At 45.6% G+C, this 55,004-nt stretch carries 46 protein-coding genes and 3 pseudogenes; 21 read left to right on the forward strand and 28 right to left on the reverse strand.

Features of this window, described 5'->3' with window-relative positions; translation table 11 throughout:
- A pseudogene (locus tag RIC07_RS27730) lies at positions 1 to 311 on the reverse strand (hypothetical protein); the annotation flags it as partial.
- 83 nt (positions 312 to 394) lie between these two features.
- On the opposite strand from RIC07_RS27730, the gene RIC07_RS27735 reads away from it, so the two are divergent.
- From RIC07_RS27735 to RIC07_RS27750, 4 genes are all read left to right on the forward strand, one after another.
- Positions 395 to 1,351, forward strand: coding sequence for an alpha/beta fold hydrolase (locus RIC07_RS27735; protein WP_446397340.1), 957 nt, complete (start codon positions 395 to 397; stop codon positions 1,349 to 1,351).
- A gap of 172 nt (positions 1,352 to 1,523) precedes the next feature.
- A complete protein-coding gene (locus RIC07_RS27740) occupies positions 1,524 to 2,381 on the forward strand; it encodes an RnfABCDGE type electron transport complex subunit D (RefSeq protein WP_446397373.1) in 858 nt (285 codons plus the stop codon).
- Positions 2,382 to 2,525: 144 nt separating this feature from the next.
- Entirely contained in the window at positions 2,526 to 3,845 is a 1,320-nt protein-coding gene (locus RIC07_RS27745) for a DUF2330 domain-containing protein (RefSeq protein ID WP_446397374.1), read from the forward strand.
- Between the two features lie 227 nt (positions 3,846 to 4,072).
- Positions 4,073 to 5,872 carry an LA_3751/LA_3752 family putative glycosyltransferase gene (locus tag RIC07_RS27750; RefSeq protein ID WP_446397341.1) on the forward strand — a complete coding sequence of 600 codons (1,800 nt, stop codon included), beginning with the start codon at positions 4,073 to 4,075 and terminating at the stop codon, positions 5,870 to 5,872.
- A 362-nt stretch (positions 5,873 to 6,234) separates the two neighbouring features.
- Here RIC07_RS27750 and hrcA read toward each other — a convergent pair whose 3' ends face one another.
- Positions 6,235 to 7,323 (reverse strand): heat-inducible transcriptional repressor HrcA, encoded by a 1,089-nt coding sequence (hrcA, locus tag RIC07_RS27755; protein WP_446397342.1) that lies wholly within the window; start codon positions 7,321 to 7,323, stop codon positions 6,235 to 6,237.
- A gap of 225 nt (positions 7,324 to 7,548) precedes the next feature.
- Complete coding sequence (locus RIC07_RS27760; RefSeq protein ID WP_446397343.1) at positions 7,549 to 7,908, reverse strand: rhodanese-like domain-containing protein; 360 nt, start codon at positions 7,906 to 7,908, stop codon at positions 7,549 to 7,551.
- 652 nt (positions 7,909 to 8,560) lie between these two features.
- On the opposite strand from RIC07_RS27760, the gene RIC07_RS27765 reads away from it, so the two are divergent.
- Positions 8,561 to 10,300 carry a DUF3352 domain-containing protein gene (locus tag RIC07_RS27765; protein ID WP_446397344.1) on the forward strand — a complete coding sequence of 580 codons (1,740 nt, stop codon included), beginning with the start codon at positions 8,561 to 8,563 and terminating at the stop codon, positions 10,298 to 10,300.
- 225 nt (positions 10,301 to 10,525) lie between these two features.
- Positions 10,526 to 11,203 carry a phosphoribosylanthranilate isomerase gene (locus tag RIC07_RS27770; RefSeq protein ID WP_446397345.1) on the forward strand — a complete coding sequence of 226 codons (678 nt, stop codon included), beginning with the start codon at positions 10,526 to 10,528 and terminating at the stop codon, positions 11,201 to 11,203.
- A 456-nt stretch (positions 11,204 to 11,659) separates the two neighbouring features.
- Here RIC07_RS27770 and RIC07_RS27775 read toward each other — a convergent pair whose 3' ends face one another.
- Together RIC07_RS27775 and RIC07_RS27780 are read right to left on the reverse strand one after the other, a co-directional pair.
- The gene (locus tag RIC07_RS27775) at positions 11,660 to 12,190 is read right to left on the reverse strand and encodes a hypothetical protein (protein WP_446397346.1); all 531 of its coding nucleotides are present in this window, start codon (positions 12,188 to 12,190) and stop codon (positions 11,660 to 11,662) included.
- A gap of 53 nt (positions 12,191 to 12,243) precedes the next feature.
- Positions 12,244 to 12,348, reverse strand: a pseudogene (locus RIC07_RS27780) (IS607 family transposase); the annotation flags it as partial.
- Positions 12,349 to 12,718: 370 nt separating this feature from the next.
- Between RIC07_RS27780 and RIC07_RS27785 the strand changes: the two are divergent.
- The 3 genes from RIC07_RS27785 to RIC07_RS27795 all read left to right on the forward strand — a co-directional run bounded on the left by RIC07_RS27785 (position 12,719) and on the right by RIC07_RS27795 (position 15,941).
- The gene (locus RIC07_RS27785; RefSeq protein WP_446397347.1) at positions 12,719 to 13,495 is read left to right on the forward strand and encodes a hypothetical protein; all 777 of its coding nucleotides are present in this window, start codon (positions 12,719 to 12,721) and stop codon (positions 13,493 to 13,495) included.
- 163 nt (positions 13,496 to 13,658) lie between these two features.
- Entirely contained in the window at positions 13,659 to 14,453 is a 795-nt protein-coding gene (locus RIC07_RS27790; protein WP_446397348.1) for an alpha/beta fold hydrolase, read from the forward strand.
- Entirely contained in the window at positions 14,454 to 15,941 is a 1,488-nt protein-coding gene (locus RIC07_RS27795; protein WP_446397349.1) for a hypothetical protein, read from the forward strand.
- 218 nt (positions 15,942 to 16,159) lie between these two features.
- Here RIC07_RS27795 and RIC07_RS27800 read toward each other — a convergent pair whose 3' ends face one another.
- The 10 genes from RIC07_RS27800 to RIC07_RS27845 form a co-directional block, all read right to left on the reverse strand.
- On the reverse strand, positions 16,160 to 16,519 hold the full coding sequence (locus RIC07_RS27800; RefSeq protein ID WP_446397350.1) for a four helix bundle protein: 360 nt from the start codon (positions 16,517 to 16,519) through the stop codon (positions 16,160 to 16,162).
- A gap of 87 nt (positions 16,520 to 16,606) precedes the next feature.
- A complete protein-coding gene (locus tag RIC07_RS27805; RefSeq protein WP_446397351.1) occupies positions 16,607 to 18,853 on the reverse strand; it encodes a glycoside hydrolase in 2,247 nt (748 codons plus the stop codon).
- A gap of 102 nt (positions 18,854 to 18,955) precedes the next feature.
- Positions 18,956 to 19,210 carry a NifU family protein gene (locus tag RIC07_RS27810; RefSeq protein ID WP_446343276.1) on the reverse strand — a complete coding sequence of 85 codons (255 nt, stop codon included), beginning with the start codon at positions 19,208 to 19,210 and terminating at the stop codon, positions 18,956 to 18,958.
- A 374-nt stretch (positions 19,211 to 19,584) separates the two neighbouring features.
- Entirely contained in the window at positions 19,585 to 20,025 is a 441-nt protein-coding gene (locus RIC07_RS27815; protein WP_446397375.1) for a HEPN domain-containing protein, read from the reverse strand.
- A 9-nt stretch (positions 20,026 to 20,034) separates the two neighbouring features.
- A complete protein-coding gene (locus RIC07_RS27820; protein ID WP_446397352.1) occupies positions 20,035 to 20,187 on the reverse strand; it encodes a hypothetical protein in 153 nt (50 codons plus the stop codon).
- Between the two features lie 9 nt (positions 20,188 to 20,196).
- Complete coding sequence (locus tag RIC07_RS27825) at positions 20,197 to 21,231, reverse strand: ParA family protein (protein WP_446377108.1); 1,035 nt, start codon at positions 21,229 to 21,231, stop codon at positions 20,197 to 20,199.
- 106 nt (positions 21,232 to 21,337) lie between these two features.
- Entirely contained in the window at positions 21,338 to 21,511 is a 174-nt protein-coding gene (locus RIC07_RS27830; RefSeq protein ID WP_446397353.1) for a DUF6883 domain-containing protein, read from the reverse strand.
- The gene (dusA, locus tag RIC07_RS27835) at positions 21,508 to 22,542 is read right to left on the reverse strand and encodes a tRNA dihydrouridine(20/20a) synthase DusA (RefSeq protein ID WP_446397354.1); all 1,035 of its coding nucleotides are present in this window, start codon (positions 22,540 to 22,542) and stop codon (positions 21,508 to 21,510) included. Before dusA ends, RIC07_RS27830 begins: the two co-directional genes overlap by 4 nt.
- A gap of 115 nt (positions 22,543 to 22,657) precedes the next feature.
- Entirely contained in the window at positions 22,658 to 22,891 is a 234-nt protein-coding gene (locus RIC07_RS27840) for a hypothetical protein (RefSeq protein WP_446397355.1), read from the reverse strand.
- A 195-nt stretch (positions 22,892 to 23,086) separates the two neighbouring features.
- Positions 23,087 to 24,160: an aromatic ring-hydroxylating dioxygenase subunit alpha gene (locus RIC07_RS27845; RefSeq protein WP_446397376.1), complete on the reverse strand. Its 1,074-nt coding sequence runs from the start codon at positions 24,158 to 24,160 to the stop codon at positions 23,087 to 23,089.
- Positions 24,161 to 24,313: 153 nt separating this feature from the next.
- Here RIC07_RS27845 and RIC07_RS27850 point away from each other — a divergent pair, with 153 nt between their 5' ends.
- On the forward strand, positions 24,314 to 25,459 hold the full coding sequence (locus RIC07_RS27850; protein ID WP_446377100.1) for an MFS transporter: 1,146 nt from the start codon (positions 24,314 to 24,316) through the stop codon (positions 25,457 to 25,459).
- Between the two features lie 335 nt (positions 25,460 to 25,794).
- Positions 25,795 to 26,676, forward strand: coding sequence for a hypothetical protein (locus tag RIC07_RS27855; RefSeq protein WP_446397356.1), 882 nt, complete (start codon positions 25,795 to 25,797; stop codon positions 26,674 to 26,676).
- Between the two features lie 66 nt (positions 26,677 to 26,742).
- Here the strand turns inward: RIC07_RS27855 and RIC07_RS27860 are convergent, their stop codons facing one another.
- Positions 26,743 to 28,104 carry a UDP-N-acetylmuramoyl-tripeptide--D-alanyl-D-alanine ligase gene (locus RIC07_RS27860; protein ID WP_446397357.1) on the reverse strand — a complete coding sequence of 454 codons (1,362 nt, stop codon included), beginning with the start codon at positions 28,102 to 28,104 and terminating at the stop codon, positions 26,743 to 26,745.
- A 384-nt stretch (positions 28,105 to 28,488) separates the two neighbouring features.
- Here RIC07_RS27860 and RIC07_RS27865 point away from each other — a divergent pair, with 384 nt between their 5' ends.
- Positions 28,489 to 29,763: a hypothetical protein gene (locus tag RIC07_RS27865; protein ID WP_446377096.1), complete on the forward strand. Its 1,275-nt coding sequence runs from the start codon at positions 28,489 to 28,491 to the stop codon at positions 29,761 to 29,763.
- Positions 29,764 to 29,837: 74 nt separating this feature from the next.
- Here the strand turns inward: RIC07_RS27865 and RIC07_RS27870 are convergent, their stop codons facing one another.
- From RIC07_RS27870 to RIC07_RS27900, 7 genes are all read right to left on the reverse strand, one after another.
- The gene (locus RIC07_RS27870) at positions 29,838 to 30,671 is read right to left on the reverse strand and encodes a hypothetical protein (protein ID WP_446397358.1); all 834 of its coding nucleotides are present in this window, start codon (positions 30,669 to 30,671) and stop codon (positions 29,838 to 29,840) included.
- Positions 30,662 to 31,774 carry an AAA family ATPase gene (locus RIC07_RS27875; RefSeq protein ID WP_446397359.1) on the reverse strand — a complete coding sequence of 371 codons (1,113 nt, stop codon included), beginning with the start codon at positions 31,772 to 31,774 and terminating at the stop codon, positions 30,662 to 30,664. The genes RIC07_RS27870 and RIC07_RS27875 overlap by 10 nt, the downstream gene beginning before the upstream one ends.
- Positions 31,775 to 31,843: 69 nt before the next feature.
- Complete coding sequence (gene pth, locus RIC07_RS27880; RefSeq protein WP_446397360.1) at positions 31,844 to 32,446, reverse strand: aminoacyl-tRNA hydrolase; 603 nt, start codon at positions 32,444 to 32,446, stop codon at positions 31,844 to 31,846.
- Positions 32,447 to 32,560: 114 nt separating this feature from the next.
- Entirely contained in the window at positions 32,561 to 32,701 is a 141-nt protein-coding gene (locus RIC07_RS27885; RefSeq protein ID WP_446397361.1) for a hypothetical protein, read from the reverse strand.
- A 13-nt stretch (positions 32,702 to 32,714) separates the two neighbouring features.
- Positions 32,715 to 32,942, reverse strand: a complete 228-nt coding sequence (locus tag RIC07_RS27890) for a DUF2811 domain-containing protein (protein ID WP_446376142.1) — start codon at positions 32,940 to 32,942, stop codon at positions 32,715 to 32,717.
- A gap of 673 nt (positions 32,943 to 33,615) precedes the next feature.
- Positions 33,616 to 35,307 carry an HD domain-containing phosphohydrolase gene (locus RIC07_RS27895; RefSeq protein WP_446397362.1) on the reverse strand — a complete coding sequence of 564 codons (1,692 nt, stop codon included), beginning with the start codon at positions 35,305 to 35,307 and terminating at the stop codon, positions 33,616 to 33,618.
- 1,179 nt (positions 35,308 to 36,486) lie between these two features.
- Positions 36,487 to 38,016, reverse strand: coding sequence for a DNA phosphorothioation-associated putative methyltransferase (locus tag RIC07_RS27900; RefSeq protein WP_446397363.1), 1,530 nt, complete (start codon positions 38,014 to 38,016; stop codon positions 36,487 to 36,489).
- Between the two features lie 357 nt (positions 38,017 to 38,373).
- Between RIC07_RS27900 and RIC07_RS27905 the strand changes: the two genes are divergently transcribed.
- The 4 genes and pseudogenes from RIC07_RS27905 (at position 38,374) to RIC07_RS27920 (ending at position 47,215) form a co-directional block, all read left to right on the forward strand.
- The gene (locus tag RIC07_RS27905) at positions 38,374 to 41,736 is read left to right on the forward strand and encodes a helicase-related protein (RefSeq protein WP_446397364.1); all 3,363 of its coding nucleotides are present in this window, start codon (positions 38,374 to 38,376) and stop codon (positions 41,734 to 41,736) included.
- A gap of 14 nt (positions 41,737 to 41,750) precedes the next feature.
- Positions 41,751 to 42,320: pseudogene (locus RIC07_RS27910) on the forward strand (Uma2 family endonuclease).
- Positions 42,321 to 42,556: 236 nt separating this feature from the next.
- Complete coding sequence (locus tag RIC07_RS27915) at positions 42,557 to 43,075, forward strand: restriction endonuclease subunit R (protein ID WP_446397365.1); 519 nt, start codon at positions 42,557 to 42,559, stop codon at positions 43,073 to 43,075.
- A gap of 156 nt (positions 43,076 to 43,231) precedes the next feature.
- Positions 43,232 to 47,215, forward strand: coding sequence for an Eco57I restriction-modification methylase domain-containing protein (locus RIC07_RS27920; RefSeq protein ID WP_446397366.1), 3,984 nt, complete (start codon positions 43,232 to 43,234; stop codon positions 47,213 to 47,215).
- A gap of 97 nt (positions 47,216 to 47,312) precedes the next feature.
- Here the strand turns inward: RIC07_RS27920 and RIC07_RS27925 are convergent, their stop codons facing one another.
- From RIC07_RS27925 to RIC07_RS27935, 3 genes are all read right to left on the reverse strand, one after another.
- Entirely contained in the window at positions 47,313 to 47,603 is a 291-nt protein-coding gene (locus RIC07_RS27925) for an acylphosphatase (RefSeq protein ID WP_446397367.1), read from the reverse strand.
- Between the two features lie 356 nt (positions 47,604 to 47,959).
- A complete protein-coding gene (locus tag RIC07_RS27930) occupies positions 47,960 to 48,595 on the reverse strand; it encodes a glycoside hydrolase family 24 protein (protein WP_446397368.1) in 636 nt (211 codons plus the stop codon).
- 68 nt (positions 48,596 to 48,663) lie between these two features.
- On the reverse strand, positions 48,664 to 49,323 hold the full coding sequence (locus tag RIC07_RS27935) for an SDR family oxidoreductase (protein WP_446384586.1): 660 nt from the start codon (positions 49,321 to 49,323) through the stop codon (positions 48,664 to 48,666).
- 239 nt (positions 49,324 to 49,562) lie between these two features.
- Between RIC07_RS27935 and RIC07_RS27940 the strand changes: the two genes are divergently transcribed.
- Complete coding sequence (locus RIC07_RS27940; protein WP_446397369.1) at positions 49,563 to 50,273, forward strand: DUF1997 domain-containing protein; 711 nt, start codon at positions 49,563 to 49,565, stop codon at positions 50,271 to 50,273.
- A 93-nt stretch (positions 50,274 to 50,366) separates the two neighbouring features.
- Here RIC07_RS27940 and RIC07_RS27945 read toward each other — a convergent pair whose 3' ends face one another.
- The gene (locus RIC07_RS27945) at positions 50,367 to 50,567 is read right to left on the reverse strand and encodes a hypothetical protein (RefSeq protein ID WP_446397370.1); all 201 of its coding nucleotides are present in this window, start codon (positions 50,565 to 50,567) and stop codon (positions 50,367 to 50,369) included.
- On the reverse strand, positions 50,548 to 50,934 hold the full coding sequence (locus RIC07_RS27950; protein WP_446346685.1) for a hypothetical protein: 387 nt from the start codon (positions 50,932 to 50,934) through the stop codon (positions 50,548 to 50,550). The genes RIC07_RS27945 and RIC07_RS27950 overlap by 20 nt, the downstream gene beginning before the upstream one ends.
- Before the next feature lie 200 nt (positions 50,935 to 51,134).
- On the opposite strand from RIC07_RS27950, the gene hslO reads away from it, so the two are divergent.
- The 4 genes from hslO to RIC07_RS27970 form a co-directional block, all read left to right on the forward strand.
- Positions 51,135 to 52,034 carry an Hsp33 family molecular chaperone HslO gene (gene hslO / locus RIC07_RS27955; RefSeq protein ID WP_446384580.1) on the forward strand — a complete coding sequence of 300 codons (900 nt, stop codon included), beginning with the start codon at positions 51,135 to 51,137 and terminating at the stop codon, positions 52,032 to 52,034.
- Between the two features lie 289 nt (positions 52,035 to 52,323).
- On the forward strand, positions 52,324 to 54,378 hold the full coding sequence (locus tag RIC07_RS27960) for a chromosome segregation ATPase (RefSeq protein ID WP_446397371.1): 2,055 nt from the start codon (positions 52,324 to 52,326) through the stop codon (positions 54,376 to 54,378).
- Positions 54,353 to 54,643 carry a hypothetical protein gene (locus RIC07_RS27965; RefSeq protein ID WP_446397372.1) on the forward strand — a complete coding sequence of 97 codons (291 nt, stop codon included), beginning with the start codon at positions 54,353 to 54,355 and terminating at the stop codon, positions 54,641 to 54,643. The genes RIC07_RS27960 and RIC07_RS27965 overlap by 26 nt, the downstream gene beginning before the upstream one ends.
- A 77-nt stretch (positions 54,644 to 54,720) precedes the next feature.
- Positions 54,721 to 55,004: helix-turn-helix domain-containing protein (locus tag RIC07_RS27970; protein WP_446364108.1), on the forward strand; the 284-nt coding region annotated here is incomplete at its 3' end.

Below are 55,004 nucleotides of genomic sequence, written 5' to 3' on the forward strand. Positions count from 1 at the left end.
AGGGAACAGGGAACAGGGAACAGGGTACAGGGAACAGGGAACAGGGAACAGGGAACAGGGATCAGCGAACAGGGAACAGGGAACAGGGAACAGCGAACAGGGAACAGGGAACAGGGAACAGGGAACAGGGAACAGGGACCAGGGAACAGGGAACAGGGAACAGGGAACAGGGAACAGGGAACAGCTAGGTAGAGTTTTGAGTTAACTTCCCATCTCCCCCAGCTCCCCCAGCTCCCCCAGCTTCCCCAGCTTCCCCAGCTCCCCCAGCTTCCCCAGCTCCCCCAGCTTCCCCAGCTCCCCCAGCTCCCCATCACCCCATCACCCCATCACCCCCTCACCCCCTCACCCCTCACCCTCTTGACCACCTGTCCCTATTCTCGGATAGGATGGATATATGGCAACGATTGAGATTCTAGGGGCTACCCACGCCTACGAATTAACGCCTCCCAAGGCATCCTCTTCCCCAGTTTTGGTCTTTATCCATGGCTGGCTTTTAAGTCGTAACTATTGGCAACCACTGATTGATCGATTAGATGATGATTATCAATGTTTAGTTTATGATTTGCGGGGATTTGGTGATTCTCAATCCCCAACAGATAAACCACCAAAAACCGAATCGGCTTCGCGGGCTACCACCTCAGGCGGGGCGGGTGCGAAGGATAATGCGGCATTAACATCGGCAGACGTTGATGCCACTCGTTTATCAACCAGTAACTACACCCTTGCGGCTTATGCTAGGGACTTGGGTATTCTACTCGAAAAGCTTGACATCGATAACGCTTGGCTGATTGGTCACTCTCTAGGTGGCAGTATTGCCTTGTGGGGCGCATCAGTGGATTCAGAACGGGTCAAGGGGGTGATTTGTCTGAATGCGGGGGGTGGCATTTATTTGAAAGAAGAGTTTGAACGATTTCGGAATGTAGGGAAACAGTTAGTCAAACGCCGCCCTCAGTGGTTATGTTATCTGCCCTTGATTGATGTACTGTTTACACGAGCGCAGGTGGCGCGTCCCCTGGCACGGCGTTGGGGACGACAACGGGTGATTGATTTTGTTGTGGCTCACCCAGAAGCAGCACTGAGGAGTCTCTTGGATTCGACAACCGAGGCTGAGGTTCACCGTTTGCCTCAGATGGTTTCACAGCTTCAGCAGCCTGTGTATTTTTTGGCAGGTGCGAATGATAGAGTAATGGCTCCCAAATATGTACGCCATCTAGCTAGCTTCCATAAGCTTTTTCAAAATGGCGGTGCTAATGTAATTGAAATTCCTAATTGCGGTCACCTGGCAATGGTGGAACAACCCGATATTGTGGATACTCAAATTCGCAGGATTTTGGCGGAGTCTTTGGGTTGAGCTTAAGTACAGTTACAAAAACTGTAACAACTCAGGGGTAAAGATAGGGGTGGGACATACTGGCAACAGGATTACAGGCACAAATCAGTACACGATCGCTTTCTTAGGGATTGGAGGTTCAGAACCGGGCTGGCGTCTGAATTCCTTTCCCTTTCCCTATTTTTCTACTCAAATGCAGCAACACGATCCCAGAGACTATCAGATTCTGTTTCTCTCACTCTTCCTGGTATTGGGTATTGGTACGAGAGATTGGACATTACAGCCTCAGTTTATTGGTGTTGCGATCGCGACTTGTTTGCTGACCCAGTATATCAGCCTTAAGCTTTGTGCGATCGCGAAGGAACCATGTAGAGACGTAGCATGCTACGTCTCTACATGGCTAATCCCCAATCCTCAATCCCTAATATCCCTCAAAAGTGCCATGATTACGGCATTGGGGTTAAGTTTACTCCTGCGAGTCGATCAGTACAGCACGATGATCTTGGCGGGGGTACTGGCGATTTTAAGTAAATTTCTGTTTCGATTCCAAGGCAAACATTTTTTAAATCCGGCTAATTTTGGCATAATTTCAGTTTTAATCCTGACAAATGATGCCTGGGTTTCTCCAGGACAGTGGGGAGAGGGGGGTTGGTATGTTCTATTATTTGCTGGAACTGGGGGCATGATTTTAAAACGGGTGGGGCGTTGGGATACAACGGCGGCTTTTTTCGGTGCTTATGGGTTACTCGAAGCTGTTCGCAATCTTTGGTTGGGCTGGACGTGGGATGTTTGGGCGCATCGGTTGATGAGTGGCTCGTTTTTGTTGTTTGCCCTGTTTATGTTAACTGATCCTCGCTCAATTCCCAATGCTAGGGTGAGTCGTTTACTCTGGGCGGTCAGTATTGCGATTTTAACCTTTATTCTGCGAAATCATTTCTTTATGTCTACAGCAGTTTTCTGGGCATTATTTGCCCTTTCTCCTCTAACACTACTGTTGGATTGGATTTGGTCATCACCAAGATTTGTTTGGAGGTTTTCAGGTGACGGTTGATTGGTAAATAGAAAAATTAAGTAAGTAAGTTAATGGAGTTAAATTTATTCCCATTAAGTTGTTTAACTCTACCCTAATCTCTTGGGAATGACAAATGAAAAATGACCGATAACAAATGACAAATTACGAAAATGTGAGCCGATGATGAAAAAGCTATTACAGGCATTGATTGCGTTATTTTTGGCGGTTTTTGCAATCATGATATTTGCGCCAAAAGCCTTAGCCTTTTGTGGATTTTATGTGGCAAAAGCAGATACAAAGCTTTATAACCAAGCCTCTCAAGTGATTATCGCACGGGATAGCGATCGCACTATTTTGACGATGGCGAATGACTATCAAGGAGATGTTAAGGATTTTGCCTTGGTTGTTCCTGTTCCCGTGGTTCTAGAACAAGAACAGGTACAGGTAGGAAATCCAAAGATTATCGAACGACTGGATGGGTTTAGTGCGCCGCGATTGGTAGAATATTTTGATCCAAATCCCTGTATTCCTCCTGCACCAAGGGAACTTCGCTCTTTATCGGGAGGAGTAACATCATCAGCAGATAACAGTGCAGGAAATCGGGGAGATAGTGCTTTAGGTGTCACGGTAGAATCGCGGTTTTCGGTTGGCGAATACGATATTTTAATTCTCAGTGCTAAAGAATCGGATGGGTTAGAAACCTGGCTGAGGCGTAATGATTATCGCATCCCGCGTGGTGCTAGTCGGCTACTGCAACCTTATATTCGCCAAAATATGAAGTTTTTCGTGGCGAAAGTTAATCTGAAAGAATTTGAATCAGGGGGTTCTCAATTACTTCGCCCTTTACAGATGGCGTATGAATCACCGCGCTTTATGTTACCGATTCGCTTGGGAATGATTAATGCCACAACTGAGCAAGATTTAATTGTTTATATTTTATCCCGCAATGGTCAAGCCGAAGTTACGAATTATCGCACGGTTCAAATCCCGTCTAATGTGGGACTTCCTCTATTTGTTAAGGATGAGTTTGATCAATTCTATAAAGCCATGTTTCAGACGGCGTATGAGCAAGAACAGAAAAAAGTGGCATTTTTGGAATATGCCTGGGATATGGGATGGTGCGATCCCTGTGCGGCTGACCCCTTAAGCCGAGATGAATTAGAGCAAGCGGGTGTGTTTTGGTTAAATTCTAATGCAGCAAATAATGTCTTTATTAGCCGTTTACATGTCCGCTACACTCGTGATACATTTCCCGAAGATTTAATGTTCCAAGAAACAGGGAGTCGGCAAAATTTTCAAGGTCGATATGTCTTGCGACATCCTTACACCGGGGAAATGAATTGTCCCGCCGCTGATGAGTATAAACGGACGTTGAATCAGCGATTTGAACAAGAGGCGCAGACGTTAGCCAAGCTGACGGGATGGCAAATTGGCGATATTCGTAGGAAAATGGATATTCCTGAGATGAAACCGAGTCGCTGGTGGCGCAGGATTTGGAATTGACGAGGCTGCATGTCAACGCCAGTAGGTTGGGTTGAGGGACAAAACCCAACTTATCGGGGTAACTGGGGTATTGAGTGTACACCTGACATGCTGCCTATCTATAGGGAGAGTTCTGATCTAGGATAATATAGATTAGATAATCACTGCCTAAATAGTGCATTGTATTTTAAATTGAATGGTATTGACTTAAGGTTGGTGGGCAATGCCCACCCTACGGTATATCAAAAATGACGATAAAAGACTATAAGTTACCTCTCATTATTATCGGTGTTGGTATTTTATTTTCCTTGTACCTACAATGGCTAATACCTGAGGGGGTTTTCTTTAGTGGCGATGCGGGATTGAAGGCGTTATTGGCGAAACAGTTGAGTCAAGGTCAATTTCGGTTTGATTTGGTGTCTCCATCATTACCTTGGGTACGTCAACTTTGGCAAAATGATTTGTATCCCTTTGAAGAACCGTTTGTTTATTATATTAATGAGCGCTATTTTATTACGTTTCCCTATACCTTCCCCCTGGTAACGGCTCCCTTCCAGGCTTTGTTTGGCTATCGCGGATTATATATTATTCCTCTGGTGTCAACCTGGGTAATATGGTTCACCTGTTACGGGGTATGTAAACGGTTAGAATTATCCCAGACGATTGCATCAGTGGCTTTAATTGTTTTAATATTTGCCTCACCGTTAACCCTCTACAGTGCGATGTATTGGGAGCATACTCTCGCCTTAGCATTGGCATGGTTAGGGTTAGCGTTGTTCTTCTTTCCTCGACCAAATCAACCGCTATCGGTTAGGCGGGTTATCGTTAGCGGTATTCTCATTGGCGGTTCAGTTTGGTTTAGACCTGAATTTTTAGCGTTAGTGAGTTTGATTATCGTTTTTGTTTATGCTGTGTCGTTGTGGAATTGGGCGCGGCAACAGTTGAGGATTGAGCAATTTAATCTAAGTAAACTCTCTTATGTGACGGAACACCAAGAAATTTTTGCGATTAGTCTAATTGCCACGGTTGGCTTATTTTTTCTCTCGAATAAACTCATTTATAACCATCCTTTGGGCATCCATGGGATTCAAGTGGTGGAAGAAACGGGTTTATCTGAGCGACTGTTAGGAGGATGGAAAAATTTTCAGGGATTAAGCTTGGCTCTGTTTGAGTTTTTACCGATTACTTTTTTTGCCCTTGCTTACCTGTTGGTTGGGTTGGGTAGAAATTCCCAAAAACGGTTAACGATGCCAACGATGGTTCTCTTGGGATTAAGTTTTGGGATAACGGCTTTTGTTGGACTTGCGGTAACTCAGGGGAGGATTTACAAAGTTTTATGGATTTTGGTTTTAGCGGGATTGTTGTTTCTGGCGTGGCTGAAAACGTATGATGTAAGGTTGAATTGGGAAATGATCCTGATTTATGGCGGTGGATTACTCTTTATCATCCTCGTCTCCTTAATGGTGCCAGAGGGAACGGCAGGTTTAATTGCTGGGGGTAAACAATGGGGAGCCAGGTTTTTATTGCTGCTTGTGCCGATTATTTGTTTGTTGGCTACGAAGCAGTTAGAGTTTATGTTGAATGTCTCGTCAGGGGGGTTAAAGTATATCGGTATCGTTGGCTTTGCTGCCCTTTTGCTGGTGAGTATTCATAAAAATAGTTATGCTGGGGTCAAGTTTTTACAGAAAAATCACGATGGCATATTACCCGCGATTCAAGTCTTACAGAAACAGCCGAATCCTGTGATTGCTGTTTCTCATCAATTTGTCGCCCAGGCGATAGAACCGGGGTTGGCGGGGGACAAGATATTTTTTAAGGCGGAAACGAGTCAGGATTTAGTGCAATTAGGTAAAACGTTGGTGGAGGAAGGGCAGCAAGAATTTACTTATGTTTGCTATCCGTTTCGTCAGTGTCAGCCGCCGGAAGATGCGTCAGCCGTGAGGAGGTTTAGTCAAGATAATCAGCGATTTAGGATTGAGTTATCTGAAGTAGGAGAGTTTGGTAAGTATCCTATTTATGAGGCATTAATTCTGAAGGAATCGGAGTAATTCCTTTTTTTACAGGGGCGAATTGTATAGTGGCGGGTTTCACAACGATGGTGGGGAAGGGCGGGTTTTGTTGAAAGGTTATTGGTTTCTAGGTTAATTTTGTCCCTAAACCCGCCCCTACATTAGATTTATTCTGCCGATATCAGATTTATAGATTAACCTTAAACTGGACAATAAAACCTAGGCAATTTTTAGGCGCGATCGCCTCCCAAAGAGGTAGGGGCGGGTTTAGGGATTAAATGAGTTAACCCGCCTCAAAATAAACAACGAAACCCGCCCTGATCCCAACCTAAATTTGACAAATGACAAATGACAAATGACAAATGACGAATGACAAATGACGAATGACGAATGACAAATGACTAAGCTACCTGACTCAACGCCTCCGTCAGATAATCAGCCGTGGCTTCCACAAGTGCGATCGCGTTTTCATATAGCATCCGAGTTGGACCCAGAATTCCCACACTGCCCACGGGTAGATTATCCTGTTCGTAGGTCGCACTAACTAACGTACAGGTTTGCATCGGTTCCAAAGGGTTCTCTGTGCCAATTCGTACTTTTGCCCGACGCTTAGAATTCAAACTATCGGGAAGTTCAAAGATTAGGGGCCAAAGTTGTTCCTGTTCTTCTTCCAACAGATGCAGCAACATTTGAACTTGTTGCAACTCAGCAAATTCTGGCTGACGCAATAACTCGGCAATCCCCCGAACTAAAATCGGCGTGGCTACGGATGTTTTCATCGGACGAGTTAATTCTGCCAATACCTTTTTCAAGAAATCGGCATACTGGGCAAATTCGCGGTCAAGTTCACTCCAGTCTAAGTTCGCCAATTCACCCAGAGAACGTCCCCGAAGCTTACTACTTAAAAAATTAGATAATATCTGTAACTCTTGCTCAACAGCCGCTTCATCCGGTGGATCATCTTCTGATACCGAGGGTAATTCCATGACAATGGATTGGGTTTGATAGGCATCAGTCACCACAATCAACATCACCCGCCCTGGTGCGACAGACACCAATTGCAAATGGCGCAATCGTGTTGTTTGAGTTTGAGGTAAAGTAATCAGGGTAATATACCCACTCAAGGTTGAGAGAATTTGCCCCGCATCCCGTAACAAAGCCTCAAAATTGAAATCGTCTCCCTTCAAATGATCCGATAGTAATGTTTCCGCTTGACGTCCCAACGTATTGGAGGGTTTAATCAGCCGATCCACATAAATCCGATATCCTGAATCCGAGGGAACCCGTCCTGCAGAGGTATGAGGTTGATAGAGTAAGCCAGATTTTTCTAGAACGCTCATACAAGAGCGAATTGTAGCAGGACTAACACTCAGATCATACTCGTGGGCTAAAACTTTGGAACCCACAGGTTCCGCCGTCGCAATGTAATGACGGATAGTTGCCCAGAGAATATGTTGTTGCCGACTATTAAGACTGACGTGTACAGACATTTGAAAAAAAGCCGAACTTAATCAGATTTTCACCAGAATCCTTTAAAATCATGAGGGTTATGGCGAATTTCTGGAGAAATGTCTCTCCTAGATATCCCTAAAGATAGGTTAAATCGCCAACGCCGCTAAACAGACCTTTTAAGTGACAGGCTTTCCTGGTTGGATGAGTATTGATCCAAAGATAACAGAAGAAACTAGGATTCTGTAGCTTGCCATGATCGACTGCTAGTAGCGAGGGATGGTAGGATCGACCGTTGCGGAGTATGCATCAATTCCACCAACGACATTTTTGACATTGGTAAACCCCTGATCGGCTAACCACTGGCACATTTGAGCGGAACGAATACCATGGTGACACATCACCAAGGTTTCAGCATCAGCTTCAAAGCGGCTGTGGATTTGATCAGACCATTGGGCAAATTCGCTCAAGGGGAGAACATCAAACCCCTGAATATGCGCGATCGCGACTTCCTGGGGTTCTCGCACGTCGATAAGCTGGAGTCCTTCCGGGGATTGGCTAATCCGCTGCGCGAGTTCCTCAACACTGATTTGGGGAATAGATTGATTAAAGGATTGAGCTGACATAACTGATGCAAGGAAAATAATACATACCAGAATACCGATATCCTTGAGATTGGCAAAGGGTGTGGGGGAGTTGAGGGAGCTGGGGGAGCTGGGGAAGCAGGGGAAGCAGAGGGAGCAGGGGGAGCAGGGGGAGCAGGGGGAGCTGGGGAAGCAGGGGGAGCTGGAGGAGCTGGGGGAGCTGGGGGAGCTGAGGGTAGCAGGGGGAGCTGGGGAAGCAGGGGGAGCTGGGGGAGCTGGGGAAGCAGGGGGAGCTGAGGGAGCTGAGGGAGAGCGTGTAGGGGCGGGTTTTACCATTAACGGGAAGGTTGTCACCCTGATATCACTAAACCCGCCCCGATTAGAGTGCAAGTCCTCAAGGGGTGACAAGCTCGCGTCAAAGGTAGGCAGGGTGTGGGGTGTGGGGTGTGGGGAAAATTGGTAAGAAAGGTAAGAAACACAAAAGCGCATAAGAGGAGATAGGGTAAGGAGCGAGCGCAAATGACAAATGACAAATGACAAATGACAAATGACGAATGACAAATGACGAATGACGAATGACAAATGACAAATGACAAATGACGAATGACAAATGACCAATGACCAATGACCAATGACAAATGACAAATGACGAATGACAAATGACAAATGACAAATGACAAATGACGAATGACAAATGACAATGAAACTACGCTCGTTTTTTTATGTCTTGGCAGTCGGTGTGGTAATGTTGCTGTTATTGGCTGGAGGTGGCTGGTTTTGGGTTAGCGCCCACAGTCCCCTAACTCTCTTGCAGGAACAGGAGGTCAAGACTCCCACGGCGGCGATTTTTGTGCCGAAACAAGCCCCCGCCATGATATCGTTGCTCGTGAATCCAGACCGTTTGGCAGCGTTGCGGCAAGTGGTGGTTCCACCCCAGAAGCGACGAAGTGCGATCGCGGAATTTAAGCAACTGGAAAATAGTCTGCTGGCGAATTTAGGACTGGATTATCAACGGGACATTCAACCCTGGATTGATGATGAACTGACCCTGGCGGTAACGTCGTTAGACGTTGACCGGAATCCCGAAAATGCGGCACAACCGGGATATTTACTCGTTTTTACGACCAACGATCCTGAAGCCGCGCAGGAACAGGTTTATTCTCGACTCGCGATTACCGACCCAGCCGATTTAGTCGTTGAATCCTATCAAGGGGTCAACCTAATTTATCAATCCTCGAATCCCCCAGGGAAAAAGGTAGCAAAGGATACAGACTCTCGTCCTATCCCGGATACCTTAACCAGCGCGATTGTGGGTGATCGCTTTGTCCTCTATGCCAATCACCCTAAGGTCTTGCGGAATGCGATTAATACAGTACAAGTGCCTGATTTGAGTTTGGCAGAAAATTTCGATTATCAACAACTGCTGCAAAGTCTGACAGAACCGCGTATTGGATTCAGCGTGGTGAATTTACCCGCCCTAGCCGCTTGGATTTCTAATCAACCGATTCCCAATCGCGAGTCATTTGAGGTGTCCAAAAGCTTGGCGATTACCTTGTCCCTCACTCGTCAGGGGTTGTTGGCACAAACGGCGATTCCTCGGTCAAAATCGAGTCCAGAACCGATTACCCCAGTCTTATCCCAGCCTGTTGATGCTCTCCAGTACGTTCCCGCCCAAAGTGGGTTGGCAATTGCTGGGGTGAATTTAAACCAATTTTGGGAACAACTGTCCACCCGACTGGAAACTGATGAGAGTCTAAGTAGCTTACTCGACCAAGGAATTGCCCAGTTAGAGTCTCGTTGGGGAATTCAATTACCAGAAGAGATTTTCAGTTGGGTGGAAGGGGATTATGCCCTATCCCTGTTTCCTCGACCGGATCAACCGAATCCCGACTGGATTTTTGTGGCGCAAACGGCTAATAATGATCAGGCAATTGACGCGATTGAGCATTTGGATATCGTCGCTAAGCAGCAGGGACTCAATGTGGGAGAACTCCCATTTGGCGATCGCACGACGACGGCGTGGACGAAGTTGGTGACAGCGAAAGCGCTGAAGAATCGCCAAGATGGGTTGTTAAGTCTACAAGCCCAAGTTCGGGGGGTTCACACCAGTGTGGGAGACTATGAAGTGTTTGCCACATCCATTGAGGCGATGGACGCCGCCCTGAATGGGGTGAAGGATTCCCTGGTTCAGAACCTAGACTTCCAGAACGCGATCGCGGCTTTACCTGCTCGAAATGATGGGTATCTCTATATAAACTGGTTAGAGAGCCAACCTTTAATTGAGCGTCAGTTTCCCATTTTGCGGGTGGTGGAACTCATTGGTCAACCCTTATTTGACCACCTGCGATCGCTAACCATTACCAGTTATGGTGTGAATCAGGATGTTCAACAGAGTCAGTTATTTTTCCAATGGGTTGATCGTTCCTCTGGCTAAAACGAATTGGTCTCGGAATAGAGTTATCATCGACAAGGTAGGGGCGACCCGCTTAGCCTAATTAACAACACCAGAAACAGGGCGGGTTTACATAAGTTACCAGTTTTTGCTTATATGGTATCGGTAAAACCCGCCCCTACAGACGGTCGGGTCGCCCTCTACTCAATTGGGTCGGTTCGCCTTCTCCTCAAACCTTTATATCAGAACGTTTTTCATAGGAAGTTGATGGAACCAACAATCCGACCCAGAGTTAAAATTTGCTGCATTAGTAGCATGAACGAAGCCAATCTCGCCATTCGTTATGGCGCTGCTGCCATAGGCTTAGTATCCGAGATGCCCAGTGGACCGGGCATGGTGTCTGAAGGCTTGATTGCCCAAGTCACCACTAAAGTCCCTCCGGGTGTCTCTTCATTTCTACTCACCAGTAAATTTGATACCTTAGCAATTGTTGCCCAGCAACGACGCCTAGGCGTTAACACGATTCAGATTTGCGATCGCCTACAGTGGGGAAGCCATGATGATTTACGTCAGGCATTACCTGGAATTGCCATTGTCCAAGCCATTCATGTCACCAGCGAAGCCGCGATCGAGGAAGCGTTAGCCGTTGCCCCCTCTGTTTCCGCGTTGATACTCGATTCGGGGAATCCCCTGTTACCAGAGAAAGAACTGGGCAGAACCGGGCGAGTTCATGATTGGACGATTAGCCGACGCATCCGGGAATTAGTCAACGTGCCTGTTTTCTTAGCTGGCGGACTCACTCCAGAGAATGTCAAGGATGCGATTCTTGCCGTTCAACCCTTTGGCGTGGATGTCTGTAGTGGGGTTCGCACAAATGGCAAATTAGATGAGGGTAAGCTCTCTGAGTTCTTCAATCAAGTGTATAAAAGTTTCAGCACTCAGTAACTGAGGCAAAGGAAACTTTGGAGGTTAAAATTGATTTCACAGTTTGGAGCCATTGCTTATGCTGCGTACATTTCGGGCTATCCTGAAGGGTAATTTGCTGGAATGGCAAGAGGAAGTCAACTGAAGGGGTGACAAGCTCGCGTCAAAGGTAGGCAGGGTGTGGGGTGTGGGGTATGGGGTATGGGGTGTGGGGTGTGGGGTATGGGGTGTGGGGTGTGGGGTGTGGGGAAAATATTAGAGAAAAACAAAAGCCCAGAAGAGGAGATAGGGTAAGGAGTGAGCGCTCTCTAGGCGAGCCAACGCCGTCAACTGGAAGGACTTCAGGGTCAAAATGAATAAACAATAGAGTTTTTGGTGACTCCCTGAGTAAAGTTCAACACCGAGCGGAGTCGAGGTGTTGACGCCCTCGCGGAGTCGAATGCAGAATGACAGGCAATTTATCGGTTGCGTAAGTTTTCATAGCCATTCGTTATTATTGTAAAAATGAATTCCGCCGTGGTAGCTATCAACGGCTTTTACAGCGTCAAACTGAACAGAGACAATATCACCAATAGTGTCGCTATCCGCATCGCAAAAAGGCTTAATAGATGACCAGTCGCAATCATAAAGAGGCTCGTAGACATCCTTGTACATCGGCTCTCCAAGCTTTTGCCATTGGTCATACTGATCAATCTCAAAATCACATTCTGGATCACCATCGGGGGAGGTCGCTTTTACCTCAGCCCAGTAACTTAAATCCCAAACTTTTTTACCATCCTGTTTGTCCCACTGGTCAAAATCAACAAATTCTTTTTCCAGACTAGAGATCTCCATTATCAAGTCTGGGTAACGATTTAAGCAGTCTTTTTTAACCGCTTCCAGTGATTTAGAAAGGCGTTCCCAAAGATTCTCGAGCAAAGGTAATCCTTTTTCCTTCGCTTCATCTTCACTATTGGCAAATAGTCTGTGTCCAATAATAATTGTCGCCATATCTACCCAAACTGGCAATTTACTCCTCTACTATGTGGACATATCTCCCCAACGTCAAGGGATTGGGTAGATTATTTTTGAGATTCTTCGATTGCACTTGAAACACCGTCAATTAGCTTCTTATTCTTGCGACTCCGAGCGCCATAGAGCCGCGCTGAGAAGACTGTTACCAGCTCACAAATCGACCGACATCGCCTCTCAAAATGCGTCTCAAAAGCTTCTGAAGTCCCTTTTTCTGGTAGTTCAGTCCTTTGTCATTCGTAAGGGCTTGAGGTTTGTCTTTACATAAATTAACATAGTTCCGTTTATTTCCATCAACCGACTTACAGTTATTTCAGCCTAAAGATAGGGTATTTTTGACCAGGCGTATGTTTATGCTGAAGTGTGATCAACAACAAGAATTCACCGAAAAACTATGCCGAGAGCCTCAGTTGAGTAATACATAAAAAAGATTACTCAAAATTATTCACATTTTAGTTTCTTTGTCAACCCCTATTACTGGACTGATGTTCTGGCAATTATGCTAACCCTATAAGGAGCAATTTCATGGCAAACGATCGAGACCAACAGAACAACGTAGAAGTTCTTGAACAAGGCAACATCTACTTCTGCTACCGACCCAAAGTCGAAGAACATTCTGTCGAAGGACTTGATGATGTGCAGCGGTTCTACATGGTTCTGAAACCTCACGGAAAGGCATCCTATCGCCTGATTGTAGTCGGACAAAAACAACTACCAGAAGTGAGCCAGCATGGGCAACAAACTTGGGGCTTTGTCGAAAGTGTCAGTAGTGACGCCAAAAAAATTGAGCAGGGTTTAAGAGAAAAGACCTATCAGACAAAAACCCGAGGCAAACGAGAGCAGCCTGCTGCCCGTTCCGTTGGCGAAGGGGTCTATGATCTGGTGCTTCACAATGATCACACTCATCTAGTTTATGCCCTGGAACTTCCGGAAGAACAAGGTCAAGCGCAGCAGGAACTACGGATCGAACCGGAAGGAAGTTATATTCTCAATATCAAAAATCCCGATAAACCATCTCCGCAGGGCGCTGGCTTAGGAGAGGAGCAAAAAGTTGACTTCCCGCAACACCTGCAAAAACGGTTTGAAAATCATCGTTTTATTGCCGCCAACCCCCCGGATTTTCTCGACTACAGTGGCGCAGAAATGGTGTTAATTTCAGCCGCCGCCGATGTTTCTAAAGAACTTGGTATCGAACTCGATCCACAATCAGAAACCGAAAGTACGGCTGAAATCCTGAATGACCTGCGGATGCGTAAGTCACGCCATCCCATTGAACCACTTCTAACGGGAGAATGGCGTTAATTAGAGGCGTCCAATCCTTACCGTTCCCCGTTACACCGTGTTCTTTTGTCCTCCAACCCTTACATAAACGTAGCTTGCTTCTCGATAAAAGCGAGTATGACAAATGACAAATGACAAATGACGATGCCCGCCGTTAAATTTAATTTTGCCCACCTACTTAATAATGAGTTTATCTGAAGAAAAACTGCAACGTCAGTACACAATGGTTGATGGTTTGTCCATACACGATCGCAGATCCACAGAGGCGCTACCCGAAGACGCTCCCATCGTGATCCTGATCCATGGACTGGTGGTTTCCAGTCGCTATATGATGCCCACGGCTGAGTTACTCGCACCCGTTGCTCATGTCTACGCACCCGACTTACCTGGTTACGGTGAAAGTGATAAGCCAGACTATATGCTGGAGTTGCCTGAATTAGCCGATATTTTATGTAAATGGATGGATGCCGTAGGAATCGAGAAGGCGACAATGCTGGGGAATTCCTTCGGCTGCCAAATTATCGTAGAGTTTGCCATCCGTCACCCTAATCGCATCGAACGAGCCGTGTTGCAGGGACCCACGATGAATCCACACGCCCGCACATTCGGGCAACAGTTGTGGCAATTGATTCTAGACTCACGCTATGAAGATTCCTCCCAAGCACCGATTCAAGCTTATGATTACTGGCAGGCTGGTTTGCTACGGGCTGTTTGTACTGTCCAGATTGCCCTAGCCGATCGCATCGAGGCAAAGCTTCCCGACGTACAAGTCCCCACCTTGGTTGTGCGCGGTGAAAAAGACCCACTGGTGCCACCATATTGGGCAGAGGAAGTCGTGGAACTCTTGCCTCAAGGTCAATTAGCCGTGATTCCTGGGGGCGGACATACTCTGAATTACAGCGCTCCTGTAGAATTGAGCCGTGTAACAAAAGCGTTCCTAGAGGCAACAAAATCGCAGATGGTGACACAGGAGATCTAAGTGAATATACCCTTTGACAATCGCATGTTAACGTCTATGTTGGCAATGATGCGAATAGCCCCCCCTTACATTGCTGACTTTGACTCCGCCTCAGGGATGCTGCGGGCGACGGCGGCTTATTTGCGCGGGGAAGATTTTCCCGGAGTCGGTATCGCACCACCTGTTACAGAACCCCTGATTTCCTTGGTTAACCAGTTACCCCGTTCTCTCCAGGAATTAATTTACATTCAAGGTAGTGCTGGTGAAGCCATTGCTGCTGATCAGGTAGGAAATGTCAGTGCTGACGCGGTGGCTCAATGGATGGTGAGTGAGTATCCCCAGCGTTCCTACCCAGCCGTTGCGATCGGGTCCTCCTGTGGGGCGATGGTTCATCTCTACGCAGCTTTGGATATGCCATGGCTACCCCAAACCTTTCTTATCCCAGTAAAGCATCCAGGGATTGATCCAGACGAGCCAAAAAAGATTTTAGAGTGGAGTAAACAACCTGCTAGGGATCTGCTAGAGGCTAATCCTGATCTCACGTTGTACCAGATGCACGATCCAAGCCAGGATCGGCTGACGAGTCAGGGGATGAGCTATTTTCGTGTCAAGCGCTTGCGCCTGGGTAAAACTTACGAGCGCTTCTTGGAGAATTCGTTACCCAGAGGCGGGACAATCTTTCTCGTCGAATGCCAACGTACCTTCCCGACAACTCAGGTTAGCGATCGCCATATTTTCCAGTTTGGCGCATTAGGCGGTGCAACAGCAGAGGAATTCCTCCACGGCGGCGAACGAGTTGCCCAGTTTCTGAAGAAATACCAGTCACATCGACGCCAATGGGACTCACCTACCCCAGATCGCGATCGCCCAGAGGCGGAATGGGGCTTTGAGCCAAGCCTACGTGAGGATGTAGAGCGTTTTGCCCGTCAGCGAGGGTATCGGGTGCGACGGATCACGTTTGAGCAACCGGAGGATATGAGTCCCTTTGTGGCTGAGTTTTATCGGTGGTGGTACAAGCAGCGCCAGATTGTTTCCAATCGGTTATTAGTCGAATCATTTATCCTGCAAGAACCGTTTTGGACTTTGCGAACGGGTTCAGTCCCGTTTTGGATGAAGTTTAATACAGAAGTTTCTTTCAATTGGCTAAACCAATATTTAGACAGTACAGACGCTTATGATGAGATCTACATGATGCTCTTTTCTCATGGCACAGATTCTATCGGTTTGTCTTCAATTGAGGATTGGCGTACTGTTCTCAACCGCGCCCGTTTGCGGGGTGAGTTTGTTGGCGTAGATGAGGACAAATATCCCAGAGATTTTGCCACGTTTATGCACTACTACACCGATTTACAGAAAACGATTCGGGTGCGTTACCCACTCCCTGAACCCCTAGCCCTAGAGAAACTGGATCAATTTATTAGCGAAAGGGGGGATGCATTTCCAGTACATTGGAGTGATGATGTGTTAAGCGATATTCAGGAAGGAGAGGAAACCGCTCATAGTTCGTAGTAAGGGCTTTAGCCTTTTTATTCATTACGCGATCGCTTATCAGGATAAACCAACCCATCGTGCGATCGCGCCATTGTCATCGCTTTAATGAATCACCATCACAACAATGACGTCTAGCCAGGTGATTTGTAGGGGCGGGTTTTACTCTTATCTGGTATTGAGACCCCTAAGTGAATAAACCCGCCCTGACTATCAGTGTTATTGATAAAACTCCACTATCAGAAATTTCGATAGAAATTTCTGATAAAAGACTCCAATAGTTCTTTCACCTCAACCACACCACTGACCAAACGATCATAATCTGTGGCACTCAGCAATTCCAACTCATAACACAGCAGCAGATAATATTCCACCTCAATCGCCGAATCCCGCGCCAGCCGCAGGAAGCTGAGTCTGTCCTCTGCCTCCTCGCGATCGCACCCCTGAGCAATTTTAATCGGAATCCCTGCACAAGCCAGACGAATCTGTTGAGTTAACCCCAATAATTCCTCTTCCGGAAACCCTTTAGTCACCTGATAAACCTCAACGGTTAACTCGTGGGCTTTGTTCCATTCTTTCAACTTGCGAAAATCCGTCATCCTTCCAATTCTCCTTTGCGAATTAATTGGCTAAATTGTTCATCATTCATAGCCACAAAAACCATGAACAATGAACAATCAACCCATTTACGGCACCTGTAACCCCACCAATTTATCTTCTGGTATATAACTACGGAAAATGCCATTATCAGCAGAAACCATCACCAACTGCAGCAGATAATCTGGTTCCACTTGCAAATCTGCCCAGGGTACAGCCACCTCTAAACATTGCTTCAGCGCAACTTGAGTGCGACTGTTGCGGGGATGCCAGTGATAGTATTCTCCGGCTTCTTCTAACCATGTCGAACCCGTTAACAAATTAATCCCTAAGTGGTGGTGAAACAAATAGTTCACCGGGGCAGTATCGGGAACCTCGGCTAAAGGGGCTGGACTATTGTGAACCGTGCGATTCGGATAAAACCATAATAAATGCAATTCCGGGGGAATATCCTGACCAATTTGAATCCCGGCTTGAAAATCCAATCGCAGGTAAAAATTCAGGTGATCCAACCCATACCATAACCGTTGAATCAGACTACTGCGGTGCATTGTTCCCCGTGCGCCGCCAACTTCTATGCGACCCGCTTTATCCCAATCTTGCTCATCGCCAAAGCCATCAATCACTGGATGAATAAAACTCAGGGGTCGATGATCACCTTTCGATTCGTAGGTATCTAGAGGTTGCTTGAGACTAGCCGGAATCGGTTCATTTAATGCCTGATAAATCCCAGTCAAATGTTCTCGGAATAACTGGTCAAAAATAGCATCTTGGTTGGATGAATGACCCTCACCAAACCACCAGAACCAATCTGATCCTTCCGCCGCATATAGGGCTTCCCAGACTTCCGGATTGTTGTCTGGTGTGGCTTCGGGATGATTGGCTAAGGTTTGCCGCGCTTGGGTGAGTAAATCCCACGCCCGATTCTTAACCGGATCACCAATCCAAGTGGTAAAACTACCATCCACCCATGATCCACTATGGAGTCGGTCTGCTGGAAGTGTGGCGGTGGGGGGAAATTGATCCAGAAATTCCGACACCGTAACCAATTTTATCTGCGGATGGGCAGAGAGTTTTTCATACAGCGAAGTGAGGAAAGGAATCCCATCTTTTTGGTAAAATTCCCAGCAATTCTCCCCATCCAAAGCAATGGTTACCAGCCACGGTTGATCTAATCCAGTCCCTCCCTCTTGCTGTCGGCGTTTAATCGAACGGGAAATCGCTTCTAAGTGACTGACAAAATCCGTTGACGCCTGCTTGGGTTCCATTGACCCGTAGGAAAAGCCAATTAAATCCGATAAGCGGTGATCCCGAAACACAATAGCCAAGTTCCCCTGGGGTGTCTCTAAGCGATAGGGGCGATAGAGTAACGTGGGTTCCATCAGGGTTCCGGTTTCATCCCGGTGGAAAAAGTGCTGCACTGTCCATCCTAATACAGCCTCATCGGAACAAATCCACTTAAATCCCGCCTCAGCGATATAGGGTAGAATAGCGGGACTCACCGACTGTTCTGAGGGCCACAAGCCGCGTGGCGTCCGCCCAAATCGTTCTTCATACATCTGCCATGCTTTTTGCAGGTGACGGGGAATATCTTCTTCCCAGCGGAAACGCTGTAGGGGTAACGTCATATCCGGAATCGCCACTTGTCCGGAATGAGTATCAGCGAGTAAGGGTAAAATCGGGTGAGTATAGGGCGTTGTGGTCACTTCTAGCTGACCCGCCTCTTGCATCTTACGATGTTGAGGGATAATCCGCTTGAGGATATCTCGTTGTTTAGAATAGATGCGTTGGCGATCGCTTAATGTAAAATCCCGTCCTTTTTCCAACCAAGCGGCAATTTCTGGATCATCCCAAAATATTGGGTCAATCCACGCCAAGTTATGCCATGCCAGTAAATCGCTGAAATCCTGATGCGTCCAATGATCTGCACACCAAGTTTTCCCCTTTTCTTGCCGCATCTCGTATAACTCAGCATATCGAGGATGGGGGTCAATCAAGGTGCGGTGATTGGCATCGAAAAAATGCTCAACGATAAACTGTCGTTGATCCAGCTTAAGTTGATCGGTTGGCGTCAGAGTCAACTCCAGATAGGGGTCAAAGGCTGTCCCCGCCATGTAATCTTCCAACTGCAAAATCAGCGATGGCACCAAGTTAACCGTTTGGTGCAACTTGGGATAGCGCTCTAACAATAGCACTAAATCCAAATAATCTTTCGTCCCATGCAGCCGCGCCCAAGGGAGGCGATACTGTCCATTTGAGCCGGACACGCTGTTGCGACTTTTATAGAGAGGTTGATGCTGGTGCCAGATAAAGGCGACGTATAAGGGATGACTCATCGTTAATAGTAAACGTTAAGGGTCTAGAGCTTAGGTGTGAAGAGGGGGTTCTCTCACTTTATAACTCTTAACCCTTAACGCCAAACCAAAAACGAAGAATAATTACATTACTTGTTCAACTTCCACGATTTCCGGGATAAATTCCCGTAAGCGGCGCTCAATCCCCATTTTCAGGGTCATGGCAGAACTGGGACAAGACCCACAAGCACCTTGTAGCCGCAGTTTTACAATCGGACCGTCGATTTCAACTAAATCAACGTTACCGCCATCCGCCATCAGGTAAGGACGTAATTCATCAAGGACGGCTTCGACGTTTTCCGAGGTTAATGCTAAGGGGGGAGATAGTGTTTGAGCCATAATTCACCGAGTTTGACAGCACAACTAAGTCAATCCTAGCGTTCTTTGAGCATTTTGAATGGTTGTCATCCTATAGCACAAGGCAGAAAGCAGAAGAGTCCTTACTGGTATCTTCTCGTTGCAGCCGTCAAGAACGTCCTCACCTTTATGGCGACAGGTATACCTTGGACTTGAATAAAATTTGGTGTAGCTTGATACCAAACAATTCGCGATCGCCGCCATTTTCCGCAAGGTATGCTCCCTACCAACCGCCTTGGGTTGAAACCCAAGTCTCAAAGCTAAAGTCGTCTAAAGACGACTGCATCTCTAGTTTTAGTCCATTTTAATGGACAGTAGCTCTGAGTCAAGAACTTTAAATTCTGAAGTATATAGTATTACCATGTGAGCGAGACACTATAGGTTACTTCAATATGTCTCTTCATCCCTAAGTCTGTAACTGCCACCAAATGTTCAAAAAAAGCATCAACTTCATCTATAGCTTTAGCCGTTAGCCTAATTTTTCCCGTGGGTGATTGAGTCCAAGTAAACGCAGGAATACTAAAACCATGGGCAAAACTATGGCGTACCCGTAAAATTTCATTCAATCTCAATCGAACAGCAACTGAGTTCATCTGTCTTGCTGTCCAAACCCAATCATTAATAGGATCATAACCCGTATATCCAACTAATAGGTTTCTTGTATTATCCCAATTGGGTGTATTAAATCTTTCCAGTGCTTGCTCAGCTCTCCCTCTAGCTATTGTATGTATAGCGTAAAATTTAGAATTGAGAGGGTCTGAGGTGACATCAAAAAAGTTACGGACAAGGTCGTTTATATACGCATCTCACCCAGCAACAAATGCGGCTAAAGCAGAGTGATAATATACTTGAGTTTGCTCACGAGATATTGGTCGCAAGCGGATATCTGTGGCAGTTTTTCGTAATATTCGAGCTTTTGTCGATGCAATTTTATACTTGACGGCTGCTGGTGATGACACTGTAGATTCCTAAAGACAGTCTACAAATTCCTTAAGTTTCTCCTTGTATCTTTCCAATGGACCTGAATTTAACTGCACCCGTTCACCGACAATCTTTTTGGGACCTGGTTTAAGTTTGTGCAGGGGTGTACCACTATGAGCCGCGACTACACAAGCACTGTGATAATCTGGAATTTCAATGAAACTGTTACTCGGCGATTCTTTTGGATTTGTAAAAATATGACGATGTTCCCGGTGTATACTATCCATTGTTTGCTTAATCGTTTTGTTTACGGCTTCAAAAGCTTTACTGGCTTTTCCTTCATACCAAGTGACTCGGTTACTTACAAATGTATGTAACTTTGGGATTGATACATCTTCCTCCTTCGCACGTTTTGCAAAGCTGATTCTTGCATAGGGTGCTAGAGTTTTATCAGCTATACCATAGAGAAGTGCAATGACATTCTCAATAGCGCGACGTGAACTATCATCAGCCGTAAATGGTACAACTACTCCTTCTGCAGCAATCAGAGCCAGTTGTGTGTAAATGGCAAAACTGGGGTTACAATCAATGACGAAGAGAGTGTCTCTATCACCACTAGCTCTACGCAGAGCAAATGTTAGATCGAGTATCCAAGTTAATACCTGTTTCCAAGCATCAACGGGAATGGATAACTGAGAAGTTTGTCGAATGGCTTCAGAGATTATTTCCAAAAGATTGTCACCGCAAACCAACCTCAAATTTTCTGGAATGTCTGGGTTGAACTCTTTGGGTTCACACAGAAAAGGAGATACATCGGGAATCATTCTAAAGGGTGAATTCAGTCGTGCTTCCAGGTATCCAGCTACCGTCGCACGGGGAGTTTTATTAATTAAGAGATTTAATGCAGTTGAACCTTTGAGATATCCACCGAGTAAGGTTTCAGATACATTGGCTTGTGGACAAAGATCAATGACATAGACATCTGTCTCAGGATGGAGATAAGCGTATTCAGAAGCGGCGACAAAGCCAAGAAAACTTTTGCCAACGCCTCCTTTATTGTTCCAAAAAGCATAAGAACTCATTGTATTTACTCTCAATATAAAAGCTTGATTTTGGAGAACTAACTGTAAATCATTATGGTTAAATGGTAAATACAGTTCAGATCCTTGATTTTGCTAAGCTTAAATGTTATGATATTTTTCCAAAGCGCATTTCCCTATTGTAGTTGTCTTTACTAAATCCTAAACGATTTTGAAACACGATCGCTTTGTATTTGCCTACGGGATTATCTGGATTCAGATCGTACTCGGTTAGCTTACGCGGATCAATAGCCAGACGATTAACAATCGCTTTCCATTTCATCTCACACTCAGGGACAAGTCAGGTACTTTCGCCAACGCTTCCCGCACTACCTCAGAACCTGCACCCAAAATACAAGATTTTTCAGTTAAATGTCGCTTCCAAGCACGACTTCCGGGTTGTCCAGAAAATAATTGCAGGATATGACGGGTAATTTTATTCAGTTTCAGTCCTTTTGCTACCCAATAATCAATATAATCCAACATCCCTTCCGCGACCTGCTGGCGAGTGGGCGGTATATTGTCCTCTCCAAATATCTGACAATCAGCTTCAGCAAACAGATAAGGATTATCGTAAGCGGCGCGTCCAATCATTACCGCATCGACAAATTTTAACTGTTCCTGTACCTGTTCTAAACTCGTAAATCCGCCGTTAATCTCGATAAATAACTGGGAAAATTCTTGTTTGAGGCGATGCACGTCACTATACCGTAAGGGGGGAACTGTGCGATTTTCCTTGGGACTTAATCCCTGTAACCACGCCTTCCGCGCATGTACACTAAAGTGTTGACATCCGGCTTCGGAGACAATGCGGACAAAGTTTGCCATATCCTCGTAGCGATCGCACTCATCTATGCCAATCCGATGCTTGACGGTAACTGGTATTGTAACCGCCTTTATCATCGCTTCCACCCCCCGCGCCACCCGTTCCGGTTGCGCCATCAGACAAGCACCGAAGTTCCCATTTTGCACGCGATCGCTCGGACATCCTACGTTAAGATTAATCTGGTCATACCCCATCCCTTCAGCGATTCGGGCGCATTCGGCGAGTTCTAGGGGATTATCTCCCCCCACTTGCAGCACCAAGGGTTTCTCTTCGGCAGAAAAACCCAACAGGCGATCGCGATCGCCATGTATAATTGCTGCACTGGTCACCATCTCGGTATAGAGGAGAGTACAGCGCGTAATCTGCCGCATAAAATACCGAAAATGGCGATCCGTGCGATCCATCATCGGTGCAATACTTAACGGATAAGTTACCGGGATGGTGTGAGGTTGAGATTGGGGTAAAACGACGGTATTGGAACTGACCATTGGCGTGTAGAATTTGTCTGGATGCGATCGCACTTCCTATCAGATCCAGATTAACAACTCAAGGACTTCTAGAACATATAGCCGACAAGCCACTTGAGTGAACGACAACACCTGATCATGATCGATCTTCAATCCCAATTGTCAAATCTTCTAACGCTTGTTCAACTTCACCCAACTCCTTTTCTGTGGATGGATCAAGTTCCTCTGTCTCCTCTGAGTCAGTACCTGCTTCATAGCTTTCCATCACCTCATCAACAGCATCTTTGTTCAACGTGGGATCGTGAGTAACCCGCGTCGCATCCTGATTTTGGGGGGTTGACTGTTCTTGTGTCATGGGTAATTGATTCATCTGTTCGCTTTTCCTCTATCAGGATTACTCCAATCCACGCTATAATTATCTATCTACAGCTTGAGAGCTATCCTGCTAACGCTGGACAACTGTGGATACAGCCATCCATAAAGCTCAGGTAACGTCCTATGGGATACCAGGAGTCACTGAGAATCCCGCGCTCTATGTTTCAGCATGAGCGTCGGGAGTATGTCACTAGTCTTGATAATCCCCAGGCTCAGCATTAGCCGCCTGGAGTCGTTGAAATTGCCGCCGGATCAACCGTTGCACGGCAATGATTGCGGGATTGACTTCCACATAGCGACGCTGGGGATTTGCCAGATAGGTTTGCTGCTCACTTTCCATCATTTCAATATCTTGATTGAGAAATCGCATAAATACAAACCGTTCCAGTATGGTAGACAAGAGGGGGTCGAATAGCTGGCGGAACCATTGGGGTAGGGGAACCTTGAAAAAGAATAGGGCAAAGGAACGACTTTCCGTTAGTCCGATGGGGAGGCGCATCAGGTAGAGGTTAGAGACGCCTTCTAGAGAACTGTAATAATGGGGATAGCGATACTGTACCGATATCGTGCGCCGAGTCACTTGATCCGCGCGATCGCTTAATCCTAACCATTGAGCCATACGCCCTTTATAGGAGACATCGTACTCCGCACAGACGGTATTTTCCGTTTCCTGCAAACGTTTGAGAACTGGATCAAACCATCCTTGCAGGTTTTGGTGCAAAAATCCATGAAAAACATCCATGGTATTTTCATTGCAGATAGAAAAATGAGACTTCATCCTGGCACTCACGGGAACCATAAACCAGTCTGGATTGTCAAATTCTGGCATATCTGGCGGTTGACAGGTTTTGGCTAAGGTAGGATCTCCAGGAAAGATCCAAATCAGCTTGTATTTTTCCTGAATCGGGTAAGTACGGACTTGAGCGCAGGGTAGTTTCTGTTCCGGCGGAAAGTAGGGAATGCCTACACACTTTCCTGCACCATCAAACTGCCAGCCATGATAAGGACAGGCTAAATACTCATCTTGGACAATACCTTTATGCAGTTCTACTCCTTTGTGAGGACAAGCATTTTCTAACCCATGGAGTTGACCGGTGGGAGTCCGGTAAACAGCAATGGATTGTTGCCAAATCTTGACAGGTAAGATTTCACCCGGTTGGATTTGATTTGCCCAAGCCACAGGATACCAGTAGTTAGGGTTAATCCCTACTTCTCTAATCGCGTTTTGAACGTTTTGGCTAGTTAGCGTTGTCGCCAGTTCCATTCGGAGCCTCTGTTGTCGATTTATTTGACAATATGTAGCCTGGAATTTCTTATGCGTCAATTGATCGTCATTGGTCATTTGTCATTCGTCCTTCGTCTACCCTGCCTTGGAACCCTCTGCTATAGTTGTCAAAATCTTTAGGTATTTTAAGTTATGTTACGTGATCCTCGGCTGTTAGTGCTGCTAGTCGCTGGCTCTCTCACCACCATGGCGGGGGGAGTGGTGGCGCCAATTTTGCCAGAGATGATCCAGCAACTTAACCTTGATCCGGCATTAGCAGGGAATTTGGTCAGCCTGCATTGTTTAACCATTGCCCTATTTAGTCCGCCATTAGGAATCGTGGCAGATCGGATCGGTCACTTGCGGGTGCTGATTCCGTCATTAATTCTCTACGCCTTATTTGGCACAGCCGGTGCGTTCATGCACTCACTAATGCCGTTGTTAGTCGTGCGGGGACTATTAGGTGCCGCCAGTGGCGGAATTGCGGCGGCGAGTTTGGGCATCTTGGGGAATATGTATGAAGGCGAAGCGCGATCGCAGGCGTTGGGATACGCCACCAGTACCCTAACTATTATGGGCATTGCTTTTCCTTTACTTGGGGGTTGGGTGGGTTCATTTCACTGGCAATGGGCATTTGGTCTGTATGGGATAGGACTACCTATGGCAATCTTAGCCGCACGGTTCTTACCGGAAAAATCCTCCCCAAAAACCAAGGCAGACGCTAAAGATGCTGGAAGTAAACTGCGCCAGGTTTTAGGACGCCCCTACACCCTACGCCTCTTATGCACACTCAGTTTGGTATCCATTGCGATGTACGCGGTGGTCATTTATGCCCCGCAATATCTAAAACAAACCATTGACGCCACAAGCGTGGTTAATGGAATTGTTTTAGCATCACGGGCAATAGGCGCAGCCATCATATCAGCATTTGGCGCGAAAAAGCTTGCCCAGCGCTTGGGACGACCTACGACTGTTGCGATCGGGTTAGGTCTGATGGCGTTAACTTTAAGTACGATTCCCATCCTGCACCAACTGGGTTGGATTTTGGTGACGGCTGTATTCTTTGGTATGGGATTTGGTTTGGTACTCCCCACCCTTTACGGCACTCTGGCGAATCTAGCCCCCCCAGACCTGAAATCCAGTGTACTAGCGGCTGGGACAGGCGCGGGGTTTTTAGGACAGTTTATATCTCCTATCCTGTTAGGACCCGTGTTAGCGTCCTGCGGTTTAGAGTGGGTGTTCTATGCGGCGGCAATTGTGGCACTATTGGCAGGATTGTTGCTATTTGCTCATAAATAATAAGTCAGGTCAACTTGCAGCTTTACTTCCCCTTTAAACTATCTACCAATTCTTAAAGATTTGAGTAATCTAGACGTGAACATCTATCTTCCTGGTTAAAAATTGGATACGATTACATAAACACAGGAATCATAAACATTTCAGGGACAAAAATCATCTGAGTTTAATCTCGTTAGAGTTAATTATTCCTTAGATTTTGTCCACCTACTTATCTGCCTTATCTTTATCCAATTCAGACCAGGACTTGCCCTTAGAGGTGTATCGTGCATCAATCCCCAATTTATTTCTCATACACCTAAACTGTTCCTTTCAATGGATTGAAAGATATACCTAAAATGATGTTCATTGATGTTGTTTCTAATCCTACCGCAGGTATTGAGTTTAACTCCTTTCAAAAGGGTAATAATTACTTAAACCGTATTCGTCGTTTTATTCTTGCCAACAAAATCGGCAAGATAAAGACAAGTGATATTCAGGCTCAATCTCAAACTTCAATTTTCCAGGATATTGATTTTACCGAGACTATTCACTCACTGAAACACAACGGAATTTATCAAAACCTTAACCTCCCTGCACCGATTATCCAAGAAATCCGAGACTTGGCACTGACAAATACTTGCCATGAACCCAATAATCCTCAATTCAGTTTTCATGTCTCCGAAAAAGAAGAAGTGATGAAGCAGACTGGAAAACCATTAGTTCGGGGAATTTACAACAAGACTATAGTGTCATGTCCAGCAATCAAGAAATTAGAAACTGATTCAACATTATTAGCAATTGCTGCTACATACCTCAACGCCGAACCAATTCACCAAGATACTCAGCTTTGGTGGAGTTTTGCCGTAGAGTCAACTCTGTATGAACGACGCCAAGAGGCTCAGAGGTTTTATCGAGCCACGAATAACCCCCGTAGTTTGACCTTTTACTTTTATTTAACCGATGTGGATTTGTGCAGTAATCCTCACGTTTGTGTGCTGGAGAGTCACCGGAAGAAAAAACTTGCTTCTCGGTTTTTGCGTAAAGACCATTCACTCCGAGAAATTAGTCAGTATTATGGTTATCCGAATATAACCTCTATTTGCGGTAAAGCAGGTTTTGGATTTGTAGAAGATGCCCGTTGCTTTCGTAAAAAAAGTTCTCCCAGCAGTAGCGATCGCTTAACCTTGGAACTCAAATTTACCGCTAAACCGCGACCTAAACGCAAAACATTACCTTAACAGAAGATTAAAACTATTGCCTATTGCCTATTGCCTCTCCCCACCACCAGACTTATTCAGCAAGCTCTACTTAGACATGGACTCTCGAAACTGATGCAAAACCCGATCCAAACCCACAGAACGTGAGGCTTTGAACAGTAAGCGATCGCCAGGTTGCACAAATTCGGTTAAATGCTGTACCAAAGCGTCGTCCTCGGCAAAACCTTTGCTAGGTAATGCCGAAATTCCCCTAGTAATCGCTTCGGCTTCCCTATCCTTAAAGGTAATGAATACCGCATCTAATTGAAGTTGCTGGGCTTTCTGTCCAACTTGTTGGTGCAGTTGTTCCGAATGATTGCCTAATTCCTTCATTGAACCCAAAACAGCAATGTGTCGCTTACCCGGCGTCTGGGCGAGGAGGTGTAACGCCGCGATCATGGCTTCAAATCCAGCATTATAGGTTTCATCAAGAATCACGATATCATTAGGTAACTCATAGCGTTGCGATCGCCCCCCAGACATCTGAACCGATAATCCTTGAGTCAAGGGTGTCCAATCAATCTGGAGATGTTTCGCCACGGCTAGGGCGGCTAAATAGTTGAGGGCATTATGTTCCCCCGGTAAGGGTAATGGAAACGTGATACCATCCACCATTAGCCTAAACAGGTCAATGAGTTTTCCCTGGACATCACCACCGTTTAAACCAAACGTCAACGTTTTTCCTTGCCAAACCGTAGCCGCCGTATCCATTAACCGTTGGTTATCATGATTAAGAATCGCCACGCTTGTATCCGGCATCTGCGCCAATAACTCACATTTTGCCTTAGCGATCGCATCCTCCGATCCTAAAAGTCCAATATGCGCCGTCCCCACATTCGTAATCACGCCAATCGTCGGGCGGGCAATTTTGGTCAATAGGGCAATTTGCCCAGAACCCCGCATCGCCATTTCAATTACGGCATAATCATGGTCTGAGTCTAATTCCAGCAATGTTTTTGGCACACCAATTTCGTTATTGTAATTTGCCTGGGTTTTCAGGACATTGCCTTGAATAGACAAAACCGCCGCGATTAATTCCTTCGTCGTCGTTTTTCCAGCAGAACCCGTAACCGCAATCACCGGAATATCAAACTGATCGCGCCACCATCGAGCAAGTTGCTGATATGCCTGTAGAGTATCATCGACTTGAAGCTGGGGTATGTCCTGAAGATAGCGACCTTGGTCACGGTTGGTGATCACCGCGATCGCCCCTTTCTTAATCGCTACCTCAGCGTAGTCATGTCCATCAAAGGTTTCCCCCCGCAGCGCCAAAAAGATTTGACCGGGTTCTAGGTTACGGGTATCAGTAGTAATACCATAGACCCCATTAACCGTCATCGGCACGGACAGATTAACCGGAGTAGCCGCGAGGACTTCGATGAATTGGGTTAACGAAAGCTGACAAGGCATAGTTTCAGGGTGGTGAATACGTTTTAGCCAGTAGTGGTGGTGGGAGTAGGAGATCCACACTCATCTCCTAAACCATTTCCGACTGTTGCAACAAGTCGGGGATCTAAATCGCGTTTTATTCTATATTCACCGAATCTTCACACTTTTGCGGCATGATTTTACAGTATGATCCATACTTAGTTTAGTATGCTTGTATATAGAGATAATATAGTTTATTAGATTTAAGCAACTCTTGACCAAGCTCGTTTAGGCGGGGTAATTCATAAAATGCATCAGGGTTTTCGGTTGTTGAGATACAGGGCAAGTCAAATTTGAGCTTAGATCTGCCAAATTCCATTCAAATCAACCAGCCCACGGCGTTTGCGCGTAGGGGGGTAAACTGAAGTGAATACTAATACTTGGACAGACTCTGACATCAGACAAACTAGCTCACAAGAGCAGCAACTGTACGACCATCTCCTGTATTGCGTACAGGTAGAATCTCCGACGCAGACCCTTGAACGCTTCAAACAGCTATTCATGGACGGCTCTCGATATCCAGAGCCGGAAATCTGGATGGTCTTAGAAAAGCTGGCAATGGATAAGCAGGCGGAGCAAGAGTTCAAGTTTATCCTGAATCGTTGCTGTCACATTCTGATTAACAGCTGGCAAATACAACCGCAACACCAAAGCGCCATCCCTGAATTGGTCGCATTACTGGATAATATTCCACCTACAACCGGGGTTTACTCTCGCGGTTCTAGGCGTCTGCGACATCTGCTACAGCTTTTTAAAGAAACCGACCAATATCTTACCCTACATCGCTTATCTCAGGTGGTCGGTGAAACATCCACCAGTTCTACAGAAGTCGGACCTCTCATTCAGCGATACCCCTATCTGTACGAACACTGTTTGCTGAGTGAAGATAGCAGTTATGAACATCAACAAACCGTGCGGCAAATTCAATCCCGGCTTCAGCAGCGCTTCGAGCTAGATTTGTCAAAGTACGTGACTTATCAGGTGCGATGCGCCCAAATGAAACGTCAGGACTCGAAAGACGCTTCGACTAAAATTATCCAACCTGTCAAAAATCCCACCCTTCTAACGGATCATGAGTTGGGGACTGCCCTAAAACAGTTTGTCGGCAAAGTCCAAGGCTCTCATACGTGCCGGGATCTGGCTCAAAGTTTCCTCACCCATAGCAGCCAGACTCCTTGCTACAAAGACTTTAAGGACGATTTGTATGAGTATCTGACAGCTTCCATTAATCCAGCCTACGGAAAACGGCAGTTTAATAGCCGATTGCATGAGCATCTGAAAAATACCTTACCTCAAAGTGATAATCAGAAGCCCAGCGAATTTCTGATTTTGCGAACCTGTAGCCAGTTATTAAATTTTCTGGTTGTTGAGAGTTCTCAGCGACCGAAACATTTTGTTTTTGTCGATCTGATCACGAATTTAGGCGCAACGGTTACTACGGTGTTGCTACTTAAAATTGTGCTGCTGTGTCGTAAAGTTAAGCCCTATTTGGAAAAGCGATTCTCTATTTTGTTTAATCATTACGAGTCTTCCACGAGAGACGGTGTACCTTGGTTAATTAAGTCTCTGGAAAATTTGAATGTGGCTTTTAGTATTCATTTTGGTAGAGCTGACCTTTCCTGTCTGAGTCAAATTATGTAAATTGGTCATTGGTCATTGGTCAAAGAGTTCTTAATCAGGAAGGGTTATCGGGTAAATCGCCCAAGTATACACGACTACCCTAAAAACTCAGTCTTCTCAATCAACTGACGTAGACTTTTCCATTCTGGCAACCACTCCCATACATTTTCTAGTCGCTCAATTCGGCTGACAATCTTTTCTACAAAAACATCCTCTGGTGATGAATCAGAGGAAGCAGGGGGTTCAAAGCCCCACTCTTGTAATTTAGTTCTCATTGCGTATAGCAAATCTTTTCCAGCCAAACAGCATAAATAGTCATTAAAACGTGACCCACCACGGCGAAACTGAGGCAGTAATGTATTGAATTTAGTTTGAACATCTTCCTCGGAGATAAGGCGATCTCCCTTGTAGTCTCGGACAATTTCACCGATCTTCGTCAAACAGGCTTTTTTCCCTATCTGCTTAGGAAAGTAATGTCCTTTTCTAACTTCTTCACCCCAAAAATTCTTAAAGCGTTCGCAAGCCAAGGCTGTTCGTGCTGCTGAATAAGCAGAAATTCTGTCTGCTGCCTCGTCTAGAGCATTCTGATATTCCTGGCGTGAAGGCGCTTTTTTTAAGGCTCTTTGTACAACTGCTGGGTCAATTAAATAGTTTTCAATCTCTTTTCTTTCCCATGACCAGCCAACCCACACCTGATCATACGTACATCGCACAGGTTCATCAAATTTTTGCCAATCCCGACAATCAAAATCACGGTCAACCAGACAAGCTAAATTAGGGTTTCTGCGCCGATCTGCAATAATACTGCTGAAAAAGCTTGACGTTTTTCCTCCCAGAGGACGAATATCACTTATGGGCAGCAGTTGACGAATGACGCGAATATCAATGCTTTTAGCATTCCCCTCACAGTAGAGAACAGTTACAGACATAGCTTTCCTCCTGCTAGTCGGTAGGTTTCATGTTCTCCAACAATATTGCTTACCGAGTCTGAGTGAGTTGTAATAATAAACTGACACGTAGGCTCAATTTTCATAAGTTGAGACACAAAATATTGAGCCGCAGGAGGATGTAAATTCAGGTCAACTTCATCAATTAAGACAACGGAATAAGCAATTTGTTGTCTCACAAATTCATACAACATAGGAAAGATCGACTGTTCTCCAGCTGACATTTCAGCAATGTCATAGGTTCTGTATCCATCGTTGAGCAAGAAATAAGTCTCTTCTTCGGTGGGAGAGTCTAAACTCGGACGCTGTTCTAACCCAAAAAACGATCGCTCTGGGAATACCTTTCTATACAATCTTTCTAAATGTAAGAGATAGCTAGTTGAATAATCCCCTTTAGCAGATTGTTTTTTGCGATACCAATCAACTAAATACTGTCGCAACTGCCCTACTCCTACTTCAAATGATGTTTCGCTACTGCGTTTTTTGAGGTTGTCTGCGCTACTATCTCCTTTGAAATTTGAGCCTAAGTTACGAAACTGATCGAACCAAAAAATACCTGGAAGTTTTGAGAAATAATGTCGGACAGATTGATCGTTCCTTTTGTTGATAAACCATTGAGCATAATATCTGCCCCTAAACTGAAGGCGCTCGGCAGGAGTATCCCCAGCTTTCCAATAATCACCAGTTAAGACTAGGTTAACTCTCTGGCTATCTCCAGGTTCAACAAAGTCGTGCATTTCTTTAAATTCTGGCGGTTGAGCCTTGTACCATTTGTCAGCCAGTTCACGAGTCGCGTCTAGTTCTTTTTGTTCAAACACAACCTGCATCTCAATTCTGGGATCTCCCCATCTCCAGTAGCGACCGGGAAGAAAACCAATCCAGTCGAAATCAGAGATATCCTGAATCCGACCTGTTGCGAATGCTAATGGAAGCGCGATCGCCTGTAATAGAGTTGTTTTACCCGTACCGTTATCACCCAAGATAAGATAGCGATCGCTAACTTCATCCAAAATCCCATTTTTGAAGTAAATCTCTAGTTGATCAAACCGCTTGAAGTTTTGGATATGAATTGACTCGACTTTCACTCAATCATCCCCTAGTACATAAAGTATGAGTAGCTAAGGGTATCTTAGCCCAGGATGTCTAGGAGCGCCTTAAGGAATTATCCGGCTGTTGTAGAGGCTCATTGCCTTTTCAACTCCTTCCTTTAGTGAGAGTTCTATGGCGTCAACGGCGAGTTGGAGAACTTCGGTGATGATCTTAGATTCGTCAGGAGAGAATTTGCCCAAAACGTGACCGACGGTGTTCTTTTCTGGGTCAGACTTGCCAATTCCAATGCGTAGGCGGGGGAAACTTTGGGTTCCTAGATGAGCGATCGCGGATTTCATGCCGTTGTGTCCTCCCGCAGAACCTGACAGGCGTATACGTAGCCGCCCCACGGGTAAATCAAGCTCATCATAGACTATCAAAACGGATTCTGGGGGAATCTTATACCAATCTATCGCGGCACGAATCGCTTGCCCAGAACGATTCATGTAGGTCAGGGGTTTGAGTAAACGTAGTTTGTCACCCGTTAAGCTACGTCCTTCTGCCAACAACGCTTGGAAGCGACGATTTTCGCTCCAAGAGATTTGCACCCGACGGGCTAGCTCATCGACGACTTCAAAACCAATGTTATGACGGGTTTTGTCATATTTTGGTTCGGGATTACCCAAACCTACAATTAGTTGAGGAATCACTAAACTGTCATTCGTCATTTGTCATTTGTCATTTGTCATTCGTCATTTGTCATTTGTCATTTGTCATTTGTTAGGGAACAGGGAACAGGGAACAGGGAACAGGGAACAGGGAACAGGGAACAGCTTATGATCTTATGTCATTGGTGAGTAGAGAAATTCTCCCTTGTCCTCCCCAGCTTCCCCATCTCCCCCAGCTCCCCCAGCTTCCCCATCTCCCCCAGCTCCCCCAGCTTCCCCATCTCCCCCAGCTCCCCCAGCTCCCCTGCTCTCCATCTCACTACTTCACTCAGGCAGGAGGAGACTGAAATAGGGATTCTAGGTAGACACGAGCGCAAGCCCGATAGGTCTGGGAGGCTTCGGGTGTCTTACCACTCCCATTTTGGAGCAAAAACAGCGATAGCGCTGCGGCAAAAACCCGATCTTGATCCCAAGTGGGATGGGTTTCTAAGTAGCGTTTGAGGGACTCGTGTAGGTCTTCAGGGATTTCTGCCAAAATGCTGACGGTTGCGTTCATAGTTACCTCTCTATCGAATAGCGTGTTGGGACAAAAGCCACCTTGCTCGCTCTCTACATGTCTGTGGAAATCGGCTAATGTAGCTAAAACCTAGCGGCAAATAGACTTAGACACAGCACCCACTGCTCTTATTGCTTTTGCTTGTCTCAAGTTTTTTTTATGGGTAGGTCGCACTATTCTCAACTGAGATGGGGTGGGGTTGTCAATGATACGAAATATTACAAGGTCACTCAAATTGCCAAAATGCTAACGATAGAATCAGCCTTTGAACCCAATTTTCGTTACATAAGTTTACACAAATTCAGTCTAGTATCGCCTCCATATCCTTGATGGGGAAAATCCCCAACATGAGGGGATAGGCTCGATCCCGCCGTTCATCCCTGTGGAAAACCTGATGTAATTTGTGGAAAACTTGGAAATTTCATGTGGAAACACTGGGGAATCTAGTGGGGAAAACTAGGTGAAAAGATAAGAATTGCAAATTGTTTGATCGGGGACGGATCAATACAAGGATCAATACTACTCGGATCAGCTTTAGGGCGTCGATCCAGCCCCCACAGTTGACACTCAAAAGAAGTAGAGACGTGACCGATCACGTCTCTACTTGCGGGTCTGCGGGTCTTGTTCCCCGTGGTTCCCCTGCTTCCCCGCACCTCTCTGGAATTTCCAGGGGTCAAGCCACAGAGTCAATGTTGAGGGAATGACCCAATACGCTAAAAACCTGGCGTTGCTCAAATAACTCCACTAAGTCGCCGTTAATTTTATTTTTGGTGGCTTCTTGGCGAAGGATTTTCAGTGCTGTTTCCAGAGGTAGTCGCCGCTTGTAGGGGCGATCGCTGGCGGTGAGAGCGTCATAGATGTCGGCAACGGTGAGCATTTGGGTTTGGATGGGAATTTCATCTTGCTTTAAGCCCCTGGGGTAGCCACTGCCATCTAGTTTCTCGTGATGTCCAAACGCAATTATCGGAACATTTTTGAGGTGCTTTGTCCAGGGAATGCGTTGGAGAAAATGGTAAGTGTGAGTAACATGAGATTCAATGCCCAGACGCTCTTCAGGGGTCAAATTTCCTTTTGGCACAAGCAATTGAACCATCTCAGCCTTGGTAATCAGGGGTTTGATTTGACCATCCACATCTCGATAGGTGTATTGGGACAGGGCGGTCAGTTGAGTTAATGTTTCCTCTGTAAATGCCTGAAAATCGCGAGTGAGCAGTACTTCTGGCTGATTGAGTTGTTGCACAAATTCCCGATAATGCTTGATTGTTTCAATGGCTTGAGCCAGTTGGGTATCAAGCTGTTCCAGTTTTTGGCAGTGAGGGCAGCTCGAAGTTGAGGTGTTATTGTCATGGCGATGGCCAGGATGTTCGAGTAAATACTTGAACTTGTTGTGAGCGCATTCCATTTCTAGAGTGCGTTGTGCTAGGGCAAAGCGATGGAGAATCACCTCTAGCTGTGAGGGATAGAGTTTCTTGCGCTTGCCCAAAATGGCTTCTGGGACACCCACTTTGCCAAAGTCATGTAATAATGCCGCATAGCGAAGTTCTCGGATTTGGCGATCGTTCAAATACACGGAACTCAGAGAACCCTTGGTGATTGCCGATGTTTCTTCACAGAGTCGCACGGTGAGTTCTGCCACCCGTTCCGAGTGACCAGAGGTTGTCGGGTCGCGTGTCTCAATAATTTGCACAGAGGCTCTGACAAAGCCCTCAAACAGATTTTCGATGCTTTCTTGGAGATGATGGCGTTCAATGGAAATCGCCGCCTGAGACGCCAGCGATCGCACAATCCGCTCTTCCCAGTCTGAATAGGGCTGGGTCACGTCCACAGCGTTTTGGGGTGTGAGCATGACATCAGGGCGGCGCTTGCGATTAATCAGTTGTAATACGCCAATAATTTCCCCGTCAGGTTTTTGCATCGGCAAAACTAATACCGAACAAGTCCGATAGGGCATATTCGTGTCAAAACTGCGGTCAAGGGCGTAAGGCACATTGGCGGGCAATTGATACGCATCTGCCAACTTTAAACTTTCACCCGTTAGCGCGACGTACCCCGCTAAACTTTTACGGTTGAGAGGCATTACGAACTCGTTGAATGGCTTGTTGGGCAACGAGTCATTCTGTGCCACCTTAAATAACAATTTCGGCTCTGCCTGAGTGTGATCGATCAGATACAGACTACCTGCATCACTAAACGTAATTTCCCTGCTTTTGGATAAAATTAGTCGGAGTAATTCCTCCAAATCATTACTACTTGAAAGGGCTGTACCAATTGCCAGTAACTGCTCTATCAGTTCTACCCTTTCAGAGGATTCTTGTAAAAACTCTTGATTCTCAAGGTTTGAGATATGGATTGGCGCTACTTTCATAAGTTTTTCCACAGATATAAAGGATCACATTTTAATGGCTTTTCGTGACTTCAATTCCTTGACCCGCAAAGCATTGGATTACTCCTTTGATAGGGATAGATTCTTTTCTATTCAAATATTAAATTGAATGAAAGTATCAAAGATCTAGTATACCCACTAAATTTACCAAAGGAATCCGCCAAATATTGTATTTTTTCGATAAAGCGGCGCTTTATTTTTCTCTGAATAAAGAAAAATTTACCTTGTTTCTGTATAGTGTCATTGGAGAATGGCATTATTTTTTAGGCGTATTTTAAATTAATTTATAAAAAACTCTGTCAAATTAAACTTGATTCTATTTTTTAATTTTTTGGTAACGATTAAACCTTCAATAATTAACCAGACAACAAACATAATGGATGAATATTCTTATCTATTAAATGCTTATGTGGCTAACCTCCATAGCTAGGCTATGGGCGGGGTAGTTGATGGCTCCGTATACTCAGTCATCGGCATCAATAAAATGCCGCTTAATCCCCTTATTCAAGGGTTCTGGCAAAAACTCCGGACATTTAGGCAAAATTGTTAACCACCCTTGATATTAAGTCCGGTTGAATACTTACACTTTGTACACTTTGGTGGAAACAAGGCAGAGGGCAGAAGGAAATAATTACTGTTTAGGCGGACATGATATGGACAATCAACCCAAAAGAAAATCCCCTGGTCAGTGGTTAAACTGCCAGGGGTATCAAACTCCCAATGTATTTTTCGGTCTCAATCTAGAGCCTACTGGTTTCACCGACTAAATGAGATCCGTAAATTCTGGGATCTTTGTCCAAGTCCAGTTTGATAATTCCTTAATTTCCCGGATTCTGTTGGTTTCCCAAAATCGTTATCGTATAAAGGCAACGAAAAAATGCAAGCTCTCAGTTGTAGATGGCAATCCCTGGTGGTATTCTCCGACTGCCAGGGGTTTTCTTTATCCCTTCCGCCTAAAGGTTAGGACGTTCTTGATGGCTTAAATGAACACGTATAGCGCTACGCGCTAGGCAATAGGCAATGGGCAATAGTATTGTTCTCCCCCAGCTCCCCCAGCTCCCCCAGCTCCCCCAGCTCCCCCAGCTCCCCCAGCTCCCCCAGCTCCCCCAGCTCCCCCAGCTCCCCCTGCTCCCCCAGCTCCCCCTGCTTCCCCTGCTTCTCTTAAACCTGGCGTTTCGTCCGTTGACGGTGTGCCGCTTGGCGTAGTTTAAGGCGGTAAGGATCAGCATCTTTGCGCCAGATGACGCGATGTCCTTGGAGTTGAGCGCAATGGTCAATCAAACATTGTTGCCAGCCTTTGCGCGTACCAATCGTTTGGGTATTATCCAGCAGTCCCCAGTCTTCTTCCTGACGAGTGAGTTTGGCAAATTTTTCGTACAGGGGATAATCTGGAGTGACGAAGGTTTCTTTACGGTGTAAGACAGGGGGATTTCTGGAGGCATCGTAATGGCGATAGGCAACCTGTAAATCCTGCAAGTCAATGTTCATGCTTGTGTGTAGTTCTGGATGGGGTTCAGTGTCGAAATTGGGATAGAACAGGTAGGATATTTTAGGTTGATTAATATGAAACTTGACTAAGGTTGCCCCCTCTAGGCGACCAACAGTCCGGCTGGCGCACCCTTCGTAGAGTCGGAGTGGGGCTTCGAGGGCTTCGAGTGCCGAAACGTGGACGTAGAGGGCGCTGGGAAGAAGTTTACCCACTGGAGAGCGCTTGCAGCAATTGGCAATTAAGCCGGGATTGCCCACACTCAAAAGGATTAAATCAGCCGCAGCACAGGCTTGTTGATAGTTGCCAAAGAAGGCTCTAATATCATTTTGGACTAAGGGATCTAATTGACCAAACTTGGGGCGACCATTGAATTTAGCCAAGGCGAGATAGACGAGGAAATCATGGCGACGTTTATCTGCGATCGCATCCCATTCGTTTTGCTCAGTCACTTGTAAAATAACCTTAAAGGCACGGCGTAGGGTGCCGAATTCTTCCAGGATTTCTTCAGTATTGGCGAGTTCCAGGGGACTGGGAAGGCGTCCCCGTTCAGTGACAAATGCCATCAGAGGGGCAAGCATATCTTTGTAGTCCTCGAACCGCTTCACACTGAGGCGGATTCTGGGGATAATGGTACGAGAGCGGAAGCGGGATGCCCGGAAGCTTTCGGCTTGAGTGGAATCTCGGAAGATAAAATAGATGCCCAAGTCAACGGGAATGGCATCAACCCCTAATACTTGGTCAATATAGGCTTTGAGTTCTTCTTGTTCGTAGTATTTCTGAAACGTATTCCGGCGGGTGACAATACCATCGCCATAAGCAATTTGCCCAGAATTACGGTCATCAATTAAAACTTGGGCAGAGACAATCAGCACCTTTTGGGTAAGTTCCCAGGCTTTTAGTAAGGCTTGGCGACGTTCTCCTGGCTTTTCAATCACATTGATGACATAGCCCAAGTTAACGATATCTGAGGGGACGAGGGAATTGCCGCCATGGTAGTAGGGGTCCCAACCAGCACAGGTATAATCTTGCCGACGCAGACGATTGATGTCACTACCACGACCACAGCCGTAGTCAAAAAAGGAAGTATCTTTAGTCAGAATTGCACTTTCTAAGGCTAGTCGCACTGGCTTCGACAAGTTAGTGCGGACTATTGCAGCCCTGTGACGCTCGATTTCAGTACCGTCTGGGATAGGAGCAACCATAGCTGAGTCAGCGAGCTTTTTGACTAATATACTGGTAAATCTCCGTGAGCGCTACTCTTTATAACAGGAGTTGAGTCTAGTCAAAGTGAGATAAGAGAGATGCGTGAGCGAGTATGGAGAGGGAAAGCGCAAAACGGGTAGAGTGTAAGCGTTATCCAACAGGTTTTCCCATGCGATCGCATTTCCTGGTTTTTCGGTAAACTCAAAGGTATTCCGCCCCTCATCATCACCCAGCTATGACCACAGTGACGATTGTTTGAGTTAGCGGACGTTTAAAATAAATGTGACGAATCCAACGTTAATGACAAATAAGAAATGACAAATGACAAATGACAAATGACAAATGACAAATGACAAATGCCACGCATCTTTGACAACATAGAACAATCGCTATTACCGACATTACGGGATACCCTGCAAATTTCCCAACGGGCTGACTTTTGTGTCGGCTATTTTAATCTGAGAGGGTGGCGTAAAATTGATGATACGATTGAACAGTTTGGCGGTGGCGAAGACGCTTGTTGTCGGCTGTTAATTGGGATGCAGCGCTTACCGAAGGATGATGTGCATTCGGCGTTGGCGTTGGGGTGTGAGGATAGAGGGATTGACAATAGCACAATTATTCGCTATAGAAAACAGATTGCCCAGGACTTTTGTGAACAATTAACTTGGGGCGCACCCACGAATGAGGATGAAGCGGGCTTACGCCGATTGAGTCAGCAACTGAAAACCCAGAAAGTTATTGTTAAATTATTTCTGAGATATCCGCTTCATGCCAAATTGTATCTGATTCATCGCCGGGATATTAATAATCCCACGATTGGTGTTTTGGGTAGCAGTAACCTGACGTTATCGGGGTTACAATACCAGGGCGAGTTAAATGTTGATATTTTAGACCATGATGCTTGTCAAAAGCTACAACTCTGGTTTAATCAGCGTTGGGATGACCGCTGGTGTATTGATATTTCCCAAGATTTGGTGGAAATTCTTGATCAGAGTTGGGCAAGAGATACGTTAATTCCGCCTTACTATATTTATCTGAAGATTGCCTATCATTTATCTCAAGAAGCCAGGGCGGGGTTATCGGAATATCAGATTCCCCGTGAGTTTCGCCATCAGTTATTTGACTTTCAAAAAGCCGCTGTACAAATTGCTGCCCGTCATTTAAACCGTCGGGGTGGGGTATTGGTGGGAGATGTTGTAGGGTTGGGGAAAACATTAATTGCTTCAGCGTTGGCGAAGATTTTGGAAGAGGATTTTTTCTTAGAAACTCTGATTATTTGTCCCAAAAACTTGGTGACAATGTGGCAGGACTATGTTCACCGCTACGGGTTACGGGCAAAAGTCCTGTCCTTAAGTCGGGTGCAGATAGAGTTGCCCAACGAACGCCGTTATCGGGTGGTATTAATTGACGAGAGTCATAACTTGCGGAATCGAGAGGGGAAGCGGTATCGGGCAATTCAGGAATATATTGCCCTGAATGAGAGTCGCTGTATTCTGTTGACGGCGACACCTTATAATAAAACCTATTTGGATTTATCCAATCAACTGCGTCTATTTGTTCCTGATGATCAGGATTTAGGGATTCGTCCCGAAAAACTGTTGAGTGAGTTGGGCGGAGAAATCGAATTCAGCCGCAAACATCAAGCCCCCGTGCGTTCATTAGCGGCGTTTGAAAAGAGTGACTATCCCGATGATTGGCGAGAATTGATGCGGCTGTATATGGTGCGTCGAACGCGCAGTTTTATTCAGGAAAATTATACGAAAGATGATGAACAAGGAGGAAAATACCTTAAGTTTCCCGATGGAAGACGGGCATATTTTCCCCTGCGCCAACCGCAGACGATTAAGTTTAACTTGGGTGCGGGGAATGATCCCTATGCGGCGCTTTATTCAGAGGAGATGGTTAATCTGCTGAATTCCCTAAATTTGCCTCGATATGGATTGGGGAATTATGCGATATCAGAAAAGTCAGCTAAGGGGAAATCCTTAACCGCAGCGGAAGCGGTACAGCTAAAAGGGTTATCTCGCGCCGGGAAACGATTGATGGGATTTTGTCGGACTAACTTATTTAAACGCTTAGAAAGTGGTGGGGTAGCCTTCCTGCAATCCATTGACCGCCATATCTTACGCAATTATATTTTTTTGCACGCGATCGCACAAGGCTTACCGTTACCCATTGGTTCCCAAGAGGCGGCGCTGCTGGATACTCGCACCAATGATGAGGATATGGATTCGGTGGCGGGAACGTTACTGGATTTCGATGATGAGGAGGAAGTCACCGGGGAAGAATTATTATCTCAAACCGAGATAGACTATCGCCAACGGGCGGCGCTGATTTATCATGAGTATTCGACTCGGTATCAGGGGCGGTTTAAGTGGCTGCGTCCGCAGTTATTTAAGGCTTCGCTGAAAAAAGATTTACTCGCTGATGCGAAAGCCTTAATCAGTCTGCTGAATCAATGTGGGGAATGGGATGCGAATCAAGACCCCAAATTGGCGGCGTTAGTTCAGCTAATCGGTGAGGTTCATCCCCAAGAAAAGGTGTTGATTTTTAGTCAGTTTGCGGACACGGTACATTATCTGACTGACCAACTCCAGCAACGGGGAATTGATAAGGTTGCAGGGGTTACCGGGAATTCTGCTAACCCGGCTGAAATCGCGTGGCGGTTTAGTCCCGTGAGTAACGATAAGTCCGTCTCCTCTGAGGAGGAATTACGGGTTTTAATTGCCACCGATGTCCTGAGTGAAGGGTTAAACCTGCAAGACTGCGCCATTATTGTCAATTATGACTTACCTTGGGCAATTATTCGCCTGATTCAACGGGCGGGACGGGTAGACCGAATTGGTCAAACGGCGGCGAAAATTCTTTGCTATTCGTTTTTACCCGCAGCGGGAGTGGAACGGATTATTCGACTCCGAGAACGCTTGCGTCAACGACTGCAAGAAAATGCGGAAGTGGTGGGAACCGATGAGGCGTTTTTTGAAGAAGATACCAATGAACAGACGCTATTAGATTTGTATCACGAAAAGTCTGGGATTCTTGATGGCGATGAAGATAACGAAGTAGATTTGACGTCGGAGGCGTATCAAATTTGGCAGAATGCGACTCAGAATAATCCCACGCTGAAAAAGAAGATTGAAACCTTGGCAAATGTGGTCTATTCCACCCGCAAGCATCTCCCGACGACCAGCCAACCGGAGGGAGTATTGCTATATATGAAAACGGGCGAAGGAAATGATGCCCTAGCTTGGATAAATAAGCAGGGTAAGAGTGTTACCCAGTCACAGTTTGAGATTCTGAGAATGGCACGCTGCGAACCGGAAACTCAGGCAATTGACCGTCATCCTTCCCATCATGATTTAGTCCAAAAGGGGGCGGAACTAATTGCGGAGGAAGAGAAAAGTACCGGGGGTCAATTGGGACGTCCTTCGGGGGCAAGATTTCGTACCTATACACGGCTGAAACGGTATGTTAACGAGATGCCTTTGTTAGCGACGCCAGATTTACATAAAGCAATTGACCAAATTTATCGTTATCCCTTGCGACAGTCAGCGATTGACCGCTTGAATCGGTCGTTGAAAAGTGGGATGGATGACCAACAGTTTGCTGAGTTAGTTGTGGCGCTGTATTTAGATGACCGTTTGTGTTTTGTTCAGGAGGAAGGGAGAACTCAAGACCCGGAAATTATTTGTTCGTTAGGATTATTTCAAGGATAAGCTAGGGAATCATGATGACATCACTCACTATTCCAGAAACCCAATTAACCCTCGTCGAGTTTTTGGCACAACCGGAAACCAAGCCAGCCAGGGAATATGTCAACGGTAAAATTCACCAAAAGCCCATGCCTCAAGGAGAACATAGTGTTTTACAAGGTAGTTTAGTCACGGCTATTAATCAAGTAGCGATATCCGATAAGTTAGCCTATACCTTTCCCGAATTACGCTGTACCTTCGGTGGACGTTCGATTGTTCCCGATGTATCTGTTTTTACCTGGCAGCGTATTCCGCGTAAAGCTAATAACCGGATTGAGAATAAATTTAAAATTGCCCCAGATTGAACAATTGAAATTCTCTCTCCTGACCAATCCCCTAGTCGAGTAATTGATAATATTCTGTTCTGTTTAAATCATGGAACTCAGCTAGGATGGTTTATTGAACCGGATGATGAATCGGTTATGGTCTTTCAACCGAATCAGTTACCTGTTGTCAAGTATAAGACAGATAGTTTACCTATTCTTGATAGTTTAGGCGATTGGCAGCTTACGGTGGCGGATGTATTTAGTTGGTTGAATTTGGATTAAAATTGTGTAGGGGTGTACGCTCCGTGCGCCCAAGTATTTATGGCTTTCTAAGTTACCGTATAACGTAGAATTTCATCAACCACAGCGGTACATAAAACACAGAGGAAAGAGGAACAAACACAAAGATAAGGGCGCACGTCGGTGTATAAAGATAAGGGCGCACGTCGGTGTATAAAGATAAGGGCGCACGTCGGTGCGCCCCTACAACTTACAAACCTGTATCTTTTTGTGAGAATATGGTTCAAACAATTCAAGCTAGAGATGTCACGCTAGGACAATTAGAAACCCACTTCCAGCTTCAACGAGTTGAGGATGAACAGTTCTTCCCAGAATGGCATGGTGATTTACCCGAACTTACCGACTGGCAAAACCAACTCTTAGAACAAGTCCGTTCGGGCTATTTCAATTTACTCAAACAACCCCCTTTACTCGAAAAACCTATCAACCTCCCCGTTGTCTCCCCGTTATTATTTATCGGACAATTTTATCTATCGCCTTGGAATTTAAGAGCCGAGAGTAGTGTCCAAATCTCAGCTCAAGACGAAGAACGCGGAATTATTGTTAAAGGGAATCTTGACACTTTGATGATTACGACTGGGGGAAGTTTTCTTTTCCTGAAAGTTGTCAAAGACACTACCCCTCTGTATGCTATGTCTGATTTGTTTGGAATTGGCAATCGCCAAAATGGTTTGGGTGATGTCCTCAAAATCTTAAAGAAACTGATTTATTTATCTATTTCTGCTAATTTGGAATAGATAGTGGTACCTCGATAAGGGCGCACGTCAATCCAAGGGCGCACGTCGGTGCGCCCCTACGCCAAAATGTGTCACGCCGATTGTCAGCGCTTAAGTGTTTAGGGCGAAGACAGCGCAACTACAAACCTGTATCCTGATTTTTAGGAGATATGAATTATGCCCCTCAATTTTCAGCGCACCCGTGATTTACTTTATGATTTCCAGTTTCATGAGTTATTTATTGAAGAATTAGGCTGGTATCAACCCTCCACGAAGAAAGCGGTATCTTTGGAGATTGAGGATAAAAGCTATCAGTATCAACGGATTGCGGAAGCGTCTGGGGTGGTGGTGTTTGAAGTGACGGGAGAGGATGGTACGATTCCTGAAGCAAAACATCGGGTGGCGATTCATCAGGAATTGACGGAAAAAATTGCCGAAAATTTGTTGATTTTTGTGGATAATGAGCGCAGCCGTAGTCTGTGGTATTGGGTGAAGCGGGAGGAGTCAAAGCGTTATGTGCGTGATCATTTATATGTGAAGGGTCAACCGGGGGATTTGTTTTTGAGTAAGTTGGGTGGGTTAGTGATTGATATTTCCCACCTGGAAGCGGGTGAACCCTCGGTGATTGAAGTCGCCCAACGGTTACAAAGTGCTTTTGATATTGAACGGGTTACGAAGAAGTTTTATAAGGCGTTTCAGGAACAACATCAGGAGTTTCTTCGGTTTATCCAAGGGATTGATAGCGAAGGGGATTGTCGCTGGTATACGTCAGTTATTCTGAATCGCTTAATGTTTGTTTACTTCTTACAGAAAAAGGGTTTTATTGATAATGGTGATTTCGATTATCTGCACAATAAGTTAGCCGAGAGTAAGCAGCGGGGAGAGAACCGCTTTTTTCGGGAGTTTCTCCAGGCGCTATTTTTTGAAGGCTTTGCTAAACCGGAATTTGAACGGGAATCGGAGGTGCAACGGTTAATTGGGCGGGTAAACTATTTAAATGGGGGATTATTTCTTAAGCATCGGATTGAGCAAGAGTATCCGCATATTGCTATAGCAGATGAGGCGTTTGAGCAGATTTTGGATTTGTTTTCTCGCTATTCCTGGAATCTGGATGATACCCCTGGGGGTAAGGATGATGAGATTAACCCGGATGTGTTGGGGTATATCTTTGAGAAGTATATTAACCAGAAGGCGTTTGGGGCGTATTATACCCGCCCGGAGATTACCGAGTATTTATGCGATCGCACGATTAATAAGCTTATTTTAGATCGGGTGAATGCATCGATTCTAGGGGATTCCTCTCAACCCGCCTGTAACCAGGGGGAGAGGTTTGCGGATATCAACGAACTACTGATTAAGCTTGACTCCCCGTTGTGCGATCGCTTAATCCACGATATCCTTCCTAATCTATCACTCCTTGACCCTGCTTGCGGTTCTGGAGCCTTCCTCGTCGCGGCGATGAAGACGCTTATCTCAGTCTACACGGCGGTTATCGGCACTATCAAGTTAAAGGGCGATCGGCGTTTGAAAGCGTGGTTAAATAAGATTGAGGAAAATCATCCCTCATTATCTTATTTTGTCAAAAAGCGGATTATTACCGATAACCTCTATGGCGTAGATATCATGGAGGAGGCGACGGAAATTGCTAAATTACGGTTATTTTTGGCGCTGGTTTCTTCCGCCCAAGAGGTTGAGGAGTTAGAACCTTTACCGAATATTGATTTTAACATCATGGTGGGGAATTCGTTAATCGGATTGATTCGGGTGGATGAGGAAGGATTTGATACGGTTGGCGATTCCAAATATAAACAGGGAAATTTACTGCAATCTCTAGCCGCCAATAGTTATCGGCAGATTTTGGACGAAAAGAACCAAAATATAGACTTATACAAACAACACGCTTTTCAGTCAGAAGATATTGAAGAAACCTCTCAGGATTATCGATTACAAGCGCTGCGGAATGAGATTGACAAGCTAAACCGTGATTCGTACAAGAAGTTAAATCAGTTATTGCTGGATGAGTTTAGTAAAAGACTTGGCATCAAGTACGCGCAAGCACAGTTGAAAGGGAAACCAAAGAAACGTTTACTCACTGTTGAAGATATTGATAAGTTAAAGCCGTTTCACTGGGGCTATCACTTTGACAAGATTATTGAAGAAAGAGGCGGGTTTGATGCGATTATCACAAATCCACCGTGGGAAACCTTTCAACCCGATGCTAAAGAGTTTTTTGCCGAATACAGCAATACCATATCTAAGAAAAAAATGTCTCTTAAACATTTCAAGGTAGAGGTGGAACGTCTATTGCTTGATAAAACTATTGCCAATGCTTGGTTAAACTATCAGAGTAAATTTAGCCACCCAAGAGAATATTTCAGATTTGCTGAACAGTACCAGAATCAAGTTCCCATTATAAACGGTAAACGACACGGCAAAGACGTTAATCTGTATAAGCTATTTATAGAGCAATGTTTTAATCTCCTGCAACCTCAAGGAGAATGTGGGATTGTTGTCCCTAGTGGTATTTATACAGACTTAGGTGCAAAAAAGCTACGAGAGTTACTTTTTAATCAAACTCAAATTACTGGCTTATTTGGCTTTGAAAATCGCAAGGCAATATTTGAAGGAGTTGATAGTCGCTTCAAGTTTGTTATCTTAACGTTTGAGAAAAATGGCATAACTCAAAGCTTCCCAGCAAAATTTATGCGTCATGACGTACAAGAGCTTGAGCGTTTTCCCGGTAATAACAGTTTACACATTAGTGTTTATTTAGTGCGTCAACTTTCTCCAGACTCTCTTTCTGTAATGGAGTTTAAAGAGGAAATTGATTTCCATATTGCAGAGAAAATGGTGAACTTTCCGTTACTGGGTGAAAGAATTAAGCAAAAATGGAATTTAGAGTTACATCGCGAATTTAATATGACTGATGATGCGGATCTATTTCAGCCCAAATCAGGGGCAGAAATGATGCCACTCTATGAAGGTAAAATTATTCATCAGTTTACCCATCAACACACTGAAACTCGGTATTGGATTAATGAGATAGACGGTAGAACTGCATTGCTCAAGCGTGGCGAAATAGACCAAGGCCAAAAGATGGATTACCAGTCTTACCGTTTATGTTATAGAGATGTAGCACGAAATACGGATATTCGGACTCTAATTGCATCTATTATTCCTAAAAATGCCTTCACCGTCAATACTCTTGTCACAGCAAATCCTTGGGATAATTCAGAGGAAATGCTAGTTGCTGTTTCTTTGTTAAATAGCTTTGTCTGTGACTTTATCATCCGCCAAAAAGTTACAGCACATTGCAATATGTTCTACGTCTACCAACTCCCTGTCCCCCGCCTCACAGAAGGCGAACCCTACTTTAACGAAATCGTCGAACGCGCCGCCAAACTCATCTGCACCACTCCAGAATTCGATGATTTAGCCCAAGAAGTCGGACTCGGTTCCCATAAAAACGGCGTCACTGATGAAACCGAACGCGCCAAACTTCGCGCTGAACTCGATGGTATGATTGCCCACCTCTATAACTTAACCGAAGCTGAATTTAAACACATTCTCAGTACCTTTCCCATCGTTCCCGAAGAAACCAAACAAGCCGCCCTAGACGCCTACAAAACCTTCACCCCCCTAACTGGTGACGCAGAAATTATTGACCTCATCAACCAAGGCGAAAGCGCCGAATTAGAATTCAAATCCTCCGCCCGTTGGGATATGCGGGAAAATAAGAAAAATAAGGTGATGGAACAGGTTATCCTAAAAACCGTTGCTGCTTTCTTAAACGCCCATCACGGTGGAACCTTATTAATCGGCGTCAAGGATGAAGGCAAAATCATTGGCTTAAATCACGACTACTCAACCGTACAAAAGAAAAACCGCGACGGCTATGAACTCTTTTTAACCAACGACTTACTGCTAAAAGAACTCGGTAAAGACATCGCCCCCTACATTCATATCACCTTCCACGAAATCGAAGGTAAAGACATTTGTCGGATTAGCCTTGACCCTTCCCCGCGTCCCGTCTATGTCAAACTCAAAGACGCTAAAAGCGGTCAAACCAAAGAATGTCTATTTATCCGCACGGGAAATTTAACCAGCCAACTCGATACTCCTAGCGAGATTCTCAATTATTGCCAAAATCGCTGGAATTAATATAGCATTTCTAAATCGGGTGAGGTACATGGTAAAGGGCGCAAGCCTTGCGCCCCTACAATACAATATGATCTCTATTTCCTAAACAATGAACAAGTCACCGCCTCGTCTCAAATCCGCTCAACCCTTCCGGTTCCTCATACTCCACCGCCACATCTTTCACCACAGCAGCAGAAGGACCATGATGACACCAATTAATCATTTCCTCAACTCCTGATTTATCCCCTTCAAACACCGCTTCAACTCGACCATCGGACAAATTTCGCACCCAACCATTTACACCCCATCGACGGGCTTCACTGACGGTTGAAAGACGATAGCCAACGCCTTGAACTTGTCCAGAAATGAAAACGTGGGCGCGGATTTTTTCCTGTGATTGATTCGGCATTTTATTTTAACTTCGGTTGAATACTTACAGAAAAACAAGGCATAAGGTAAGCTATTCGGCATTTAAACCTTAATGTCAATAATGGCAAAATCCTTGTATGTAGTGCGAGCATCTTGCTCGCTACTAATACCCAATTTAAATGCATAACAGCTTAGAAGCCAGATTGCATAAGAAAATCATATAGCACTTATCGGTGAGATAGGGCGGGTTTTGTTGTTCAGTTATTTCAGCAATAGCTGACTGTAGTTCCTAAACCCGCCCCTACAATTGTGAATAAACTCGCCCCTACAATTGTGACTAAACCCGCTCCTACAATTTACCTATTATTTAATTTAACATTTATCCTTTGCTTTTGTTTAACTTTGTTTTAATTCTTCCTGAAGAATTCGCTGATAAATCCCCGGTAAATATCGAGTCATTGAATTGGTTTCAATACCATAACCCAGACTTGTCCAGGTTCCCGACAATCGCCGCAATACTTGATCCACTTTACCTTGGCGCAATTGTTGGGAAATATCCATTCCCCAGGCTTGATTATCACTCAGCCAAGCATAAACAACCGCATCCTGATATTTTGGCTCAAAGCTATAGTTACTCCACCACAATAATTGCCAAGGCTGAGGATGATAGCGTCTGGCTTTGTCATACCAAGTCGTGTTAATAAACTGATATCGTCCGGCGGCGGTGGTACAATTACCCACATTGGGACCTGCGACAATCGGCACACAGCGATTAGGATGATCGCTTAAATCCCAGACATGTTCTCCTCCGTACACTACCGAATAAGGTTGAGACACATTTGCCTCACTTGCGGAAATTGTTCGCATCAGCGCCCGAATATAAGGATCACCGCCTCGCATGACTAACGGTTGAGTCCCCTTTTCACCTCTGGGATTATTAAAACTCCATTCCCCTCGTTGATATTCTTCACGCAGTTCGAGGAATAGGATCATTAAAATTAGGATATTAATCCACTGAATTAGACGTTTCATAACCCATGGCTATAAAATTCGATCCCATAGACTGTAGAGACGTAGCATGCTACGTCTCTACGGTTGGATTAGGCAACATTAGCAAATAGTTCTTGCCAACTGCGATCGCTCGCTTCTGGACGGGCAATCACTTCTACAATCTTATTACGCGCCTCGCCTTGAAATAGCGCCTCGACGCAAACCTGTGCCACTTTCGTGCGGGGGATACTCCCATCAAATAGTGTATCCGCTGATGACATGACCACAGAATCAGGCGTATCTTCGTTTTTCAGCCCCCCAGGTCGGACAATGGTATAGGTTAAGCCACTTTTCTGGAGATACTCCTCAGCCTGCTTTTTCCAAACCAAAATTAACCAAAACAGATTTAGGGGATGTAAAAGTTGAGAGACGCAAAGTGAGGAAACCATGACAAAATGCTCAATGTTTTTAGCTTTGGCAATATCGATCAGGTTCTTTGTCCCCTCATAGTCTACTTGGTAGGGTTCTAGGGGATTGAAGCTGGGTGTAGCACCTGTGGCACAAAAAACTACCGTGCTATCTCCCACAGCAGCGCTGAGACTCTCAGGCTTCAATACATCCCCAACCACTAACTCGGCTTCAGGGGGTAAAATTTCCTGCCCTTTCTCCAAGTTACGCACCAAAGCGCGAACGGGGATATTGCGTTTGACCAGTTCATTGACGATTCGGCGTCCTGTTTGACCTGTCGCTCCGGCGACCAATGCTTTCATCTAGAAATTTCCTTCAACAGTGAGAGTTGACGGCAAGATACACAAGTTATGCTGTAAAGAGCCAGTATTTTTGATTCGAGTCCTTAACATTCTCTTGTCAATTCTATAAATTATCAATGAAGTTTTACCAGATGTGCAGATTTATACCGTAAATTCGTGAAGATGAAAGAGAGAATGAACAACTGCCAGTGGGCATCCTAGCAATAGGCACCAACCCGAACTGACACCGTGGAGCAATTATGCAGTCCCAATTCCTTAACCAGCAACCCATCACAATCGAGCCAGTGCATCTAGATACCCAATCCACTTTTACCGAGCCTGAGAGGGACGAGTCCCAATCATGCCAATTAGCGCCTGAGTTGACTCAGTTTTACGGTCACTTCCAAAATGGTGTAGAGATGTATGCCGAACCGGAACAAGTAACGGCTTATCTGGATACTCACCAAGAATGGTTTCGTGACTGCGCCCATCCGATGAATGCTGAACCGATTGGAGCCAATGGTTATGCTTTAACGATTGGGCGTTTTGGGTCATTCGGCTATGAAGTTGAGCCAAAAATCGGGCTAGAACTACTTCCTCGCCAAGATGGGATCTATAAAATTCAGACGATCCCCGTCCCTGGTTACAATCCTCCTGGCTATGAGGTTGACTTTCAGGCGACTCAAGGGTTTGTGCCGATTCCAACTCACGAGTATTTTTCTGAGCAACAGCTTAAGGGACTAGAACTTCCCCCCACCATTACCCGTATCGAGTGGGAGCTTGATTTAAGTGTTGGTGTACGGTTTCCTAAGTTTATCCAGAAGTTACCCCAGTCTTTGATTCAGAGTACAGGCGATCGCCTGTTGCAGCAAATCGTCCGCCAAGTGTCTCGCCGCCTAAGTCACAAGGTACAGGAAGACTTTCACAATCGGATGAATATTGCAATCCCCAAAAAATTAAAGCGACGTTGAGTCGGTTCGTCATTCGTCATTCGTCATTCGTCATTTGTCATTTGTCATTTGTCATTTGTCATTTGTCATTTGTCATTTGTCATTTGTCATTTGTCATTTGTCATTTGTTAGGGAACAGGGAACAGGGAATAGGGAAAAGGGTAATGGGCTATAGAAATTTTGTCTCCCATCTTCCCCATCTTCCCCATCTTCCCCATCTTCCCCATCTTCCCCATCTTCCTCATCTTCCCCATCTTCCTCATCTCCCCCATCTTCCTCATCTCCCCCATCTCCCTCATCCTCCCTGGGTAGCAATAAATTCTCGTAGCCTTAGCAAACTCAAGGTTTGACCCATATTTAACGGCAACATAGACACCCCTTCTAAACGAGACTGTACCCATCCTTCACCCCAACACCATTCGTGATAGCCATCGATTCCCTGGCTCAATAGCAGTCGTAATCCGTAAGACTCAGCTACCTCTACCTGATGTTGGATAGCAACCGGACCAATCCAACTGGTAAAGGTTACTCCGGGATGGAGTTGTTCGGGTAATCCAGGGGAAAGGCGTTGAGTCGGTAACCATTGGCGCAGTTTCTCTGAATGCAGCAGACTGTCTCGGATAACAGTATGGGGGGCTTCGAGTTCAATGCGGAGGTGACTTTGTTGAAAGGTTCCCAACATAATCTGTGTCCAAAAACAATAGGTCTGTTGCTCAAGAGTGTGACTCTCAATATTACATTATATTAATCCTTTTAATCGTTGTCGCCAGGGAAGGTACACTCGCGAATCCATCGCCGACTATCAACCGTGCGATCGCGCCTGATGCGAACGACCCAATCTAAAATAAAAAGGGAGTATGTTAAGAAGTGTAAGGTTTATCCATGGCTGATCAGTTAATTCGCGCCACAGCAGCAGAAGGGGGTATCCGCGCCGTCGGTGTGATTACCACGCGCCTCACCGAAGAAGCCCGCCAGCGCCATCAGCTTTCTTATGTGGCAACGGCTGCCCTAGGGCGCACAATGTCATCTGGCTTATTGTTGGCGTCTAATATGAAGCGGGAAGGGTCAAGGGTGAATATTCGGGTCAAGGGAAAGGGTCCCTTGGGTGGAATTTTGGTTGATGCAGGATTAGATGGTACGGTTAGAGGGTATGTGGATAACCCTGCTATTGAACTACCGCCCAACGAATCTGGCAAACTCGATGTTGGCGGTGCAGTTGGGCGTGACGGTTATCTATATGTGATCCGAGATGTGGGATATGGCTATCCCTATTCCAGTACAGTAGAACTGGTGTCGGGAGAAATTGGCGATGACATTGCTCATTACCTGCTCACATCTGAACAAACCCCATCAGCACTGATTGTGGGTGTATTTGTCGGCGCTGATGGCGTAACTGCATCGGGAGGGCTATTAATCCAAATCTTACCGAAAGCAGCTAGAGACGAGTCTTTAGTGCAGATTTTAGAATCTCGCATCGCCAAGCTATCCGGATTCACGCCCCTGTTGCAGGAAGGTAAAACGTTACCGGCTATCTTTGAACAGATTTTGGGTGATTTGGGTTTGGTGATTCTGCCCGAAATCCAAATGGTACGATTTGACTGCGGTTGCTCGTTTGATCGCGTTTTAGGAGCGCTGAAGATGCTAGGTGAAGCCGAACTCCGGGATATGATTGAAAAAGACGAAGGCGCTGAAGCAACTTGCCACTTCTGTGGGGAAGTTTACCAAGCGAGTGGCGATGAACTGGCTCAACTGATTCAGGATTTAAAAGCTGAGTCCGTTTAATCGAGATTGAGTTAGGGGAGTTGGGAATGGGAAAGGTGAGAGTTGATTGGCTCTAGTCTGCCTTTATAGAATGAACACCAATTTGGGTAGTTTTCTCCCTGGGAGGTATGGCGTTAGTGATTAGATATAAGAGCAATCATTCTCATCTTAACGGCAATTGTCCTAGCTCCCATTCCCGATTAAGTCTCAGGGAGAATATAGCGTTTTCTGTCTAACGAGAGTAGTATTGCAACAACTGAGGGTGCTATAAAACCCACAGCATTAGGCTTAGCGAGTGGTGGAGTGAGTTATGACTAAAAATCGAAAAATGCCCGATCATTGGTATGCTACTCGGTCTTCCCAACCCAGTTGGAGCCAGGATTGGCAACACCAGAGGAATGCTGTTGATCCTCATCGGGTCAGACATTCAACCTCTCATCGTCAAGCCACTCCCCAACCAGTGACGACGAAGCCAGCCCCACCTTCTCCTCAACAGCCGAAAGAACCAAAACGACGCTTTACATTCGGTTGGGCATTTTGGGTAGTGGTGATTATGGTGGTTTCAGGGGGGATGGGATTTGCCTCTGTTGCCCTTTTGCTGAAGCTACCAGCTGTGCCGAATTGTCCCTCAATTTTTTGGCCCACGGCTTCGGCATCGGTACGTATCTATTGCGCCCAGCTTGCGGCAAATAAACGCACCACCAAGGATTTGTTAGAAGCGATCGCACTCATCGATGCTTTACCCAAAGACCATCCCTTGCGCCCGGAAATTAATCGCCATATCGAAGAGTGGTCAATCGAGATTTTAGCGATTGGCGAAGAAAAGTTTCAAGCCGGTCAGCTAGAGGAAGCGATTGAGATTGCGAACCGGATTCCTAGAGATGTTCCGGCGTTTACGCTAGTCAAAGAACAGATTAAGGAATGGGAAACGCTGTGGCAAAAGGCTTCAGGGATTTATGAACAAGCCGAGGAACAGCTAAGACAGTCTAATTGGACATTAGCATTTCGAGAAGCGGTCAAGCTGACAACGATAGATAATCAGTATTGGGCAGCTGTCAAGTACAACCAACTCGTGGATCTGATTCAAATTGGACGAGACGATAGTCAGAAGCTGGATGAAGCTTATAAGTTAAGTAAAAGTGGTCGAGTCGATGATATTTTAAAGGCGATTGAAGCTGCCGAGAAAATCACGCCCAAGAGTTTTGCCTACAAAGAAGCTCAAGATTTAATTGCTGAGAGTGGGAATAAATTACTCAAACTAGCGACAAGCCGCTTAGAACAACGGAACTGGCAAGGGGTGTTAGATATTGCCAATAAGTTACCCGCTAGCGTGAAATTACCAGACGTTAAGGCAGATTTGATTGACTTAGCCAATGCCATATCCCTGGCTGAATCGGGAAGCATTGGGGATTTGGAAATCGCGATCGCCTCGGCGCAGAAATTGGGTACTGATCGTCCTCTATATGATGAAGGTCAGGAATTAATTGATCGATGGCAACGGGAAATTGAGGACGTGGCTCGACTGGAACGGGCGCGGACGTTTGCCAGTTCTGGGCTAGTGAGTGATTTGCAGATTGCGATCGCAGAAGCCAAACTGATTCCCAACCGTAATCCCCGCTACCAGGAAGCGAGGGCGGAGATTAGCCAATGGACTCGTCAGATCCAAACCATAGAAGATCAGCCCTATCTGGATCGCGCCACCCAACTTGCCAGCTTTGGCGGAGTCCAATCCTTACGAGAAGCTATCCAAGAAGCCCGTCGGATTTCCCCCAATCGCGCTCTTTATTCAGAAGCACAGAGTAAGATCAAAGACTGGACGCGCACGGTTCAACGCCTAGAAGACCAACCCTATCTTGATCAAGCTCGTACCCTTGCCAATTCTGGCAATCTTCCGGCTGCGATCACAGCGGCGGAACAAATCAAATCCGGACGGGTACTCTATGGGGAAGCACAAAGCCTGGTTAAGGGCTGGAAAACAGAAGTTTTGGGACAACAGCGCTTACAACAAGCCTATCAAGCTGCCACTCCCGGTACCCCTGACGCCATTGTGGAGGCAATTCGTTTAGCCAGACAAGTTCCCAGTTCCGCCAAAGTTAGAGGTGATGCAGTCTCGGCGGTTAATCGCTGGAGTTATCAACTGTTGGCTCTATCTCAAGATCGAGCCGCTCTTAGCTTAACTGAAGCGATTCGACTGGCTAAAATGATTCCTTCGGGAACCGAAGCCTACAATGCGGCTCAAGTGCAAATTCAAGAATGGCAAAAGATTTTAGAACCGCCTCCTCCGCTTGTGGTGGTTCCTCCTGGTACAGATGCTCAACCTGCACTCGAACCACCAGAACATGAATTGCCTCTGGATAATAATTAAGCGGTTTAACATTCTGGGCGCAAGAAAGCATGAAAAAACCAAGAAAGAGTTAGAGCAAGAAATTGCGGGGATTGATAACTGTAACCTAATCTCTGCTCAAAGCTATTCATTGCTAGACATTTTGAGTAACTTTTCTTTGTTTCTCGCCATTCGCTCAATCGTATCGCTGAGGCTGTTTGCCCCTATTCTTACCCTTTCCTCCTCTAGCCAATTTATTGCTGTTTCTGTCAAAGTCATTGTAAATCGTCGTTTAGGCTCGTTATAAATTTTTTTTCTAGGCATTCTGTTACACTTGTGTCATCATATATAATATGAGTATAACAGGCATTGGATAGGTAGACTATGCTGTTAGGGTTCAAAACCGAGCTAAAACTCAACAACAAGCAGCGAACGGCATTAGCCAAACACGCTGGCGTTTCCCGTCATGCGTGGAATTGGGGTCTAGGTTTAACCAAGCAAATACTCGACCACAACCGGGACACAAAAGAGGATAAAATCAAGTTCCCCACTGGGATTGACTTACACAAGTGGTTAGTAGCGCTGGTTAAACCCATCTGCCCTTGGTACTATGAGGTGAGCAAATGCGCCCCCCAGTTTGCGCTTAGACAATTAGCCCAAGCTTGGAA

Origin of the sequence: Coleofasciculus sp. E1-EBD-02, assembly GCF_040218245.1 — a bacterium.
Taxonomy (GTDB): Bacteria; Cyanobacteriota; Cyanobacteriia; order Cyanobacteriales; family Coleofasciculaceae; genus Coleofasciculus.

Coding starts and splice junctions, on each gene's coding strand:
- RIC07_RS27805 (WP_446397351.1), bottom strand. CDS start 18,853: ATGAGTCATCCCTTATACGTCGCCTTTATCTGGCACCAGCATCAACCT.
- RIC07_RS27855 (WP_446397356.1), top strand. CDS start 25,795: ATGATGTTCATTGATGTTGTTTCTAATCCTACCGCAGGTATTGAGTTT.
- hrcA (WP_446397342.1), bottom strand. CDS start 7,323: ATGTCTGTACACGTCAGTCTTAATAGTCGGCAACAACATATTCTCTGG.
- RIC07_RS27950 (WP_446346685.1), bottom strand. CDS start 50,934: ATGTTGGGAACCTTTCAACAAAGTCACCTCCGCATTGAACTCGAAGCC.
- RIC07_RS27745 (WP_446397374.1), top strand. CDS start 2,526: ATGAAAAAGCTATTACAGGCATTGATTGCGTTATTTTTGGCGGTTTTT.
- RIC07_RS27790 (WP_446397348.1), top strand. CDS start 13,659: ATGAGTTTATCTGAAGAAAAACTGCAACGTCAGTACACAATGGTTGAT.
- RIC07_RS27870 (WP_446397358.1), bottom strand. CDS start 30,671: ATGTCTGTAACTGTTCTCTACTGTGAGGGGAATGCTAAAAGCATTGAT.
- RIC07_RS27860 (WP_446397357.1), bottom strand. CDS start 28,104: ATGCCTTGTCAGCTTTCGTTAACCCAATTCATCGAAGTCCTCGCGGCT.
- RIC07_RS27825 (WP_446377108.1), bottom strand. CDS start 21,231: ATGAGTTCTTATGCTTTTTGGAACAATAAAGGAGGCGTTGGCAAAAGT.
- RIC07_RS27750 (WP_446397341.1), top strand. CDS start 4,073: ATGACGATAAAAGACTATAAGTTACCTCTCATTATTATCGGTGTTGGT.
- RIC07_RS27920 (WP_446397366.1), top strand. CDS start 43,232: ATGCCCCTCAATTTTCAGCGCACCCGTGATTTACTTTATGATTTCCAG.
- RIC07_RS27850 (WP_446377100.1), top strand. CDS start 24,314: ATGTTACGTGATCCTCGGCTGTTAGTGCTGCTAGTCGCTGGCTCTCTC.
- RIC07_RS27930 (WP_446397368.1), bottom strand. CDS start 48,595: ATGAAACGTCTAATTCAGTGGATTAATATCCTAATTTTAATGATCCTA.
- pth (WP_446397360.1), bottom strand. CDS start 32,446: ATGACGAATGACAGTTTAGTGATTCCTCAACTAATTGTAGGTTTGGGT.
- RIC07_RS27935 (WP_446384586.1), bottom strand. CDS start 49,323: ATGAAAGCATTGGTCGCCGGAGCGACAGGTCAAACAGGACGCCGAATC.
- RIC07_RS27765 (WP_446397344.1), top strand. CDS start 8,561: ATGACAATGAAACTACGCTCGTTTTTTTATGTCTTGGCAGTCGGTGTG.
- RIC07_RS27900 (WP_446397363.1), bottom strand. CDS start 38,016: ATGGTTGCTCCTATCCCAGACGGTACTGAAATCGAGCGTCACAGGGCT.
- RIC07_RS27905 (WP_446397364.1), top strand. CDS start 38,374: ATGCCACGCATCTTTGACAACATAGAACAATCGCTATTACCGACATTA.
- RIC07_RS27885 (WP_446397361.1), bottom strand. CDS start 32,701: ATGGAGAGCAGGGGAGCTGGGGGAGCTGGGGGAGATGGGGAAGCTGGG.
- RIC07_RS27940 (WP_446397369.1), top strand. CDS start 49,563: ATGCAGTCCCAATTCCTTAACCAGCAACCCATCACAATCGAGCCAGTG.
- dusA (WP_446397354.1), bottom strand. CDS start 22,542: ATGGTCAGTTCCAATACCGTCGTTTTACCCCAATCTCAACCTCACACC.
- RIC07_RS27760 (WP_446397343.1), bottom strand. CDS start 7,908: ATGTCAGCTCAATCCTTTAATCAATCTATTCCCCAAATCAGTGTTGAG.
- RIC07_RS27735 (WP_446397340.1), top strand. CDS start 395: ATGGCAACGATTGAGATTCTAGGGGCTACCCACGCCTACGAATTAACG.
- RIC07_RS27785 (WP_446397347.1), top strand. CDS start 12,719: ATGGCAAACGATCGAGACCAACAGAACAACGTAGAAGTTCTTGAACAA.
- RIC07_RS27770 (WP_446397345.1), top strand. CDS start 10,526: ATGGAACCAACAATCCGACCCAGAGTTAAAATTTGCTGCATTAGTAGC.
- RIC07_RS27800 (WP_446397350.1), bottom strand. CDS start 16,519: ATGACGGATTTTCGCAAGTTGAAAGAATGGAACAAAGCCCACGAGTTA.
- RIC07_RS27960 (WP_446397371.1), top strand. CDS start 52,324: ATGACTAAAAATCGAAAAATGCCCGATCATTGGTATGCTACTCGGTCT.
- RIC07_RS27915 (WP_446397365.1), top strand. CDS start 42,557: ATGGTTCAAACAATTCAAGCTAGAGATGTCACGCTAGGACAATTAGAA.
- RIC07_RS27740 (WP_446397373.1), top strand. CDS start 1,524: ATGCAGCAACACGATCCCAGAGACTATCAGATTCTGTTTCTCTCACTC.
- RIC07_RS27965 (WP_446397372.1), top strand. CDS start 54,353: ATGAATTGCCTCTGGATAATAATTAAGCGGTTTAACATTCTGGGCGCA.
- RIC07_RS27810 (WP_446343276.1), bottom strand. CDS start 19,210: ATGGCTCAAACACTATCTCCCCCCTTAGCATTAACCTCGGAAAACGTC.
- RIC07_RS27890 (WP_446376142.1), bottom strand. CDS start 32,942: ATGAACGCAACCGTCAGCATTTTGGCAGAAATCCCTGAAGACCTACAC.
- RIC07_RS27845 (WP_446397376.1), bottom strand. CDS start 24,160: ATGGAACTGGCGACAACGCTAACTAGCCAAAACGTTCAAAACGCGATT.
- RIC07_RS27840 (WP_446397355.1), bottom strand. CDS start 22,891: ATGAATCAATTACCCATGACACAAGAACAGTCAACCCCCCAAAATCAG.
- RIC07_RS27925 (WP_446397367.1), bottom strand. CDS start 47,603: ATGCCGAATCAATCACAGGAAAAAATCCGCGCCCACGTTTTCATTTCT.
- RIC07_RS27895 (WP_446397362.1), bottom strand. CDS start 35,307: ATGAAAGTAGCGCCAATCCATATCTCAAACCTTGAGAATCAAGAGTTT.
- RIC07_RS27830 (WP_446397353.1), bottom strand. CDS start 21,511: ATGAAATGGAAAGCGATTGTTAATCGTCTGGCTATTGATCCGCGTAAG.
- hslO (WP_446384580.1), top strand. CDS start 51,135: ATGGCTGATCAGTTAATTCGCGCCACAGCAGCAGAAGGGGGTATCCGC.